At 43.9% G+C, this 57,671-nt stretch carries 52 protein-coding genes (1 of these 52 running past the window's edge); 16 read left to right on the forward strand and 36 right to left on the reverse strand.

Annotated elements, in window-relative coordinates; genetic code table 11:
• The first annotated feature begins 92 nt into the window (after nucleotides 1-92).
• Entirely contained in the window at nucleotides 93-1,541 is a 1,449-nt protein-coding gene (gene pyk / locus ACED42_RS02520; RefSeq protein WP_371701295.1) for a pyruvate kinase, read from the forward strand.
• A gap of 179 nt (nucleotides 1,542-1,720) precedes the next feature.
• On the opposite strand, the gene ACED42_RS02525 is transcribed toward pyk, so the two are convergent.
• Entirely contained in the window at nucleotides 1,721-2,917 is a 1,197-nt protein-coding gene (locus tag ACED42_RS02525) for a patatin family protein (protein WP_009848989.1), read from the reverse strand.
• Between the two features lie 41 nt (nucleotides 2,918-2,958).
• Nucleotides 2,959-3,048, reverse strand: coding sequence for a YnhF family membrane protein (locus ACED42_RS02530; RefSeq protein ID WP_102248935.1), 90 nt, complete (start codon nucleotides 3,046-3,048; stop codon nucleotides 2,959-2,961).
• Nucleotides 3,049-3,193: 145 nt separating this feature from the next.
• On the opposite strand from ACED42_RS02530, the gene ACED42_RS02535 reads away from it, so the two are divergent.
• The 3 genes from ACED42_RS02535 (at nucleotide 3,194) to ACED42_RS02545 (ending at nucleotide 5,846) form a co-directional block, all read left to right on the forward strand.
• A complete protein-coding gene (locus ACED42_RS02535; RefSeq protein ID WP_371701297.1) occupies nucleotides 3,194-3,787 on the forward strand; it encodes a porin family protein in 594 nt (197 codons plus the stop codon).
• A gap of 497 nt (nucleotides 3,788-4,284) precedes the next feature.
• The gene (locus ACED42_RS02540; protein ID WP_009848987.1) at nucleotides 4,285-5,745 is read left to right on the forward strand and encodes a sodium-dependent transporter; all 1,461 of its coding nucleotides are present in this window, start codon (nucleotides 4,285-4,287) and stop codon (nucleotides 5,743-5,745) included.
• A gap of 2 nt (nucleotides 5,746-5,747) precedes the next feature.
• Nucleotides 5,748-5,846, forward strand: coding sequence for a methionine/alanine import family NSS transporter small subunit (locus tag ACED42_RS02545; protein ID WP_371701299.1), 99 nt, complete (start codon nucleotides 5,748-5,750; stop codon nucleotides 5,844-5,846).
• Nucleotides 5,847-5,905: 59 nt separating this feature from the next.
• Here the strand turns inward: ACED42_RS02545 and ACED42_RS02550 are convergent, their stop codons facing one another.
• The 15 genes from ACED42_RS02550 to yceD all read right to left on the reverse strand — a co-directional run bounded on the left by ACED42_RS02550 (nucleotide 5,906) and on the right by yceD (nucleotide 19,180).
• Nucleotides 5,906-6,310 carry a hypothetical protein gene (locus tag ACED42_RS02550; RefSeq protein WP_065677966.1) on the reverse strand — a complete coding sequence of 135 codons (405 nt, stop codon included), beginning with the start codon at nucleotides 6,308-6,310 and terminating at the stop codon, nucleotides 5,906-5,908.
• A 391-nt stretch (nucleotides 6,311-6,701) separates the two neighbouring features.
• Nucleotides 6,702-8,132, reverse strand: a complete 1,431-nt coding sequence (ptsG, locus tag ACED42_RS02555) for a PTS glucose transporter subunit IIBC (protein WP_009848984.1) — start codon at nucleotides 8,130-8,132, stop codon at nucleotides 6,702-6,704.
• 444 nt (nucleotides 8,133-8,576) lie between these two features.
• Nucleotides 8,577-9,344: a TatD family hydrolase gene (locus tag ACED42_RS02560; protein ID WP_371701302.1), complete on the reverse strand. Its 768-nt coding sequence runs from the start codon at nucleotides 9,342-9,344 to the stop codon at nucleotides 8,577-8,579.
• The gene (locus tag ACED42_RS02565; protein WP_371701303.1) at nucleotides 9,335-10,300 is read right to left on the reverse strand and encodes a DNA polymerase III subunit delta'; all 966 of its coding nucleotides are present in this window, start codon (nucleotides 10,298-10,300) and stop codon (nucleotides 9,335-9,337) included. The genes ACED42_RS02560 and ACED42_RS02565 overlap by 10 nt, the downstream gene beginning before the upstream one ends.
• 6 nt (nucleotides 10,301-10,306) lie before the next feature.
• The gene (gene tmk, locus ACED42_RS02570; protein WP_371701304.1) at nucleotides 10,307-10,939 is read right to left on the reverse strand and encodes a dTMP kinase; all 633 of its coding nucleotides are present in this window, start codon (nucleotides 10,937-10,939) and stop codon (nucleotides 10,307-10,309) included.
• Between the two features lie 10 nt (nucleotides 10,940-10,949).
• Nucleotides 10,950-11,966, reverse strand: a complete 1,017-nt coding sequence (mltG, locus tag ACED42_RS02575; protein WP_017088588.1) for an endolytic transglycosylase MltG — start codon at nucleotides 11,964-11,966, stop codon at nucleotides 10,950-10,952.
• The gene (gene pabC, locus ACED42_RS02580) at nucleotides 11,963-12,841 is read right to left on the reverse strand and encodes an aminodeoxychorismate lyase (RefSeq protein WP_371701306.1); all 879 of its coding nucleotides are present in this window, start codon (nucleotides 12,839-12,841) and stop codon (nucleotides 11,963-11,965) included. The genes mltG and pabC overlap by 4 nt, the downstream gene beginning before the upstream one ends.
• Before the next feature lie 103 nt (nucleotides 12,842-12,944).
• Nucleotides 12,945-14,189 carry a beta-ketoacyl-ACP synthase II gene (gene fabF / locus ACED42_RS02585; protein WP_371701308.1) on the reverse strand — a complete coding sequence of 415 codons (1,245 nt, stop codon included), beginning with the start codon at nucleotides 14,187-14,189 and terminating at the stop codon, nucleotides 12,945-12,947.
• Between the two features lie 93 nt (nucleotides 14,190-14,282).
• Nucleotides 14,283-14,516, reverse strand: coding sequence for an acyl carrier protein (gene acpP, locus ACED42_RS02590; protein WP_012603569.1), 234 nt, complete (start codon nucleotides 14,514-14,516; stop codon nucleotides 14,283-14,285).
• Between the two features lie 166 nt (nucleotides 14,517-14,682).
• The gene (gene fabG / locus ACED42_RS02595; RefSeq protein ID WP_029222897.1) at nucleotides 14,683-15,417 is read right to left on the reverse strand and encodes a 3-oxoacyl-ACP reductase FabG; all 735 of its coding nucleotides are present in this window, start codon (nucleotides 15,415-15,417) and stop codon (nucleotides 14,683-14,685) included.
• A 25-nt stretch (nucleotides 15,418-15,442) separates the two neighbouring features.
• Nucleotides 15,443-16,366 (reverse strand): ACP S-malonyltransferase, encoded by a 924-nt coding sequence (gene fabD / locus ACED42_RS02600; protein WP_012603567.1) that lies wholly within the window; start codon nucleotides 16,364-16,366, stop codon nucleotides 15,443-15,445.
• Between the two features lie 80 nt (nucleotides 16,367-16,446).
• The gene (locus tag ACED42_RS02605) at nucleotides 16,447-17,397 is read right to left on the reverse strand and encodes a beta-ketoacyl-ACP synthase III (protein WP_010437276.1); all 951 of its coding nucleotides are present in this window, start codon (nucleotides 17,395-17,397) and stop codon (nucleotides 16,447-16,449) included.
• A gap of 5 nt (nucleotides 17,398-17,402) precedes the next feature.
• A complete protein-coding gene (gene plsX, locus ACED42_RS02610; RefSeq protein ID WP_012603565.1) occupies nucleotides 17,403-18,428 on the reverse strand; it encodes a phosphate acyltransferase PlsX in 1,026 nt (341 codons plus the stop codon).
• Between the two features lie 9 nt (nucleotides 18,429-18,437).
• Nucleotides 18,438-18,608 carry a 50S ribosomal protein L32 gene (gene rpmF, locus ACED42_RS02615; protein ID WP_004737376.1) on the reverse strand — a complete coding sequence of 57 codons (171 nt, stop codon included), beginning with the start codon at nucleotides 18,606-18,608 and terminating at the stop codon, nucleotides 18,438-18,440.
• A gap of 44 nt (nucleotides 18,609-18,652) precedes the next feature.
• Nucleotides 18,653-19,180, reverse strand: a complete 528-nt coding sequence (gene yceD / locus ACED42_RS02620) for a 23S rRNA accumulation protein YceD (RefSeq protein ID WP_004733994.1) — start codon at nucleotides 19,178-19,180, stop codon at nucleotides 18,653-18,655.
• A 149-nt stretch (nucleotides 19,181-19,329) separates the two neighbouring features.
• On the opposite strand from yceD, the gene ACED42_RS02625 reads away from it, so the two are divergent.
• Nucleotides 19,330-19,911 carry a nucleoside triphosphate pyrophosphatase gene (locus ACED42_RS02625; protein WP_009848611.1) on the forward strand — a complete coding sequence of 194 codons (582 nt, stop codon included), beginning with the start codon at nucleotides 19,330-19,332 and terminating at the stop codon, nucleotides 19,909-19,911.
• Nucleotides 19,912-20,162: 251 nt separating this feature from the next.
• Here ACED42_RS02625 and rluC read toward each other — a convergent pair whose 3' ends face one another.
• Entirely contained in the window at nucleotides 20,163-21,107 is a 945-nt protein-coding gene (gene rluC / locus ACED42_RS02630; RefSeq protein WP_017099038.1) for a 23S rRNA pseudouridine(955/2504/2580) synthase RluC, read from the reverse strand.
• A gap of 618 nt (nucleotides 21,108-21,725) precedes the next feature.
• Here rluC and rne point away from each other — a divergent pair.
• The gene (gene rne, locus ACED42_RS02635) at nucleotides 21,726-24,872 is read left to right on the forward strand and encodes a ribonuclease E (protein WP_371701310.1); all 3,147 of its coding nucleotides are present in this window, start codon (nucleotides 21,726-21,728) and stop codon (nucleotides 24,870-24,872) included.
• A gap of 261 nt (nucleotides 24,873-25,133) precedes the next feature.
• A complete protein-coding gene (locus ACED42_RS02640; RefSeq protein WP_017102825.1) occupies nucleotides 25,134-26,681 on the forward strand; it encodes a SulP family inorganic anion transporter in 1,548 nt (515 codons plus the stop codon).
• A 110-nt stretch (nucleotides 26,682-26,791) separates the two neighbouring features.
• Here the strand turns inward: ACED42_RS02640 and ACED42_RS02645 are convergent, their stop codons facing one another.
• Nucleotides 26,792-27,241 carry a low molecular weight protein-tyrosine-phosphatase gene (locus ACED42_RS02645; protein WP_017099041.1) on the reverse strand — a complete coding sequence of 150 codons (450 nt, stop codon included), beginning with the start codon at nucleotides 27,239-27,241 and terminating at the stop codon, nucleotides 26,792-26,794.
• Between the two features lie 84 nt (nucleotides 27,242-27,325).
• On the opposite strand from ACED42_RS02645, the gene cobO reads away from it, so the two are divergent.
• Complete coding sequence (cobO, locus tag ACED42_RS02650; protein WP_029222898.1) at nucleotides 27,326-27,931, forward strand: cob(I)yrinic acid a,c-diamide adenosyltransferase; 606 nt, start codon at nucleotides 27,326-27,328, stop codon at nucleotides 27,929-27,931.
• A gap of 223 nt (nucleotides 27,932-28,154) precedes the next feature.
• Here the strand turns inward: cobO and ACED42_RS02655 are convergent, their stop codons facing one another.
• The 3 genes from ACED42_RS02655 to apbC form a co-directional block, all read right to left on the reverse strand.
• Nucleotides 28,155-30,317 carry an AsmA family protein gene (locus ACED42_RS02655; protein ID WP_371701313.1) on the reverse strand — a complete coding sequence of 721 codons (2,163 nt, stop codon included), beginning with the start codon at nucleotides 30,315-30,317 and terminating at the stop codon, nucleotides 28,155-28,157.
• Nucleotides 30,318-30,423: 106 nt separating this feature from the next.
• Nucleotides 30,424-31,065: a uridine kinase gene (gene udk, locus ACED42_RS02660; protein WP_004734002.1), complete on the reverse strand. Its 642-nt coding sequence runs from the start codon at nucleotides 31,063-31,065 to the stop codon at nucleotides 30,424-30,426.
• Between the two features lie 256 nt (nucleotides 31,066-31,321).
• Complete coding sequence (gene apbC / locus ACED42_RS02665) at nucleotides 31,322-32,398, reverse strand: iron-sulfur cluster carrier protein ApbC (RefSeq protein ID WP_009848619.1); 1,077 nt, start codon at nucleotides 32,396-32,398, stop codon at nucleotides 31,322-31,324.
• 158 nt (nucleotides 32,399-32,556) lie between these two features.
• Between apbC and metG the strand changes: the two genes are divergently transcribed.
• A complete protein-coding gene (gene metG, locus ACED42_RS02670; protein WP_017102828.1) occupies nucleotides 32,557-34,617 on the forward strand; it encodes a methionine--tRNA ligase in 2,061 nt (686 codons plus the stop codon).
• Nucleotides 34,618-34,838: 221 nt separating this feature from the next.
• Nucleotides 34,839-35,318 carry a DUF1456 family protein gene (locus ACED42_RS02675; protein ID WP_009848621.1) on the forward strand — a complete coding sequence of 160 codons (480 nt, stop codon included), beginning with the start codon at nucleotides 34,839-34,841 and terminating at the stop codon, nucleotides 35,316-35,318.
• Nucleotides 35,319-35,460: 142 nt separating this feature from the next.
• On the opposite strand, the gene fadR is transcribed toward ACED42_RS02675, so the two are convergent.
• Nucleotides 35,461-36,300, reverse strand: a complete 840-nt coding sequence (gene fadR / locus ACED42_RS02680; protein ID WP_009848622.1) for a fatty acid metabolism transcriptional regulator FadR — start codon at nucleotides 36,298-36,300, stop codon at nucleotides 35,461-35,463.
• Between the two features lie 641 nt (nucleotides 36,301-36,941).
• Between fadR and nhaB the strand changes: the two genes are divergently transcribed.
• Together nhaB and dsbB are read left to right on the forward strand one after the other, a co-directional pair.
• Nucleotides 36,942-38,534 (forward strand): Na(+)/H(+) antiporter NhaB, encoded by a 1,593-nt coding sequence (gene nhaB, locus ACED42_RS02685; RefSeq protein ID WP_009848623.1) that lies wholly within the window; start codon nucleotides 36,942-36,944, stop codon nucleotides 38,532-38,534.
• A 131-nt stretch (nucleotides 38,535-38,665) separates the two neighbouring features.
• A complete protein-coding gene (gene dsbB, locus ACED42_RS02690; protein WP_371701315.1) occupies nucleotides 38,666-39,190 on the forward strand; it encodes a disulfide bond formation protein DsbB in 525 nt (174 codons plus the stop codon).
• 73 nt (nucleotides 39,191-39,263) lie between these two features.
• Here dsbB and ACED42_RS02695 read toward each other — a convergent pair whose 3' ends face one another.
• Complete coding sequence (locus tag ACED42_RS02695; RefSeq protein WP_017101192.1) at nucleotides 39,264-39,884, reverse strand: SEC-C metal-binding domain-containing protein; 621 nt, start codon at nucleotides 39,882-39,884, stop codon at nucleotides 39,264-39,266.
• Between the two features lie 218 nt (nucleotides 39,885-40,102).
• Here ACED42_RS02695 and ACED42_RS02700 point away from each other — a divergent pair, with 218 nt between their 5' ends.
• Entirely contained in the window at nucleotides 40,103-40,645 is a 543-nt protein-coding gene (locus tag ACED42_RS02700) for a prepilin-type N-terminal cleavage/methylation domain-containing protein (RefSeq protein WP_065677951.1), read from the forward strand.
• 70 nt (nucleotides 40,646-40,715) lie between these two features.
• Nucleotides 40,716-41,672, forward strand: a complete 957-nt coding sequence (dusC, locus tag ACED42_RS02705; protein WP_371701318.1) for a tRNA dihydrouridine(16) synthase DusC — start codon at nucleotides 40,716-40,718, stop codon at nucleotides 41,670-41,672.
• 43 nt (nucleotides 41,673-41,715) lie between these two features.
• On the opposite strand, the gene ACED42_RS02710 is transcribed toward dusC, so the two are convergent.
• From ACED42_RS02710 to yfbV, 3 genes are all read right to left on the reverse strand, one after another.
• Complete coding sequence (locus ACED42_RS02710; protein ID WP_371701320.1) at nucleotides 41,716-43,182, reverse strand: GGDEF domain-containing protein; 1,467 nt, start codon at nucleotides 43,180-43,182, stop codon at nucleotides 41,716-41,718.
• 251 nt (nucleotides 43,183-43,433) lie between these two features.
• Nucleotides 43,434-44,399 carry an ABC transporter substrate-binding protein gene (locus ACED42_RS02715; RefSeq protein ID WP_371701321.1) on the reverse strand — a complete coding sequence of 322 codons (966 nt, stop codon included), beginning with the start codon at nucleotides 44,397-44,399 and terminating at the stop codon, nucleotides 43,434-43,436.
• 308 nt (nucleotides 44,400-44,707) lie between these two features.
• Nucleotides 44,708-45,160 carry a terminus macrodomain insulation protein YfbV gene (yfbV, locus tag ACED42_RS02720; RefSeq protein ID WP_017099049.1) on the reverse strand — a complete coding sequence of 151 codons (453 nt, stop codon included), beginning with the start codon at nucleotides 45,158-45,160 and terminating at the stop codon, nucleotides 44,708-44,710.
• A 341-nt stretch (nucleotides 45,161-45,501) separates the two neighbouring features.
• On the opposite strand from yfbV, the gene ACED42_RS02725 reads away from it, so the two are divergent.
• Complete coding sequence (locus tag ACED42_RS02725; protein ID WP_017099050.1) at nucleotides 45,502-46,698, forward strand: acetate kinase; 1,197 nt, start codon at nucleotides 45,502-45,504, stop codon at nucleotides 46,696-46,698.
• 146 nt (nucleotides 46,699-46,844) lie between these two features.
• Nucleotides 46,845-49,010 (forward strand): phosphate acetyltransferase, encoded by a 2,166-nt coding sequence (pta, locus tag ACED42_RS02730; protein ID WP_371701323.1) that lies wholly within the window; start codon nucleotides 46,845-46,847, stop codon nucleotides 49,008-49,010.
• Between the two features lie 93 nt (nucleotides 49,011-49,103).
• Here pta and ACED42_RS02735 read toward each other — a convergent pair whose 3' ends face one another.
• The 9 genes from ACED42_RS02735 to moaC all read right to left on the reverse strand — a co-directional run.
• A complete protein-coding gene (locus ACED42_RS02735; RefSeq protein ID WP_371701382.1) occupies nucleotides 49,104-50,042 on the reverse strand; it encodes a glutathione S-transferase family protein in 939 nt (312 codons plus the stop codon).
• Nucleotides 50,043-50,237: 195 nt separating this feature from the next.
• Nucleotides 50,238-51,224 carry a murein tripeptide/oligopeptide ABC transporter ATP binding protein OppF gene (gene oppF, locus ACED42_RS02740; RefSeq protein ID WP_017062172.1) on the reverse strand — a complete coding sequence of 329 codons (987 nt, stop codon included), beginning with the start codon at nucleotides 51,222-51,224 and terminating at the stop codon, nucleotides 50,238-50,240.
• Complete coding sequence (locus ACED42_RS02745) at nucleotides 51,221-52,192, reverse strand: ABC transporter ATP-binding protein (protein ID WP_009848635.1); 972 nt, start codon at nucleotides 52,190-52,192, stop codon at nucleotides 51,221-51,223. The genes oppF and ACED42_RS02745 overlap by 4 nt, the downstream gene beginning before the upstream one ends.
• A 51-nt stretch (nucleotides 52,193-52,243) precedes the next feature.
• Entirely contained in the window at nucleotides 52,244-53,146 is a 903-nt protein-coding gene (gene oppC / locus ACED42_RS02750) for an oligopeptide ABC transporter permease OppC (protein ID WP_009848636.1), read from the reverse strand.
• A 15-nt stretch (nucleotides 53,147-53,161) separates the two neighbouring features.
• Entirely contained in the window at nucleotides 53,162-54,082 is a 921-nt protein-coding gene (gene oppB, locus ACED42_RS02755; protein ID WP_012603542.1) for an oligopeptide ABC transporter permease OppB, read from the reverse strand.
• A gap of 111 nt (nucleotides 54,083-54,193) precedes the next feature.
• Complete coding sequence (locus ACED42_RS02760) at nucleotides 54,194-55,825, reverse strand: ABC transporter substrate-binding protein (RefSeq protein ID WP_371701325.1); 1,632 nt, start codon at nucleotides 55,823-55,825, stop codon at nucleotides 54,194-54,196.
• A 660-nt stretch (nucleotides 55,826-56,485) separates the two neighbouring features.
• Entirely contained in the window at nucleotides 56,486-56,959 is a 474-nt protein-coding gene (moaE, locus tag ACED42_RS02765; protein WP_371701327.1) for a molybdopterin synthase catalytic subunit MoaE, read from the reverse strand.
• A 2-nt stretch (nucleotides 56,960-56,961) separates the two neighbouring features.
• A complete protein-coding gene (gene moaD, locus ACED42_RS02770) occupies nucleotides 56,962-57,207 on the reverse strand; it encodes a molybdopterin synthase sulfur carrier subunit (RefSeq protein WP_009848640.1) in 246 nt (81 codons plus the stop codon).
• Nucleotides 57,204-57,671 carry the 3' portion of a cyclic pyranopterin monophosphate synthase MoaC gene (moaC, locus tag ACED42_RS02775; RefSeq protein ID WP_004734026.1) on the reverse strand. 12 nt of this gene lie beyond the right edge of the window, so the window shows 468 of its 480 coding nt (coding positions 13-480); its start codon lies beyond the right edge, outside the window; it ends in the stop codon at nucleotides 57,204-57,206. Before moaC ends, moaD begins: the two co-directional genes overlap by 4 nt.

The raw sequence follows: 57,671 nt of genomic DNA on the forward strand, positions 1-57,671 counted from the left end.
AAATACCCAGCAACTCGCTGCAAAAATCAGCTCGAAAGATCAACACGCCCTAGTCTTTTAAAAGATTACTTGGCCTCACTCTAGGAGTATTCATGACAGCCGAATTAAGAAAAACGAAAATCGTCACAACGCTAGGCCCTTCTACTGATAAAGGTAACGTGCTTGAAGAGATCATCAAGGCCGGTGCCAATGTCGTCCGTATGAACTTCTCTCACGGCACTAGCGACGACCATATACAACGTGCAGAAAATGTCCGAGCAATAGCCAAAAAACTTGGTACTCAGATCGCTATTCTCGGTGACTTACAAGGTCCCAAGATTCGAGTGTCAACATTCAAAGATGGCAAAATCCAACTTGCCGTTGGTGACCAATTTACTCTCGACAGTAGCCTTGGTTTAGGCGAAGGCAACCAACAAGCGGTCGGTCTTGATTATAAAGAATTACCTAACGACGTTTCAGCTAACGACATCCTGTTGCTCGACGATGGTCGTGTGCAGCTAAAAGTAACCGAAGTGGAAGGTTGTCGCGTTCATACCGAAGTCATCATTGGCGGCCCTCTCTCGAATAATAAAGGCATAAACAAAAAAGGCGGCGGCCTGTCCGCAGAAGCGCTGACAGAAAAAGACAAACGCGACATCGTCACCGCCGCACAAATCAAAGTGGATTACCTCGCGGTGTCTTTCCCACGCAACGGCGAAGACATGCACTACGCTCGTCAGCTCGCACGAGAAGCAGGTTTAGAAGCTCACCTTGTAGCAAAAGTAGAGCGAGCAGAGACGGTAGCCACTGTTGAGAACATGGATGACATCATAATGGCCTCAGATGTGGTCATGGTGGCTCGTGGTGACCTTGGAGTCGAAATTGGCGACCCTGAATTGGTCGGAGTACAAAAACAGCTTATACGCCGTGCTAGAGCGCTCAACCGAACGGTGATCACCGCAACCCAAATGATGGAATCGATGATTTCAGCGCCAATGCCAACCCGTGCCGAAGTCATGGACGTTGCCAATGCGGTACTTGATGGAACAGATGCGGTCATGCTTTCAGGAGAAACAGCTGCAGGTGATTACCCGGTCGAAACCGTAAAATCGATGGCTGAAGTGTGTATTGGTGCTGAGAAAATGGCGGGGATTAACAACCAATCCAATTACCGAATTGATCGCACCTTTGTGACCGCCGAAGAAACCGTTTCGATGGCGACTATCTACTCGGCAAACCATATGGAAGGCATTAAAGGCGTAGTCACTCTCACAGAATCAGGCCGAACTGCACTGATGATGTCTCGCCTAAGTGCTGACATGCCTATCTACGCACTATCTCGTAACGAAGGAACACTTAATCGCTGCACCTTGTACCGAGGTGTAACACCTATCTACTTCGAGACAGAAGCCAAAGACAGTTTTGACATTGCCCTATCTACGCTCATCTGCCTAAAAGAGCAAGAGCATCTTAAGTTTGGCGATCTCGTTATCGTCACTCAAGGCGACATTATGGATGTGGCGGGATCAACCAACTGTATGAGAATCTTGCCTGTCACCTAATGTTTTCCCGTGAGGCGAAACGATTTGCCTAATCTCAAGACAAAAAAGGGTTATCGAACCAAGTTCAATAACCCTTTTTCATTTCAGAACACGACTCACTAACGATCGGCTTAAACAGCACGATCAGCTCACAGCATGCTAACTCATCAACTTCAAATATTACTCATCAACCTCAAGCATTACTTCTCAGCAGCAATGGTTGCCAACTGTGGCATGTGTGAACTGCGGGCATTTTTCGTAGAGGTATAAGTTTCAACAAATCGGTAACCGGCTTCTAAACCCAATTCATAATCGTGCAGTAAATCTTCTTTATTACTCATTAATGAATTGGATTTCAGCGGCTTACTCGGGGCAATTTGCACGACAAAAGCATCGTCTGGTGGGGAGTTCAAAAAATCCTGAGTCAATGAGTAAGTTTGGTAATGCACCATCAGCATATCTGCTAAGCCGGAATCAAACTTATCACCAATTAAATGACTTAATCTATAGATGTCATCCGCCCCGAATAACCATCGACCACCATTCAGTAAATCCAAATGTGATCTGTCGCGCTTCTGTTCTTTTGAGCTGAGAATTTGTTGTTGAAAGAACGAGCTCCAATCGGTTTTCCACTGTTCCACTTTTTGTTGCCAATGACCTTGAACACTGTCAAAAGATTCGCGGAACCATTCCAGTTCTTCGGCTGATATCGGTTTGGGTGTTTCTAATCGCGTACTGTTAGCTTGAACCTCTTCCTCTAACGCTGGCTCAGTTCGGATCACAACAATGGAACGGGCTTGTCTACGCCACGCTTCTTGAACCGGGATGCAAGCTGATACACCACCATCCACATAAGCATTGTCGCCAATAAAGATTTCATCATTGTATAAGCGAGGGATCGCACAGGTTGCAATCATCACTTTGTACCAATCTTCACCCAATACTGGGAAGTAGTGATCTCGTAAGTCTTTAGAATCCGTGACGGCTGCATAGAAATGGCGCTCGCCTAGCGTTTGTCGTCCTAAATCCAAATCAAGCTTGTATGGGTAAGCCATGATTTGTTCTAAGGCCCATTCTAATCCAAGGTTCTTTCTGTGTCGTATATAAGAAAAGAGATTGAAGAATTCAGGGGACGTTGTGAGGTCGAGAAGGAAAGAACGGCCAAGGCCTTTATCGCGGCACAGATAAGCACACAAATTAAGAGCACCTGCAGAGGTACCAAAAAACTCGTCGAAGGGATCAAAATTTGAAAGAAGAAAGGCATCCAGCACTCCAGAAGTAAAAATACTTCTCTGTCCACCACCTTGGGCGACCAGTGCAGTTTTTCCAGCAATAAACTTAGCGTAATAATCTAAGTCTATTGCTGTATCAATATTGGTTATAATCCCACTATTCATTATTCCCTGAGTATAAAAACCCAGCCTCGCAATAAATGGTATTAACTACCAATTGCAATAAAGCCAAATGAGAGAATGATTGCGTAGATGACAACCGTTATTTGTAGGGCATTTTTCAGATTATGGTCCATAGACACCTCTGTCTTATTATTAATTTGTCGAGTCTCTATTTAAGTACTATCAGGTGTGTGAAGTATCTTCAAGAATCGTCGAAATTAGTCGCACAATATTGATGTAACCATCACAATTAGTAAGTGTATGGATAAGGATATACTCATGAATAACAAAGCAAATATAATGGCACTGATTACGCTTCTCTCCGTTTCGAGCGTATATGCCTCGCCGGAGATCATCATTACTCCGATGGTGGGCTATACAGGCGGTGGCAGTGTCGAAGACCAGGACGGTAAAACCTATGATATGAAAGGGTCTGAAAACTACACCTTTTCGATTGAAACGCCATTTGAAAAAGGACGCATCGGCTTTTTCTATTCTAATCAAAGCTCTGAATTAGAAACACTCAACCTAAGCTCCTCCATCCAATACCTGCACTTTCAAAGTAGCATTTACTACCCAGCTTCTTCTGTGTTGTCTGGTTATTTGGGATTAGGCCTTGGTGCTTCTTACGTCGATGTAGACTGGGCAAAAGATAAGTATGGGTTCTCAACCTCTATCTTTGGTGGTTTAGAGTACAAATTTAGTGACCGATTAGCGTTAAACACACAACTACGTTGGTTAGGTACCGTTGTCGATAACGACACCTCCGGTGTTTGTAACATCCCAAGTAACGGGCAAGAGTGCATCATCCACTTTGATACCGACTGGATGAACCAATTCCAAGCCAATGTCGGACTGAGTTTTACTTTCTAAGTATCGATGACCATCTCATACCAATAGAACCTCCGAATAGTTGGTCAGTTCAACTATAGAGTGTATGAATTTCAGTCATACGCTCTACTTTTAAATAAAGTCACATAACCTAATAAAGCCGAAAAAATCAGACACATAAACCAACCAGAAAACCCCAAACCAATTAATACCTCTAAAATAACCACCATTTAACATCTTAAAGACCATAACCCTACAGTTATTAAACATAGCTAATCTATTGCTTTAACCATTCTAACTAGGTAGGCTCATTAGCACGCATCAGCTGAATATTTCAGGTTATGCAAACACACATCAAACAATTAAGAATTATCCGCTGAGTTCTCCAATCGCTAACAACATAATAATCTAAACTTTTGCTTAATCACGGAAGATAAAGTAAACAGTCAAACCGTTTGCCTGTTTTAACTATCATCTCCTTACCAAGCACAGCGTGACGAGAAGCTTCATACCTCAGGGAAGTTGTAAAGGAGTTAAATATGAAGCGAGAACAGTGGGGATCCCGAGCAGGATTTATCCTTGCCGCAGTAGGATCTGCTATTGGTTTAGGAAACATTTGGCGTTTTCCATATATGGCTTATGAAAATGGCGGCGGTGCTTTTTTCATTCCATATCTATTTGCCATGCTTACGGCTGGTATCCCATTTATGATCCTAGAGTTCAGTATGGGTCAAAAATATCGTGGCTCTGCACCTGCAACCTTAGCGCGCATCAACTCAAAATTTGAGTGGCTTGGTTGGTTCCAAGTGGGTGTAGCGGCTGTCATCGCGGTCTACTATGTTGCCGTTATCGGTTGGGCAATTTCATACTTCGGTATGTCATTCAATCAAAGCTGGGGAACAGACACTAACGCATTCTTCTTCAGTGAATATCTAGCTCTAGGTGATAACTCACCGACGAACCTAGGTAGCATCCAATGGGGCATCGCTGGCGCAATGTTACTCGCTTGGGCAATCACTTATGCAGCTATCGTGGGTGGTGTTAAAGCTGGTATCGAACGTGCTTCTAAAGTAATGATGCCAGTGTTGTTCATAATGGTGATTTTGCTTATCGGACGCATGGTTTTCCTTCCAGGAGCTCTAGATGGTGTGAACTACATGTTCGAACCTGATTTCAGCAAGATCTGGGACGTAAAAGTATGGGCTGCTGCTTATGGACAAATCTTCTTCACGTTAAGTATCGGTTTTGCGATCATGTTGGCTTACTCAAGCTATTTGCCAGAAAAATCAGATATCACGAACAACGCGTTCATGACGGTTCTTATCAACTGTGGTTTCTCAATTCTTGCGGGTATTATGATTTTCTCTGTTCTTGGCTACATGGCTCAAGAACAAGGTAAACCATTAACTGAAGTAGTATCAGCAGGCGTTGGCCTTGCGTTTGTTACGCTACCTGCTGCGATTAATTTACTTCCAGCACCGTATATTCTGGGTCCACTATTCTTCTTTGCACTTGTTGTGGCTGGTTTAAGCTCTCATATCTCAATTATGGAAGCAGTAACATCTGCAATTATGGACAAGCTGAACTGGAGCCGTAAAAAAGCAGCAAGTATTGTTATTGGCGTTGGTGTTGTGGTGTCTATGGCATTTGCAACTAACGGCGGCCTACTTCTACTAGACCTAGTCGATCACTTCGCTAACAACGTCGGCATCATGGTAGGCGGATTCATTGAAATCCTTCTAATGGCATGGCTACTAAACAAAGTTAGCGATGTACGTGCGTACGTCAATGAGATTTCAGATTTCTCTATTGGCGTATGGTTTAACGTATGTTTACGCTTCGTCACTCCAGTTATGCTTGCAATCATTCTTGCAACGAAACTAAGCGCATTGTTTACAGACGGTTACGGTGGCTATGACCTGACTCTTGGCTGGGCAATGATCGCAGGATTACTAGCGATTGGCATTATCATAAATATGACAAGTAAAAAGGAAGCATAATCATGACAACGAGTGCGATTATTATGATGGTTCTTGGTCTTGGTATCACTTGGGGTGGTGCTGCAATTTGCATAAAGCGTGCAATGGACAAACAGGAATAGCCTTATTTAAACCATTCAAAAATGCCAGCTACTAAGCTGGCATTTTTTTGTCTCATCACCTAGAACTTGTAGGTGATACCCAGTGCACCACCCACTTGTAATTCAACACCTTTATACATGTCGAGCTCAGGGTGAACTTGCGCGTACGCATTCCAACCTTCGTAGAAATTCACTTTAACACCTAAAGGCAAACGTAAGCCAAAATCATCATTCCACTCAGCCCAAGCACCTGCACCGACATACCAACTCAACGGAGCTTCAGTCTCAAACTGACCACGCTTCAAAATGTAGTCAAATGCAGCACCGTCGTTGCCAATCGTGGCACGGTATTTCTGATCAAATTCGACAACGACACTCAGGTCTTGGTCAATGGCTAATCCAACTTCCAAATCTGGTGCTTCAGAAGCATGCACAAACGCGGCTCCGCTGCAGCACATAAGGCCGATCAAATAACGATGTTTCATAATATTCTCAGACTGTTTTTAAAAATGGCAGTGTACTGGGTTCACAAAGAGAGGTGTCATCGCTAGGTAAAAGCGAACTGGCGCTCAAGGTTCGGTATTGGCCTTCAACACATAGAGTTGAGTAGAACTAGTTGAGTAAGAAGAGCTTATACCAATCACAGTAAGTAAGTGTTCAGGAATAGCGCAGGAAAAAACCTTGAGAACAAGGCATAATTTTTTGATAAGTAGTTGTTCTACAATCAAAAATTCTAACGAAGTTATCGAGGTTTTTAACAAGCTAGGATGACCAGTTATTTACTACGATTGGTATTAAACGTGAGGATATTTTGCATATTGCAGAAAACAAAAAAGGAGGCCGTAAGGCCTCCTTTCAATTTATTGAATCAGCGAATTAACCGTTGTTACGGATCCACTCATCCATGTCTGTCTTAAGGTTGTCAGACTTAGTACCGAAGATAGCTTGTACGCCACCAGCAACTACAACAACACCTGCAGCGCCTAGTTTCTTCAGTTTGTCTTGGTCAACAAGAGCGGTATCAGCTACTGCAACACGTAGACGAGTAATACAAGCGTCAAGACCAGTGATGTTCGCTTTACCACCGAATGCAGCAACTAGCTCACCAGCAAGTTCAGAACCTGTAGCAACTACTTCTTCTTCAGATTCGTCTTCACGGCCCGGAGTTTTAAGGTCAAGTGCTTTAATCACAGTGCGGAATACGATGTAGTAAATTGCAGCGTAAGCAACACCACATACAACCATTAGACCCATCTTAGACGCATTGCCAGATAGAACTAGGAAGTCGATTAGACCGTGTGAGAAAGATGTACCGTGTACAAAACCTAGAGTGTTCGCAAGAACGTATGCTGAACCAGCTAATAGAGCGTGGATTGCGTACAGTACAGGAGCAACGAATAGGAATGAGAATTCGATTGGTTCAGTGATACCCGTTAGGAATGAAGTCAACGCAGCAGAAGCCATGATGCCCATTACTTTAGCGCGGTTTTCAGGTTTAGCTGAATGTGCAATCGCGATTGCAGCAGCAGGTAGACCGAACATCTTGAACATGTAACCACCAGCTAGCTGACCGAAGCCATTGCCCGCTGCACGAGATGCGTCATCAGCAACTAGGTAACAAGTAAGAACACCGTTTTGAGTTTCGCCAGCAGCGTTTACACAAGTACCAGCTTCGAAGAAGAAAGGTACGTTCCAAACGTGGTGAAGACCAAATGGAATCAGAGAACGCTCAACGATACCGTAGATACCAAACGCCACTTGTGGGTTTTGGTGAGCAGCCCAATCAGAGAACGCAGAGATAGCGCCGCCAACTGGTGGCCATACTACAGATAGTAGGATTGCTAGACCAATCGCAGAGAAACCTGTGATGATTGGCACAGCACGCTTACCAGCGAAGAAGCCAAGGTACTCTGGTAGTTGAATACGGAAGAAACGGTTGAATGCCCAAGCAGCAACACCACCGACTAGGATACCACCTAGTACACCAGTGTCGATTTTATCAACGCCCATTACACCAGCCATTACGCCTAGTGTAGCAGTCATGATGCCGTAACCAACGATAGCAGCTAGACCAGCTACACCGTCGTTATTAGTAAAGCCAAGTGCTACGCCTACTGCGAACAGTAGTGCCATTTGACCGAATACTGAACCACCCGCTTGTTCCATTAAGTTTGAAACGATTTCTGGAATGAAAGGAAGGTCTGCTGCACCGACACCTAGCAAAATACCCGCAACTGGTAAAACTGATACTGGTAGCATCAGAGACTTACCAACTTTCTGCAGGCTAGCAAAAAGGTTCTTAAACATGTTTATGCTCCTGATAAAGATAAAATAATTATATGGGTCCTAACGGCACACCCCCGTAGCCTATATGTTAGCACCCAGTGAAAATGTAACCATGTATTGCATTATATTTTCTGCCGCTAAATATATATTGATGGGGAACTAACTTTCTAGTCACTTACGAAATTTAGTTTCAAAACACGTCTTGGATCACATGTCAAATATAGAAATGCAATGCTTTACAAGCCACTAACTAGCTGAAAAATAAATAAATTATAATCCATCCCTATTATTTTACTGAGTAAATAAAATAGAGGGTAATGTTATTTTTAGTAACAAAATTACAAATGTTGTAATTCACGCTCTCAAGTTCAACATATTCCGTAAACATTAAAAAAAAACGCATTTTAGGTGATCAAAAACACAAAAAGGGAGCTTTCGCTCCCTTTTGTTTGTTTAGTTAGATTTCTATCGCAAAAAAAGTTTTTGGTAATTTTTGGTCGTTTGTTCAGCAACCTCTTTCATTGATACCCCTTTTAACTGGGCGATATAAGCCGCAACTTCGACTACATATGCAGGCTGATTCTCTTTACCACGATATGGAATTGGCGCCAAATATGGCGAATCCGTTTCGATCAGCAACCTATCTAGAGGTAGTTTTTTCACAACGTCTTTAAGTTCTGTGGCTTGTTTAAAGGTCACAATACCTGAGATCGAGATATAGAAACCTAATTCCATTGCCGCTTCAGCGAACGCTTGATCTTCAGTAAAGCAGTGAATCACACCACCACACTTCTCTGCTCCGCCATCGCGTAAAATAGCTAACGTATCTTCACGCGCGTTACGCGTGTGGATGATCAAAGGTTTATTAAGCTCAACAGCCAACTCAACGTGCTGCTTGAACCTGAGCTGCTGTAGCTCTGCAGTCTCTGGTTGGTAATGATAATCTAGGCCAGTTTCACCAATCGCCACCACTTTAGGGTTGCTCGCGTACTCACGCATTCTTTCTAAACAGAAGTCGCTCTCTACGTCGAGAGGGTGAACGCCACACGAAGCCTTAACGTTATCAAACGGCGAGATCATCTCAAGCATATTTTCAAACGAATCCAGCGTCACACCGACAGAAAGCAGTTGGTCAACGTTTGCTGCTTTCGCCTTATTAACCACGTCTTCTATGCTGGTGTGTAAATCTTGGTAATCCAGTTTGTCTAAATGACAATGGGAATCTACGAACATGTTTCCTCGCAAGTGGCTATCAGCCAATTCATTATGAGTAGCTCCGTATTGAGCCCAGGGTGTTGCTTTAACTGCTCAATCAATATCAGCAGTTTATTCGACGCTGCATAAGCACTTTGATAAGACATCACCTCATACAGTGCTTTCGCACTCGGAATAATAGCCTGATTAGCTAAACCAAAATGCAGCTTTTGTACATCTGACAATAAATGCCAAAGCCAGCTAAGTTGAATCAAAGGGTCTTTGCTAAGCTCTGTAGAGAACTTCAGCATGTCGGGTTGAGTGCCTTTTATCACATTCACAAAGCCATCGAGCGCTTTTGTTGAAGCTTCGACACCACCTTGATCAAACATTGCTTTCGCTTTCAGGGGGGCGTTGTCGTTCAATGTCAGTATGTACTGAGGAACCGTTTTACCAACTTCTCCATTTAACCATGCCGATCCTGCATCCAATTGTGGACACACCACATTAAATTGCTGGCAACGGCTAAGAATAGTTGGCATTAAGCGATTACTGTTGCGCGTTGAAAGGATGAAAATACAATTACTCGCAGGTTCTTCCAGTGTTTTCAACAGCGCATTAGACGCCGATTCATTCATCGCTTCAGCCGGACTCAGCAAAATGACACGCAAGCCACCCAACTGTGACGATTGTTGAGCCCAGCGGTTACTCGCACGCACTTGGTCAACGGTAATCGATTTACCTTCTTTCTCAGGTTCGATCACATGGAAATCCGGGTGACTCCCCGACTTCATCAGTTCACAACTGTGGCAAAATCCGCACGCTTCACTTTCGTAATTAACACACATCAATGCATCGGTAAGTTGGCTAACCAGCGCTTCCACACCAAGCCCGTCAGGCGCATTAACGATCACAGAGTTAGGAAAACGTTCTGCATCGAGACTTTTTTTCCACTCACTCCATACAGGTGTGAGCCAAGAATAAACTTCAGCCATGACTACCTACTGTTTATTGAGCCAAGCACTGAGCGCGACTTTAATATCAGCGGCTACTTGCTCAATTTCTTGCTGCGCATTAATCACGAGTACAGAATCGTCTTGCCCTGCAATTTCTAAGTAACGCTCACGCGTGCGATCGAAAAATGAGATGTCCATCTTTTCAATTCTATCAAGCTCACCACGGCCTCTGGCACGCTCTAGTCCTACTCTAGGGTCTAGGTCCAAATATAGTGTTAAATCTGGCTTAAAACCGCCTAGCGTGGTTTCTTTCAGTGATTCCATCGTAGTGCGTGCGATCTGACGACCACCACCTTGATAAGCTTGAGATGACATATCATGGCGATCACCCAACACCCATTTACCACTGTCTAGTGCAGGCTTGATGACGTTTTCTACTAATTGAACACGCGCTGCGTACATCAGCAGCAACTCAGTCATGTCTTGAAGCTTCTCGCCCTCGTGTTCTTCTTTGACCAACGAGCGCATCTTCTCGGCAAGCACGGTACCACCGGGTTCACGAGTATTAACGATGTCAGCGACACCAGCTGTTTTCAATGTCTCAACGATGGCATTGATTGCTGTACTTTTGCCAGCACCTTCAAGGCCTTCAACCACGATAAATTTCGACTGATTCATAATTCTTTCTTTATTTGTTTTTTCTTAATTGCTTTAAGTAAGCTCGTACTGCACGGTTATGCTCAGTCAAACTCTTTGAAAATACGTGACCGCCGGTTCCACTCGCAACAAAATAAAGGTAGTTGCTCTTCTCTGGATTCAGAGCCGCGTTGATAGACGCTTTACCCGCCATCGCGATCGGTGTTGGCGGTAAACCGCTCATTGTATAGGTGTTGTACGGCGTTGGTGTGCGTAGATCTTTCTTACGAATATTGCCTTTGTAGCTATCGCCCATGCCGTAGATAACCGTTGGGTCAGTTTGCAAACGCATACGCTTGTTCAAGCGGTTAACGAATACAGAAGACACACGCTCACGCTCAGAAGCGACAGCAGTCTCTTTCTCGATGATAGACGCAAGAATTAAAGCTTCATAAGGCGATTTAAGAGGCAGTTTATCGGCTCTATTTTCCCACTCATCATTGACCACGTTCATTAGATCTCGGTGGGCACGTTTCAACAAATCTAAATCCGTTGTGCCATAGGTGTAGTGGTATGTTTCCGCTAAGAAAAGGCCTTCTAGCTTTTCATTTTCAATACCAAGCTTTTGTGCGATCTCTTTTTCAGAGACATCATTCAACGTCTGCTGAATGAATTCGTTGTCTTTTAGCTGAACAAGCCACTCGTCAAAACGACTGCCTTCTACAAAGGTAATGGTAAATTGGTGCTCCTTCCCTTCTACAAGCACTTGTAGCGCCTGCTCTAAGGTTAAACCCGGTTCAAGCAGGAATGTACCCGCTTTTACGTCTACAAGCTCAGGATGTAACTTACGGATTAATTTCTCATAAGGAGAAGCCTCGAAAAGCCCCTCGTTAATCAACTGGGCTAGAACGCGGTTAAAGCTGCTACCTGAAGCAACAGTCACGACTTGTGGTTTTTCTAATTGAATAACTTGTTTCAGGTTATCTTGCGCTTGGTTGTAAACATAAAAACCAGCAGCACTGGCTGCGATTAAGCACAATATAATAAAAATAAATAACTTTTTGATCACGAGTTTAGTTGTCCTTGAAGGCTACGAGTAACGGTTCCAATGTTGAATTGGGTATCACTAATACGGGTAACTGGGGCAACCCCTAAAATGGAGTTGGTCATGAAAACCTCATCAGCTTGCATGAGTTGAGATAAGCAGTAGTCACTAATAGTAACGGAAAGTTCAGCTTGATTCAGCGCGGTTAACACTTGCTTACGCATAACCCCAGCAACGCCACTTTGCGTCAGTTGAGGAGTGTGAATCGTCTGCCCTTTTCGCCAAAACAGATTAGCCATGGTGGTTTCAATCACGTTACCTGATATATCCAGAACCACGCCATCCACTTCACCGGCCTGATCCATTTCATCTTTCATCAAGATTTGCTCAAGGCGATTATTGTGCTTATGACTGGCCAATAATGGGCTCAAACCCAGTGCTTGTTGGCAGATACCGAGTTCTACACCAGAATCTTGCCACGCTGAATAATGACTAGGGAAATCAAATGTACTGATGGTTATCGTTGGCTTGGCGATATTCTTGGTACTGTAGCCACGACCGCCAGCCCCACGGCTAACGTGGAGCTTTATCCCAGCTTTTTGATTATGAGGCTTGTTTTTGTCTTGAAGATTCGTTGAACCATCAAGGCTCTTTGTACCAGGAAGCGCATTGTGTTGGATATGTTCAAGTGCATTATCGAGCCAAAGGTTAACCGTATTCCAATCAAGTTCGGAAATGCGTAACGCTTTAAGGCAATCATCAACACGACGCTGATGGTCGTGAAAATATTGAATCTGGCCATCTTGAACAAGCATGGTAGTAAAACAGCCGTCTCCATACTGAAACGAGCGATCTAAGATATCGACAGTTTGCTGACTTTCTCCATCAACCCAAAACATGTTTTTCCCCATAAAAAGAAACGGCTCAATGCTAAAGCATCGAGCCGTTTAAAAACAGTTCTAATTATGACTATCTACGATGTTTGACTCTTATATAAGATGATTAAATCTTTTTGAAGATCAAACAGCCGTTAGTACCACCGAAACCGAATGAGTTACATGCAGCATATTCCATACCGCTAACTTTACGCGCAGTGTGAGGTACTAAGTCAATATCTAAGCCTTCTTCAGGATCATCTAAATTGATTGTTGGTGGAACAATTTGATCAATTAGAGACATCGCAGTGATGATCGCTTCAGCAGAACCCGCAGCACCTAGAAGGTGGCCAGTCATTGATTTCGTAGAAGAAACCAAGACTTGCTTGCTGCCTGCTTCGCCAAGAGCACGCTTGATGCCCTTCACTTCCGCTACGTCACCTGCAGGAGTCGAAGTACCGTGTGCGTTAACATAACCGATTTGTTCACCAGTAATGCCAGCATCACGCATAGCCGCTTCCATTGCTAGTGCGCCACCAGAACCATCTTCACTTGGAGATGTCATGTGGTAAGCGTCACCCGACATACCGAAGCCAACTAGCTCACAGTAAATCTTAGCGCCACGAGCTTTAGCATGTTCATACTCTTCAAGAACCATCATGCCTGCACCGTCACCAAGAACGAAGCCGTCACGGCCTTTGTCCCATGGACGAGAAGCTTTTTGAGGCTCATCGTTACGAGTAGACAGTGCTTTAGCCGCACCAAAACCGCCCATACCTAGTGGTGTCGATGCTTTTTCAGCACCACCCGCTAGCATTGCGTCAGCATCGCCGTATGCAATCATACGAGCCGCGTGGCCAATGTTATGTAGGCCAGTCGTACATGCTGTAGAGATCGCGATGTTTGGACCGCGTAGGCCACGCATAATAGACATGTGACCCGCAATCATATTCACGATCGTCGACGGTACGAAGAACGGGCTGATTTTACGAGGGCCTTTTTCAGTTAGAGCCTTGTGACCGGCTTCGATCAAACCAAGACCACCAATACCAGAACCGATAGCAACGCCTACACGAGGAGCGTTTTCTTCAGTAATAGCTAGGGCTGAATCATCTAAAGCTTGAATACCTGCTGCGACGCCGTACTGGATGAACAAGTCCATCTTACGAGCATCTTTTTTAGTCATATACTCTTCGCAGTTAAAGTCTTTAACTAGACCTGCAAAACGAGTTGAGAAATTGGTTGCGTCAAAATGATCGATATTAACGATACCACTTTGACCAGCTAGCAGGGCTTTCCAAGAAGATTCTACAGTGTTGCCTACCGGCGACAACATACCCATGCCAGTGACAACTACACGACGCTTGGACACGATATTACACTCCGGGGATTGAGGTGATTTAAGATGAGGATAGATGAGTTAGATAAAACACAGGCGGTCGAGGTGACCGCCTGGGAGAGATTATTACTGAGCGCTAGTTACGTAATCGATAGCAGCTTGAACAGTAGTAATTTTCTCAGCTTCGTCATCTGGAATCTCAGTGTCGAATTCTTCTTCTAGAGCCATTACTAGCTCAACTGTGTCTAGAGAATCTGCACCTAGGTCATCAACGAAAGAAGCTTCGTTTTTAACTTCAGCTTCGTCTACACCTAGCTGTTCAACAATGATTTTCTTTACGCGTTCTTCGAGGTTGCTCATTTTTTCTTTTCCTTTACAGAGTTCGCTTTATGCGATGTTTTCCGTAGTTTATTCAATCTATTGAAAGTTGCAAGGTCAACTTTTCTGGTCAAACCACAATTTTCACGATTTTAACCGAAATTACGTATGATCTTGACTTAAATCATGCACAAATGTTGCACATAATTTACACCATGTACATACCGCCATTGACGTGAAGTGTTTCACCTGTGATATAAGCTGCCGCAGGTGACGCCAAAAATACCACAGCTTCAGCGATTTCGCGAGGGTCACCTAGTCGACCTGCTGGTACATTCGCCAAAGTTACTGCACGTTGGTCATCATTTAGCGCTTTAGTCATGTCAGTTTCGATGAAACCAGGTGCTACAGTGTTCACTGTAATACCACGAGACGCAACTTCACGAGCCATTGATTTAGTAAAACCAATTACGCCTGCTTTTGCAGCTGCGTAGTTAGCTTGACCAGCGTTACCCATAGTACCGACTACAGAACCAACGTTTACGATACGTCCTTGACGCTTCTTCATCATGCCACGCAATACAGCTTTAGACATGCGGAAGATAGGCGTTAGGTTAGTATCGATGATGTCATTCCATTCATCGTCTTTCATACGCATAAGTAGGTTATCACGAGTGATACCTGCGTTGTTAACCAGAATGTCAATCGCACCGAATTCATCGTTGATGGTTTTCAGTGTAGCTGCAATTGAGTCAACATCCGTTACATTAAGAGCAAGACCTTTACCGTTCTCACCTAGGTACTCACTGATTGCAGCAGCGCCGCCTTCAGACGTAGCAGTACCGATAACTTTAGCACCACGCTCAACTAAAAGTTCAGCGATTGCACGACCGATACCACGGCTTGCGCCTGTAACTAGTGCAACTTTGCCTTCTAAATTCATCATAACTTCTCTATTAAGTGTTTATTTACTTAGCAGCTTCTAGTGATGCAGTGTCATTAACTGCAGCAGCTGTCATAGTTTTTACGATTCGTTTTGTTAGACCGGTAAGAACTTTACCTGGGCCTAATTCTAGTAGCTTCTCTACGCCTTGCTCATTCATAGCTTGTACACCTTCAGTCCAACGAACTGGGCTGTACAGCTGGCGAACAAGTGCGCTTTTGATTTTTGCCGGGTCTGTTTCAGCAATAACATCAACGTTATTGATAACAGGCAGTGCCGGCGTGTTGAACTCTAGAGCTTCTAGAGCAACTGCTAGCTTGTCTGCTGCAGGCTTCATAAGGGCACAGTGAGACGGCACAGATACTGGTAAAGGAAGTGCACGTTTAGCGCCTGCTTCTTTACATAGTGCACCAGCGCGCTCTACTGCTGCTTTGTTACCCGCGATAACAACTTGGCCAGGTGAATTGAAGTTAACTGGAGACACAACTTCGTCTTGTGCCGCTTCTTCACACGCTTTAGCAATCGCTTCATCATCTAGACCGATGATTGCGTACATTGCACCAACGCCCGCAGGAACCGCTTCTTGCATCAGTTGACCACGTAGCTCAACCAGCTTGATCGCTTCTTTAAAGTCGATAACACCCGCACACACTAGTGCAGAGTATTCGCCTAGGCTGTGGCCGGCTAGGTTTGCAGGTTGCTCTAGACCAAGCTCTTGCCATACACGCCAGATTGCAACAGACGCTGTTAGTAGAGCCGGTTGAGTACGGAAAGTTTCATTTAGATTTTCTACTGGACCATCTTGAACCAATGCCCATAGATCGTAACCAAGTGCTTCTGAAGCTTCAGCAAATGTCTTTTTAACAACATCATACTGTTCGCCTAGGTCAGCAAGCATACCGATAGCTTGAGAGCCTTGGCCTGGGAATACGATAGCAAATTTGCTCATAGTAATTTTCCTTTAAGCAAAGCAAAAAATTGAATAAGGCACATAAGTTATGTGCCTTGTTTGTTGATTATCGCTTGGGGTTAGAATTTAACTAACGCAGAACCCCAAGTGAAGCCGCCACCAAACGCTTCAAGTAGAAGCGTTTGACCACGTTTAATTCGCCCGTCGCGAACAGCCTCATCAAGGGCCGTTGGTACGGTAGCTGCCGACGTATTGCCGTGCTTATCAAGAGTAATCACAACTTGATCAAGCGACATCGTCAGCTTTTTAGCGGTTGCCGAGATAATACGGTAGTTCGCTTGATGTGGAACTAACCAATCAAGCTCTGACTTATCCATATTGTTCGCCGCTAATGTGTCTTTCACTAGCTTAGAAAGCTGAGTTACCGCCACTTTAAATACTTCGTTGCCCGCCATGTGCAACCATTTGTCCGCATCACCGCCACGCTCTGGAACTTCTAGGCTTAGAAGCTCACCATATTTACCATCAGAGTAAATGTGAGTAGACAAAATACCTGGCTCTTCGCTTGCGCCAACAACCACCGCACCTGCAGCATCACCAAATAAGATGATAGTAGAGCGGTCAGTCGGATCACAGGTTTTTGACAGTGCATCCGCACCGATTACCAAAACGTTCTTACACATGCCAGTCTTGATGTGTTGATCAGCAACAGACAGTGCGTAGACAAAACCAGAACACGCCGCAGCCAAATCAAACGCAGGGCAGCCTTTGATACCAAGCTTGCCTTGTACCTGACATGCCGAAGACGGAAATGTGTGGCTACTGCTGGTTGTCGCAACGATGATTAAATCAATATCTTCTTTGTCGATACCTGCCATTTCAATGGCATTCTCAGCAGCGTAAAACGCCATATCCGCAACAGTTTCGTTTTCCGCTGAAATACGACGCTCTTTAATACCTGTTCTAGCAACGATCCACTCATCGCTAGTCTCTACCATTTTCTCTAAGTCTGCGTTAGTACGCACCTGAGATGGCAAGTAGCTGCCAGTACCTAAAATTTTGCTATACATGAAGACTAATAATGCCTCTCGAGTAAAACCGCTTCCAAACGATCGCTAATGCGACTGGGGACTTGTCGTTTGACCTCGTGTACTGCCTCACCAATCGCGTTGACGACTGCAGACACATCAGCACTTCCATGGCTTTTAATGACAATGCCGCGCAATCCTAACAAACTTGCGCCGTTATACTGGTCGGGGTTCAAGGTTTTTAATTCAGTAAATAGCTCAGAAAACAACATTCTGGCGATCCAACCCTTTATTGTTGAAGCCATCATGCGCGTTTTTAGCTTATCAATAAAGAGCTGAGCCGTACCTTCACACGTTTTTAAGCAGACATTGCCCACAAAACCATCACATACGACGACATCAGCAGCATCTTGAAGTAATTGATTACCTTCAATATAGCCTATGAAGTTCACAGACTGAGTATTCGACAACATTTCAGCGCATCGTTTTACAAGGTCATTGCCTTTGATTTCTTCAGCGCCGATATTCAAGATAGCGACACGAGGCACGCGACCTAAATGTTGTTCTGCTAATGCACTGCCCATTACGGCAAACTGAAACAGTGAATCCGCGTCACTAGAAACGTTCGCTCCTAAATCAAGCATCCATGTACGGTTGCCAGAAGCGGTAGGCAAAGCTGAAACCAATGCAGGCCTATCAATACCAGGAAGGAGTTTGAGTCGGAAACGAGATAACGCCATCAGTGCGCCGGTGTTGCCACCACTCACACAAGCATCAGCTTGTGACTCGGCAACCAGATCGATAGCAGCACGCATAGAGCTACCCTGACTGTTGCGTAGGGCCAGTGAAGGTTTTTCAGAATTGGAAATGACTCGATCACAATGCTGGATACTCAAACGAGAATCAGGCATTCGACCTAATGAAGATAATTGAGATGTGATCGCGTTTCGATCACCTATTAGAATGACTTTTAGCTCTGGGAAATACGACAGTGCCTGCACGGCGGCAGGCACTGTAACACGAGGACCGAAGTCCCCGCCCATTGCATCAAGCGCAACGGTTAGATTTTGCAAAGGTCAACCTTACTTGTTGATAACCTTTTTGCCGCGGTAGAAACCTTCGGCAGTCACGTTGTGACGTAGGTGAGTTTCACCTGAAGTTGCGTCTACAGAAAGTGCAGCTGTAGTTAGCGCATCGTGTGAACGACGCATGCCACGCATTGAACGTGATTTCTTGCTCTTTTGTACGGCCATTGACCCTACTCCTATGTAAATTCTTAAAGATACTTACTAATAAGTTACTTCTTTAAGTTTTTTAAAACATCAAATGGATTCGGCTTTTTATCTTCCTCAATTTCTTCAGGAAGTTCACCAAACACCAAGTTATTTGAGTTAACGCTACATTTCGCATCGTCGTGCATTGCTATTTGTGGCAATCCAAGGATGAACTCGTCTTCAACTAATTGAATCAGGTCTAACTCACCGTACTCGTTCAGATCTACCAAATCGTACTCTTCCGGTGCTTCCTCTTCACTTTTCTCGCTGTAAACAGGAGTATAAGTAAATTGGACATCGCACTCATGTGCGAAAACCTCATTACAACGTTGACACTCTAAATCGACTTCGACGTTAGCTTTACCAGAGATAACGACTAATCGTTGTTCATCAAGCCCAAATGACATTGAGACTTGCGCGTCACGTTTTACGCCTTCAGTTGTTTCGGTTAAACGCTTTAAAAGACTGACTTGAATGATACCATCCATATCGAGTCGTTTTTGAGCCGTTCTTGCCGGATCAACTGTACGCGGTATTTTTTCCTTTTGCATAGGGCGCGAATCTTATCTTCCAAATCGTGTTTAGTCAAAGGAAATGGCAAAAAAAATGTACTTTCCTACCTTTCCTGTTCAGAGCATTATGAATAGCAGGCTAAGTTACGTTATCCTGAACTAAATGCTTACACGAATTGTAAATTAAAATGAGAAATTACCAACTAGTTTTAGCTTCTACATCTCCATTTAGGCAAGAGATCCTCAAAAAACTACAGTTAGACTTTGTCACAGCGAAGCCTGACTGCGATGAAACGCCACTTCCAGAAGAGACTCCTCAACAATTGGTAATGCGTCTTGCTGAAACCAAAGCCAAGTCTTGTGCTGTCGAACAACCAAGCCTAGTGATTGGTTCCGATCAAGTATGTGTGATTGACGAAGAAATTATTGGCAAACCTCATACTCGTGAGAAAGCGATTGAGCAGTTGTCTCGTCAAAGTGGTAAGAGCATCACTTTCTATACTGGGATAACGGTATGGAACAGCGAGACCAGTAAAGCTGACACGCGTCTCGACACCTTTGTTGTGCATTTCCGCGATTTAACTGAGCAACAGATCATTTCTTATGTTGAGAAAGAGCAGCCTTATTACTGCGCGGGCAGTTTTATGTGCGAAGGGTTAGGTATTGCATTGTTTAAACAGATGGAAGGTAAAGACCCAAACACGCTGATCGGCTTACCTCTGATCGATTTAGTCGATATGCTTGAGGCACAAGGAATGAACGTGTTGTAAGCGATACTTACCACTCTGTTGGAGATTCCCTACTCCTTCCTTCGTCAGTCCAGGGAATGACGGAACGCGAATTTTATCTAATCCGCTAATGATATAGAACGTGACCTTAAAAAGTCGTCATCCTCAAGAGCGAGGAACGAGCGAGTTGGGGAGCTTCTGCAACATATGAAAATAAAAAAGGTTGACGATATTCGTCAACCCTTTCCATTTGATGCATATTATACTCAATTCACGAAAAATCTCGTATCTTCTTAAAGCTTACGTAAACCAGTTAAGGCTTTCTCTAGCCTTCTTTCCATTGGCGCCGAGATATCCATCTTCTCTTCGCTACCCGGGTGGGTAAACTTGATGTTGGCTGCATGTAAGAACAGACGATTCAGTCCTACTTTGCCCGTATAAGCATCGAAACGACGATCACCGTAACGATCATCCCAAGCTATTGGATGACCAGTATACTGAGCGTGCACACGGATTTGGTGTGTACGGCCTGTAATTGGGCTAGCTTGAATCAACGTCGCCTCTTGGAATTTCTCTAAAACCTTAAAGCGGGTTTCAGAAGCTTTACCATTCGGGTTCACTCGAACAATGCTATTCACTTCATTTTTTAACAAAGGTGCGTTGACGACTTTACAGCTGTTTTTCCATTCGCCCATCACTAAAGCGAAATAGTATTTTTGAACCGTTTTTTCACGGAACTGTGCTTGAAGGTGTCTTAGCGCCGAGCGCTTCTTAGCAACAAGCAAAATGCCAGACGTATCTCTATCAATACGGTGCACTAACTCAAGAAAACGAGCATCAGGGCGAAGAGCACGTAATGCTTCAATCGCGCCAAACTTCAAGCCGCTGCCACCATGAACCGCAGTACCTGATGGTTTATTGAGAATCAGCATGTGATCATCTTCATAGATGATGCACTGTTCCAATTCCGAAACCTTATTGAGTTTCGTACTCGGTACGTTCTCTTCCGTTTTCTCTTCAATAGTAACGGGAGGGATACGTACTAAGTCGCCAGCTTTTAGTTTGTACTCAGCCTTGATACGTTTCTTGTTAACGCGGACTTCGCCTTTACGCACGATTCGGTAAATCATGCTTTTCGGGATGTTTTTTAATTGGTTGCGTAAGAAGTTATCAATACGCTGACCAGCCATATCTTCGTCAATGTCGACAAATTGGACTTGGGTTCTAATTTCGCTCATTGGGTTATTGTATCACTGTCACTTTTGATAATTGAGATTTTCTTAACCCTATTCTGAACTTATTTATCTAAAATCCCGGCGACTCTATCCCTAAAAGGTCATTGAAGTTCTATATTTCTTTGATTCTTCGAACAAAAAAGCACCAAGCTTCCTGCAAATTAAAATATCAATTGATAAATTATTTATAGACAGTGAGTTAGAGCTATCAAAACCCAAACAAAAACTGTTTTTTTTACCGCATTACGACAAAGCAGATTGCTGTGTTTACCGACCACTGCTATAGTTCACAGCTGCTATCAATGGATTGACTAATATTTAAACAGCTAACCATTCATAAGCAAGTAAATGAGTAGATGACTCAGATTAGACAGTGCTGCAATCGGCGTAAGACACGGTCAACTGAGTTCCTTATCGCTCTACTCACGTACACTCATGTTGAGTATTCACCGCCACATCGCGGATCATAGGCTAACTCCCTATGATGACTGACGTGCCCCAGAGCATCCCTCTCCAGCCGGGAGGCTGCACCGATAAAGCCATGGGATCTGGCACCATGAGAAACGAACTAAAGCGATAAGACCAATGATGAAAATAAGAAAAGACAATGAGAATTTCTAAATGAAAAGAATGTTAATTAACGCAACTCAAAAAGAAGAGTTGCGTGTCGCTTTGGTTGATGGCCAGCGACTGTTCGATCTAGATATCGAAAGTCCAGGTCACGAATCAAAGAAAGCGAATATCTACAAAGGACGTATTACCCGTATTGAACCAAGCCTAGAAGCGGCATTTGTTGATTACGGCGCAGAACGTCACGGTTTCCTCCCTCTTAAAGAAATTGCCCGCGAATACTTCCCTGAAGGTTATACATACCAAGGCCGTCCTAGCATTAAAGAAGTGCTAAGAGAAGGACAAGAAGTAATCGTACAAGTTGAGAAAGAAGAACGTGGTAGCAAAGGCGCTGCACTGACAACTTTCATCTCTTTGGCGGGTAGTTACTTAGTTCTTATGCCAAATAACCCTCGCGCTGGCGGTATTTCTCGTCGTATCGAAGGTGATGAACGCACTCAACTGAAAGCAGCATTAAGCACTCTTGAGCTTCCTCAAGGTATGGGCTTAATCGTGCGTACAGCGGGTGTAGGCAAAAGTGCAGAAGAGCTTGAGTGGGACTTGAACGTTCTATTGAATCACTGGGGCGCTATCAAGCAAGCTTCTGATTCAAATGCAGCTCCTTTCCTTATTCACCAAGAAAGTAACGTTATCGTTCGTGCGATTCGTGACTATCTACGTCGTGATATTGGCGAGATTCTAATCGACAGCAATACTATTTTTGAACGTGCACAAGCGCACATTCAATTAATACGCCCAGATTTCATGAATCGCGTTAAGAAATACGATGGTGAAGTACCACTATTCAGCCATTACCAGATTGAAAGCCAGATCGAATCTGCTTTCCAACGTGAAGTTCGTCTTCCATCTGGTGGTTCTATCGTAATCGACCCAACAGAAGCTCTGACTTCTATCGATATCAACTCTGCTCGTGCAACAAAGGGCGGCGATATCGAAGAAACAGCACTTAACACTAACCTAGAAGCAGCCGATGAAATTGCACGTCAATTACGTCTACGTGACCTAGGTGGTCTTGTTGTTATCGACTTTATCGATATGACTCCGGTTCGCCACCAACGCGAAGTAGAAAGCCGTCTACGTGATGCCGTTCGTTTAGATCGCGCACGTGTTCAGATTGGTCGTATTTCTCGCTTTGGTCTTCTAGAGATGTCTCGTCAACGTTTGAGTCCATCACTAGCAGAAGCAAGCCACCACATTTGTCCTCGTTGTACAGGTACTGGTGTTGTTCGTGATAACGAATCTCTAGCACTATCTGTTCTACGTCTGATCGAAGAAGAAGCTCTAAAAGACAACACTGCGCAAGTTCTTGCTGTAGTCCCTGTTCCTATCGCTTCTTACCTATTGAACGAAAAACGTCGCTCAGTAAACCACATCGAGAAGAACCAAGAAGTTAAGATCACTGTAGTTCCTAACTCTGACATGGAAACACCGCACTTTGAGGTTATCCGTGTTCGTGAAGGTGAAGAGTTCGACCTACTGTCTTACTTGCTGCCTACCAAGCTAGAAGCTCTAAAAGAAGCAGAAAGCAAAGAGCCTGCAGAACAGACTATTCGTCCTAAGAAGATCGAAGAGCCAGCTCTTAAAGGCTTCGCAGCTCCTGCTCAATCAGCACCGACTCCTGCTCCAGCTCCTAAAGCTGTAGAAGAGAAAAAAGCTGAATCAGCAGCGACTCAAGAACCAGGTTTAGTTGGTCGTTTCTTCAAAGCTATCGGTAGCTTCTTATTTGGCTCTTCAACTCAAGAAGAGAAAAAAGAAGAAGAGAAGCAAGAAGAGAAACCTAAGAACAATCGCAACAACGGCAACCGTCAACGCCGTGATCGTAACGATAACCGTCGTCGTAACCAACGTGGTGACCGTGGTGAACAACGTGGTGACCGTGGTGAACAACGTGGTGAGCGTGGTGACAATCGTAACGAAAACCGTGACAACAAACGCCGTCGTAAACCAGTTCGTGATGAGAAACCTGAAGAGCAGAAAGAAACTGCTCCACAGCAAAATCGCCAGCCTCGTAAGCCTAAGCAAGACCGTCGCAATAAGTCACGTGATGAGCAGAAGCAACGCGAAGAGCTAGCACCATCTAAATTAGCAGAAGAAGGTCTACAGCTAGCGGCAGAAGCTCAAGCTGATAAACTAGAAGCGCCTAAGGCTAAGCCAGAAGCGAAAGCAGCTAAGATTAAAGAGCGTCGTCAGCGTCGTAAACTGAACAAACAAGTTCGTATTAAAGACCAACAAGCTGAAGCTTCAGAAAACTCGTCAAATGAGTCTGCTGTTGCTAAAGAACAGTCTATTGCGAAAGAACAATCAGTAGCTCAAGAGCAAAAAGTTGCGGAACAAGTAGAAGCAACTCAAGCAAACGCTGATGAACAAACAGAACAGGAAGAGCCGAAGCAACGTCGCAACCGTCGTTCTCCACGTCACCTACGTGCAAGTGGTCAACGTCGTCGTCGCGGTCGTGATCGTCGTCCTAACCCATTCCGCCTACGTAAAGGTGGTGTAGCTTCTCCAGAGATGGCTATGGGTAAAGTGATGCCTCGCTTCATTCCAAAACCTCACCATAATCAGGCAAAACCTGAAGTGGCTGAAGTTCAAGTAGCAGTTGAAACTCAAGTTGCTGTACAAGAGCAAAACGTAGCTCAAGAGACGGCACCACAAAGTAACACAGCTATGGCTGGCGGCTTTGCATGTCCTGAACTTGCGATGGGTAAAGTCATTATCCGCCGTGAAGAAGCTGAAACTGTCGTTGAAACTCAGGTAACTGAAGTTCCTGCGGTAGTTGAAACTGAGAAAGTTGAAACTCCAGTGATTGCTGAAACTGCGAAAGTTGAATCGCCTGTTGTAGCAGAAGCTGTGCAAGTAGAAGCAACACCAGTTGTTGAAGCTGAAGCACCTAAAGCTGAAAGTGTAAAAGTAGAAGAAGCTCCTGTGGTAAAAGCAGAAGCTCCTAAAGCGGCACCAAAGGCAGCTGTTGCTAAAAAACAAGCAGGTTCACCAATGACTAAAGCTCCTGGTCCTCAAGAGATCAAAGAGATTCAAGTTGTTGCGGCTCCATTCCGTACTGAGCGTTTTGTATCGAAAGGTGCAGGTAGCCAAGCAGCGTCAAATAAAGCCGGCGCAGGCATGACTAAACCTCAATACTAATGAGCTTCGCAGAGTAATCTGCAGAGAACTATCTAAGGGCGACTTATTCATAAGTCGCCCTTTTTTTATATCCACAGTTCCGATTAGTTATAATAGATATATTGCTCAAAATAGGGTTCAACCTTGAACTTAATCACATTTTTGGGTAGCATTCGCGCACTTATATTTTCGACACTTAGCTATTGCCGCTCTTTTTCATCACTGTTTGGCTACGCAATACACTCGTGTCGGTAAACCCATTTTAAGCATAGCTGAGCAAACATGTTCGAATTCCCACAATTTTCAAAGCACTCTGTAAAAAATGATGTGCTTTCAGGTCTTACCGTAGCCTTAGCTCTAGTACCTGAAGCCGTAGCATTCGCCTTTGTTGCAGGCGTTGACCCAATGGTTGGTCTTTACGCAGCATTCATCGTAGGTTTAATCACTTCTGTCTTCGGCGGTCGTCCAGGTATGATTTCTGGTGCAACTGGCGCAATGGCTGTTGTAATGGTTAGCCTAGTAGCAACCCATGGCGTTCAATACCTATTTGCGGCAGTTATGCTAGCCGGCCTTCTGCAAATTGCAGCGGGTGTATTTAAGCTAGGTAAATTCATCCGTATCGTTCCGCACCCAGTAATGATTGGTTTCGTGAACGGTTTAGCGATCGTTATCTTCTTAGCGCAGCTTGGACAATTTAAAGCACCAGACGTAACAGGTGCGCTAACTTGGTTACCAAGCGGTCAAATGACACTAATGCTAGGTCTAGTCGCACTCACTATGGGTATCATCCACTTCCTACCTAAGCTCACTACAGCAGTACCTTCTTCATTGGTAGCTATTGTTACAGTAACAGCTTTGGTTGTAGGCCTTGATCTTGAAACTCGCACTGTTGTTGATTTCCTACGTACTATGTCTGGTGACGAAGCAGCAACACTAGCGGGCTCTCTACCAACATTCTCTATTCCAGCAGTACCGTTTAGCCTAGAAACGCTATACATCATCCTGCCTTACGCAGTGATTCTTGCAGCGATTGGTCTAATCGAATCACTACTAACGCTAACCGTACTAGACGAAATGACAAACACTCGTGGCCAATCTAACCGCGAATGTGTTGGTCAAGGTATGGCGAACGTGACGTGTTCAGTATTTGGCGCGATGGGTGGTTGTGCGATGATCGGTCAATCGATGATCAACGTAAACTCAGGTGGTCGTGGTCGTCTTTCAGGTATCGTAGCGGCAGTTGCACTACTGATGTTCATCCTGTTCGGCTCTGCACTGATTGAAATGATTCCTCTAGCAGCACTTGTGGGCGTTATGTTCATGGTTGTTATCGGTACGTTTGAATGGGCAACCTTCAAGTTGGCACGTCGCGTTCCTAAGCAAGACTTCTTCGTTATCGTCCTTGTAACTGTAGTTACAGTACTAACAGACCTTGCGGTAGCAGTTGGTGTGGGTGTTGTTGCTTCTGCACTAATGTTTGCATGGCAACATGCTAAGCACATCTACGCAGACACATCGGTTAACGCTGAAGGCTCTAAAGAGTACAAAGTTAACGGTCCAATCTTCTTTGGTTCAACCGCTAACTTCCTTGAGTTGTTTGACTCATACAACGATCCACAAGATGTTATCGTTGATTTCGCAAACTCACGCGTTACTGACCACTCTGCTATTGAAGCGATCGACACGATTGCTGACCGTTACGCGGCACTAGGTAAAACACTTCACCTTCGCCACCTAAGCCAAGACTGTGTTGCTATGCTGCACAAAGCCGGTAGCTTAGTTGAAGCGAACGTTGCAGAAGACCCAATCTACAAAGTAATGTCTAAGTAAGCTTAGTCATAGCTTAAAGCTAGATTTAGAAAGGCCGACATTCAATGTCGGCCTTTTTTATATCGATGAACCTTGATACTTTATCGCCCACCAAGAACACAGCCTCTACACTATATTGAACGCAGTATCGCTTCGCTCGACTCTTCGATTAAATCCAACACTAATTCAAAGCCATTCCCCTCACCATAATAAGGATCGGGAATTTCTTGATATTGTGACTCTCCAAAACTCAAAAATAACGCGAGCTTGTATTGGAGGTGAACTGGACACTGGCTCACTAAGTCATCTAAATTCGCCTTGTCTGCCGCAAGTATCAGGTCAAACTCTTCGAAGTCATTATCTACCACTTTACGAGAAGTAATCCCTTTAAAGCTGTAGCCTCGCTTCTCTCCTGCTGATTTTGAACGTGAGTCTGGCGCGTTGCCTTGATGAAAGCCAATTGTCCCAGCGGAGTCGACCGTTACATTAATATCCATCTGCTGAGCTTTCTTTCTCAGCACCGCTTCACCTGTTGGCGAACGACAAATATTCCCCATACAAACCACGAGTATCTTTTTCATCCGTAATCACCTGTTCTTCCGATGGTTTTTGCTATCGTTAAGTTAGGCTATGATAGGCGTAATCACAACTTAAAAGGATTTGTTATGTCGACCGAAGACAACAAAGAACAACGCCATAAAGCAAGACAACAGAAAGTAAAAGAGCAAGTCGATGCACGTGTTGCAGCAGCGCAAGAAGTGAAAGGACTGTTATTGGTTATTACTGGCAACGGTAAAGGGAAATCGACATCAGGTTTCGGTACGATTACACGTGCAGTCGGTCACGGTAAGAAATGTGCCGTTGCTCAGTTTGTAAAGGGAACTTGGGATAACGGTGAAAAGAACGTTCTTCAAAAACTCGATGTAGAGTTCCAAGTGATGGGTACAGGCTTTACTTGGGAAACTCAAAGTAAGGCAAAAGATATTGAAGCCGCACAGCGCGTATGGAAAGAGTGCCAACGCATGCTAGCTGATGAGTCGATTGATGTAATTCTGTTTGATGAGCTGACGTACATGGTGAGCTATGGCTACATTGAATTGGATGAAGTGGTAGAAGCTCTGAATAACCGCCCTAAAATGCAATCAGTGATCATCACAGGCCGTGGAGCGCATCGAACTTTAACGGACATGGCCGATACCGTGTCTGAAGTTCGTAACGTTAAACACGCTTTTGAATCTGGTGTTAAAGCTCTGCAAGGCGTTGACTGGTAATTGCATTCAACCAGAGATCCCCGACTCGGTCATTCTTCCCTCTCGAGGATGACGACCACTAGACTGTCACGCCCTTGAACAAGGCACTAATACCTATCGTCATTCCCTAATGCGAGGGGCGAGCTTCATAGGGAATCTCTCTTGGGTATTATCGGCAGCCAAACAAAAGCGCCATTCCTCGTAATAAGGAATGGCGCTATTTATATGCTATTTAAAATGGCGATTAGTTAAACAAGCCTTTGAGTAAACCATTGACTGCATCTCTAGTTTTCTCATCTTTGATCTTGTCACCGTATTTTTCTTCAAGTTTCTTAATACCGCGATCAATCTCTTTTTCAGCTTTCTGTTTCAACACATCATCAAAAACAAGCCCAAATTTCGGGTCAGCCCACTGGCCGGTTACCTTAATTGGAATCGTCACATCTTTGAGATCATCAATGCTCTTACCACCCTGGCCTTCAAGCGAACCAACAATTGACGTGCGAACCAGGAAGTCGACCGTTTCATTGATGAAGTTTGCTTTACCTTGACCTGTCACGCGTAAAAGAGGCGACTGTGCCGATAAGTCGTTCGTTGAAACCCAACCTTTATCAACCTTGAGTGTTGCTTTCATTGCACTAAAATCTGTCTTTTGAGACTCATCTTTGCTTTCGACTTTTTCGCCTTTGATCTTAGCGTAGTTTTCTCTAATCAGTTGCGCGATGTTGATGCCATTAACCGCACCATCTTCAAAGTTAATCGCAATAGTACCTACCAAGTTCTTCTTGATTCCTGTTGGCGTCAAGCTCTTACCTTTAACGTTAACATCGATATTACCGGTACCTTCCAGCGTATCGTTGTTCGCTACGTCAACCAGTAACGGTTGTACTTTTACGCCTTTAATCTTTTTCTTAGCCGTGTAAGTCGCAGGCGTCTTGCGTGCATCTAATCGTGCTGTTGCCGAGATAGAGCCTTGGTAAAGATTCGAGGTAAACGATGTCAGATCTGCGATACCACGGTTAACTGAGAACGCCGTTTTCACGTTCTGCATTTTTGCGTTGTTCGCCTTGAACTTATCGATTGTGATATTACCTTTCACATCGAGCGTTTTCAGAGCTGACAGATCAGGTTCTACTTCTTTCGCAGGAGCCGAGTTATCTGAACTTGACGTCGAAGAAGCTGTAGTATTTGAAGTTGAGCCACCAGCAGAATCAGAAGGCGCAGCGCTCGCTGTTTCTTCTGTATTACCTAGGCCTAAGAACTCATCTAAATCGATGTTCGGGCTATGAAGAGAAAAACGAACCTTTGGTATTTCAGATAAAGTGATGTCCGCTTTACCGTCTAGTGCGATAGCGTTAGCTTGCAGCTTCTCTAGCACAAAGCTCAAGTGACTCTTCGTTAGATCAAAGCTTAAGTCAGACAGCATATCCACTTTCATTGGTGATTGAGGAAGCGTTTCACCTTTGAATGTTGAGTCTAATGTTAACTTGTTCAGTGTAACTTTTGAGATCGCGCTATCGACAGTTAAGTCACCGCCACCTTTAAGATCAAGGTCAAGACCAGCAGCATTACCAATCACCGCATAAGTCAGTTGGTTAACCTTATCGAACTCAAACGTATTTAAGCCAATCTTCGCTGACTCGATCGACGTTGCTGGATCATTGAACTTCGCATTAAGGTCAATATTTCGTAATGCGTAGCTTGCAAAGCCTTCCGCTAATTTGAATTCAGCACTGCCATTTGCAGAGAACTTCTGTTGGTTGTTTTCACCAGAAGCCGCAAATGTCGCGGTCGTCCATGTATCAACGGCAAACTCAGAAAGACTCAAAGACACATCGTATAGCTTAGTGAATGAACCTGCTTGCTTGTCGTCCATCTCAAACAATGCGTTTGAGACTGTTACACCTGCAAGATTGATCGTCCAGCCAGATGTGTCTGTAGAAGTTTGCTCTTGAGGCGCCGGTGTTGCTTCAGAACTTGTATCCGCTGCAGGTTCAGACTCCTTAGGAGCAGACACTTGTGTGAGCGCATCGATGTTCTTGCGACCATCTTTAAGCGTTTCTAAATAAAATTCTGCACCATCTAGAGTGATATTGCCGATCTCTAGTTGATTGCTAAATAGCGGAGTAACCGAAACATCAACGCCAACCGTATCAACCTTAAACAGGTTTGGTTGAGTGAACCCTTCAGGGTTACGTAATTCAGTTTGACCAAGTTCGAAGCCAATAGATGGGAAGAATTGCCAACTGATATCACCCTCGATCACGAGCTCTAGGCCTGTGTGTTTTTGGGCTTGTTCGACAATTAATGGCTTAAATTGGTTGGGATTCACTAACAGCACTAGTGCCAGAATTGCTGCAACGACAACAAACACTGGTACAGCTATGAAAATGAGTAGTTTCTTCATCCGCATATTCCTTGCTTAGATTCCAAAAGAAAGTGGCACTATAAAAGTGCCACTGATTCGGTAAAAAATAAAGCTAAGTGAGTCACTTAGGCAAAATTTTGTTCGATTAAGACTTCAACAACTTCGCAATATGCGCTTTTAGCACATCAATCGCAATACGGTTTTTACCACCACGAGGAACGATGATGTCTGCATGTTGTTTTGAAGGCTCGATAAACTGCATGAACATTGGGCGTACTGTTTCTTGGTATTGTTTAAGTACCGTATCCATTGTTCGACCACGCTCTTCTACATCACGCTTAACACGACGTAGTAGACAGATGTCCAACGGTGTATCCATAAATACGCTTGCGTGCATTAGTTTACGAAGACGCGGGTCTGTCAGAAGCAGAATACCTTCTAAAATGATCACTTTCTTAGGAGTAAGTGTAGTCGTTTCAGAAGTGCGTGTGTGCTCTGTGTAGCTGTATTCAGGAACTTCTACGGCATTGCCACTCATTAGCTGCTGTAGATGTTCGCATAAAAGGTCATGATCTAGTGCATTTGGGTGGTCGTAGTTAGTTTTAACTCGCTCTTCCATACTCAAGTGACTTTGGTCGCTGTAATAGCAATCTTCCGTGATAACACCAATTTGATGGTCGCCTACTTTTTCGCGCAGCTCATTATAAATCGTACTCGCGATCAGGCTTTTTCCTGAAGCTGAAGCGCCAGCGATACCTACGATGACACATTGATTATTATCAGACATTAATTTGCACCCGATATGGTTTGGTGGTGGGAATAGATAAACCGCCTGATTATAGGGGCTAAAGCATATAGATTCTAGTCGCGATGTTAGCTAATTGCAGTCAAATTGATGATCTCAATACATTTACTTAAAACAATCGTTTGCTTTCAAATAACTTAAATACAACTATATGCACAACCCCTATGGCTATCCACCTAATCCAACCGTTGTTTATCTCACCCAAACGTGATTTACACACCTTTGTGATCAGCCATTGCTATTCAACCATCGAGAAGTTAATCGCCTCTGGTCTCGCCTTACCAGTCCAGAACATCTTCGCAGCCACGTTCTCAGCAAGCTCTAAGTAATGACGCGTGTGTTCACTGTCTGGACGACGTATAACGGTTGGGCAACCTGCATCAATATCTTCCCGTACATCAATGTGCAGCGGAATTTGCGCTAAGATATCGAGGTAAAACTCTTCTGACATGGCTTCCGCGCCACCAGCGCCAAAGATATGCTCTTTCTCGCCACAGTGGCTACAGATATGGTAGCTCATGTTTTCCACTAAGCCTGCCACTGGCACGCTCACTTTATCAAACATCGCCACACCTTTACGCGCATCGGCTAATGCCAAATCTTGAGGGGTGGTCACCACAACCGCGCCCGTCACTGGGATCTGCTGCGAAAGCGTTAGCTGAATATCACCCGTACCCGGTGGCATGTCGATAACAAGGTAATCCAATTCTGGCCATACGGTTTCATTCACGAGCTGACCTAACGCCTTAGCCGCCATTGGACCACGCCAGATAGCTGCATCATCTTTTGATACAAGGTAACCGATAGAATGCGTAAAAATGCCGTGCGCCTCGATTGGCATCATCCATTTGTTGTTCTGCACTTCTGGTTTTGCGTCTAGCTGACCGAGCATCATCGGCACAGATGGACCATAGATATCCGCATCCAACAAGCCCACTTTTGAACCTGACTTAGATAACGCAAGCGCAAGGTTTACCGAAGTTGTCGATTTACCCACCCCACCCTTTGCCGACGTCACGGCGATAATGTTCTTAACGCCCTTCAAAGGTGTCGCGACTGTTGTTTCTAGCGCAGACGGCTTCACTTTTACTTCAAACTGAAAAGCGCTAACAAGTTGCTGTTCAATCTGGGAGTGGATCCACTGTTCCAGTTCAACCGCGAGCTGATTGGCAGCAAAAGGCAAGGTAATAACAAATGACCCACGCGGATCAACCGATACAATATTTTGGTGTAGCGCCCACTCTGGGATGAGGATTGGTGACTCGAACTCATTCAACCATGAACAGAAATCTTGCTTAGAAGTAAAGTTACGCATTGGGGCTCCTTTTTTTATTTATGCTATCACCCACGAGATGAAGACTGAACCCCTAAAAAACTAGGGGAATCCTTTGTCTGATACCTTGGCGTATCACACGTTATAAAGTAGTATTACCTCTCAAAATTTATACCTATCAAAAAAGCGAATTATTAAGTATGGCAACTGATCCAAGACAACTTTTGGTAACTTGTGCGCTTCCGTACGCTAACGGCTCTATTCACCTTGGTCATATGCTTGAGCATATCCAAGCTGATATCTGGGTTCGATACCAGCGTCTACGTGGCAACACTGTAAACTTCATCTGTGCTGACGATGCTCACGGCACGCCAATTATGCTTAAAGCTCAACAGATGGGTATCACGCCAGAAGAGATGATCGCTGCTGTTAGTGAAGAGCACCAAAAAGACTTCGCTGGCTTTGATATCAGCTTTGATAACTACCACAGCACACATAGCGAAGAGAACCGTGAACTGGCTTCTCACATCTATCTCGAACTTAAAAAGAACGGCTTCATTTCTAGCCGTACTATTTCTCAGCTTTTCGATCCTGAGAAAGAGATGTTCCTACCAGACCGCTTCGTAAAAGGTACTTGCCCTAAGTGTAAGTCAGAAGACCAGTATGGTGATAACTGTGATAACTGTGGTGAGACATACAGCCCAACTGAGCTAATTAGCCCTAAATCAGCGGTTTCTGGCGCAACTCCAGTAATGAAAGATTCTGAGCACTTCTTCTTCGATCTGCCTCAGTTCGAAAGCATGCTAAAAGAGTGGACTCGTTCTGGCTCTCTACAGAATGAAACTGCAAACAAAATGCAGGAATGGTTCGAGTCTGGCCTGCAACAGTGGGATATCTCACGTGATGCACCTTACTTCGGTTTCGAAATCCCAGGCGAGAAAAACAAATTTTTCTACGTTTGGCTAGACGCTCCTGTTGGCTACATGGCTTCTTTCAAGAACCTATGTGACAAGCGCGACGATCTCAACTTTGACGAGTACTGGAAGAAAGACAGCACAACTGAGCTTTACCACTTCATCGGTAAAGACATCGTTTACTTCCACAGCCTATTCTGGCCTGCAATGCTAGAAGGCGCTGGTTTCCGTAAGCCAAACAACGTATTCGTACACGGCTACGTAACGGTGAACGGTGCGAAAATGTCTAAGTCGAAAGGCACATTCATTAAAGCAAGTACGTACTTAAATCACCTAGACCCTGAGTGTCTACGCTACTACTACGCTGCGAAACTAAACAGCCGTATCGATGACCTTGACCTTAACCTTGAAGACTTCACTCAACGTGTAAACGCGGATGTAGTAAACAAGATTGTTAACCTAGCGTCTCGTAACGCAGGCTTCATCACTAAGCGTTTCGAAGGCAAGCTTTCTGCTGAATTTGCAGAACCAGAACTTTACAACGAATTCGTTGCTGCTGCAGAGCGTATCGGTCAGCTATACGAAACTCGTGAGTTCAGCCGCGCTATCCGTGAAATTACTGCACTAGCTGATAAAGCTAACCAGTACATCGACGAAAAAGCACCTTGGGTTCTTGCAAAAGAAGAAGGTAAAGAGAAAGAGCTTCAAGAAGTTTCTTCTGTCGGTATTAACCTATTCCGCGTGCTAATGGCTTACCTGAAACCCGTTATGCCAGAGCTTGCGGCTCGCACTGAGGCTTTCCTAAACGAAGAACTAACGTGGGAAGCGATTGCTACACCGCTAACTGATCACGAAATCACTAAGTTCAAAGCGCTGTTTAGCCGTATTGATCCGAAGAAAGTGGAAGCAATGATCGAGTCTTCCAAAGAAGATGCAGCCGCAGAAGCAGCTGCGAAAGAAAAAGCAGAAGCTGAAAAAGAGCAAGCAAGCCAAACTGAGCTAGACAAAGAGCCAATCGCAGACGAGATTGAATTCGATGCCTTTGCAGCAGTCGATATGCGTATTGCTCGTATTATCTCATGTGAAGAAGTACCAAAAGCGAACAAGCTACTGAAGTTCCAACTGGACATCGGTGGTGAAACTCGCCAAGTATTCTCTGGTATCAAGTCAGCGTACAAACCTGAAGAGCTAGAAGGCAAGCTAACTGTAATGGTAGCCAACCTAAAACCTCGTAAGATGAAGTTTGGTATGTCTGAAGGCATGATCTTAGCTGCTGGTCCTGGTGGCAGTGACTTGTGGATCCTTGAACCACACGAAGGTGCTCAACCTGGCATGCGTGTAATGTAGCTCTGGCTTCAGTCAGATAACAAGCACTCATAGCGAAATCCCTAATGCACTTTTAACTTGAATGAGTTGATAAGCATTGGGGATTTTTTATATCTACCGAAAATAAGCGTTCTCTGTTAGAGTCGCCGTCAACTATGCTATGTAGAGTAGAAATTTGTTTGCCGACAATAACGGGCTAACCAACACCTCTTTACTCTTCAAACCCTTTTTAGGAATCCCCAGTGACTAACAACGAAATCTTGCGTCGTATTCAACACGCGCTAAACCTTAAAAATGCACAGATCATTAAAGCTATCGAGCAAGCTGATGTGACCGTTGCTCATGACCAAGTGATTAATTGGCTAAAAGACGACAACGACAAGTCATGCTCTAAGATGAAAGATAAAGAGTTAGCGGTATTCCTAAATGGTTTTATCAATCTTAAGCGTGGCAAAAAAGAAGGTGTTCAACCTAAACCTGAAGTAGCTCTGACTAACAACATGATTTTCATGAAGCTGCGTATTGCGTTGAACATGAAAGCAGAAGATGTATTAGATATATTAGAAGTGGTAGGCATCAGCCTAAGTAAGTACGAGATTGGTGCCTACTTCCGTAAGCCAGAGAACAAGAACTACAAAGTATGTGAAGACCAACTACTTTGCGATTTTCTAAATGGCGTGCAATTTACTAACCGTCCAGACTCAGAAGAGTTTGCAGGGTAAGTTACTGCCTATTGATACGTTCTCACCAACTATCAATAAATAAAAAGCGGCGAGATAATTTGATTATCTCGCCGCTTTTTCGTTTTCTTTACGTCGTTTACTCCATAAGTAAAACAACCGAACAGTACTTTAATGAAAAGACTTAGCTGTCGTCTTCAGTAAAGTTTGTCGGTAACGTTGTCTTCATCTCGTTCCAAATCTGTGCGCTTGCGATACCGTAGTTACGAATCACAAGTGGCAAATTCTCACGCTCACCGCTTTCACAAATAACAAACAAGTTTTTGTAGAACTCCATGGCTAAACGACGAGCTTCTGGGTTAGAGAAGTAGTAGCTACCAACACGGTCGTACAATTTTCGAACACCATTAAAGATCAGGCCATAAATTTGGTTACCTGAATGGAATGCTAAACGTTGGAAAAGCATGTAATCGTAGAAGTTAAAAGTTTTAGCAATTAAGATCGTTTGACGCTTCGCTTCATCTTTTTCTACGTCTTCTTTCACCGATTGTTTGATCTTGTCAGCATATGGCGACGATTCTAAGAATTCATCCCAAGTAGGTGCCGCAAGTAAAGATTCACAAGATTCAATTACGTTAGTAATCGTACGCTCTGAAGCCTCTTTATTTGCTTTGAATGCATAACGCATAAAGATAGGGCTGATATTAGTACGAGCAGCAAGCAGGTCTTCTACCATTTTACTTGCGTTATCAACGTCCAACGTCATTAATGTATCAAGGATATGAAGACCTGACGTTTCCATAAACTGATTAACTTTAGTTGGCTTACCGTGTTGGATTGTCAACCAACCATCACGAGCAAGACGCTGAAGTACTTCACGAAGCGTAGTACGTGTAACACCAATCAGCTCAGAAAGCTCACGCTCTGCGGGCAAGATAGAACCTGGAGCGAAACGGCCATTCCAAATACTTTCAATGATATACTTTTCTGCAAATCCTGCCGGGCTCTTTGCCTTAATGACCATCTACACTTCAATCCAATTTAATTATTTTGTTCTAATTTACTCATCATACCACTAGTTAACACCCTGCGGAAATACCCCCAAAAAATTTTACTCACTCAAAACCCAAGTAGAGTTAAAACTCTAAAGTTCAGCACACGTTTGCACTCAAGGTTTGGATAGCAAGCGACTACAAACCATCATTTAAACAAACCATTAACACAACAAATTCTTTTTAAAATCAATGAGATTGGTCATATTTTCAAACCTATTAATTTGCAATATTAAGTTGTAATAATCATATATAAGCCGTCGTTATTCTGTAAATTTTAATCATTTCGCTGAAATATTGATTCTAGTCGGTTTTTATCACATTTTAAGTGGTATGCTTGCGCTACTTTGATCGCGTTTCTCAACAAAAAAGAGGTATTTTTAGTGCTACAGGGGTTTTCCTGTTGACTAAATGTTATCTAAGAGTAGAGTTGCGCTCAAAAATAAGCAGTGCTTGAGTTTCTAAGGGAGTGACTTGGCAAGACCACAGAACATTACATGGAATGTAGTTTTTCTAAGTCACTGTTAGTTATAGGTTTTAACTAAACCTACAACTCGATTCTCAAAATGTTGTATTGCTTGTCTATTCATAATCAACATAAAAGAGTATTAACATGCCGATGTCTCTCGGAAACGCTTTTATCAAAAACTTCCTTGGTAAAGCTCCTGATTGGTATAAACTTGCCATCATTTCCTTTTTAATCATCAACCCGTTTGTTTTTTTCCTAGTAGACCCATTTGTTGCGGGCTGGCTACTAGTGGTTGAGTTTATTTTCACTCTAGCTATGGCTCTAAAGTGCTACCCTCTCCAACCCGGTGGCTTATTGGCAATTCAAGCCGTCGCCATTGGCATGACTAAACCAGAAATGGTTTATCATGAGCTACAAGCAAACCTACCAGTATTACTCTTACTAGTATTCATGGTTGCTGGCATCTACTTCATGAAAGAACTACTTCTGTTCATTTTTACGAAGATCCTGCTCGGTATCCAATCCAAAATTCTACTCTCTGTCGCTTTCTGTGTCGCCGCAGCATTCTTGTCTGCCTTCCTAGATGCGCTGACAGTAATCGCCGTAGTCATTAGCGTTGCAGTGGGCTTCTACTCTATCTACCACAAGGTTGCATCAGGTAAGGGCACAACGTCTGCGCACGATCATACTCATGATGAAGAGATCTCTGAGCTAACTCGTGATGACCTTGAAAACTACCGCGCATTCCTACGTTCACTACTTATGCACGCCGGTGTTGGTACTGCTCTGGGTGGTGTAATGACCATGGTAGGTGAACCACAAAACTTAGTAATTGCTAAGCAAGCGGGTTGGGAGTTCGGTGAATTTATTATCCGCATGCTGCCAGTTACACTGCCTGTTTTCTTCTGTGGTATTTTAACTTGTGCACTTGTCGAGAAATTCAAAGTGTTTGGCTACGGTGCAGAGCTGCCAAATAACGTTCGCCAAATCTTAGTTGAATTTGACAACAAAGAACGCGCAAATCGTACAAAACAAGATGTAGCTAAACTATGGGTTCAGAGTGCAATCGCAGTTTGGCTTATTGTTGGCCTTGCGCTTCACGTCGCTGAAGTCGGTTTGATTGGCCTTTCAGTGATCATCTTAGCTACAGCGTTTACAGGTGTAATTGAAGAGCACTCGATGGGTAAAGCTTTTGAAGAAGCACTGCCATTTACCGCACTTCTTGCCGTCTTTTTTGCGGTTGTTGCTGTAATCATCGACCAGGCTCTATTTAAGCCAGTAATCGATGCTGTACTTCACGTTGAAGATAAAGGCGCACAGCTCGCACTCTTCTACGTAGCCAATGGTATCTTGTCGATGGTTTCAGACAACGTATTCGTCGGTACGGTTTACATCAACGAAGTTAAAACAGCTCTGGTTGAAGGCGTCATCACTCGCGACCAATTTGATCTGCTTGCTGTTGCTATCAACACAGGTACCAACCTACCTTCTGTTGCTACGCCAAACGGCCAAGCTGCATTCCTATTCCTATTAACGTCAGCACTTGCTCCGTTAATTCGACTGTCTTACGGCCGCATGGTCATCATGGCTTTGCCATATACTCTCGTATTAGCACTTGTTGGCCTTGCCGGTATTGTGTTCTTCGTAGAACCGATGACAGCATGGTTCTATGATGCAGGTTGGATCATTCACCGTACGGGTGAAGTGGTAGCTCCAGTTATCTCCGGTGGCCACTAACCCGGATTTCTATCGCTAAACACAATAGGTGCATCTAACTAATCAAAAATATTAGTTGATTAGGAAACTTATCCAAGATAAAAAGCTCTGAGTAATCAGGGCTTTTTTATTTTATTGACAGGATTAAATTCGTGAACTTTTTTGCAATGCTCAAAGACTTCTCTAAGGGACGTTTATCTTGGCTTTTACTGCTGGCTTTTATTGTCTTTTTTGAAGCATGTGCTCTTTTCTTTCAACACGTGATGATGCTTGGCCCTTGCGTAATGTGTATCTACGAGCGCGTTGCTATGCTCGCTATCGGCATCGCAGCAATGATTGGTGCTATTGCCCCGCATAATCCGATATCACGTTGGCTAGGTCTAGTTGGTTGGGGGTTAGGTGCGTATAAAGGGTTGATGCTTGCTTTAGAGCACGTTGACTACCAGTTTAACCCGTCTCCTTTCGCTACCTGTGACCTGTTCGTGACCTTCCCTACCTGGGCACCTCTAAACCAATGGGCTCCGTGGATGTTTGAGGCCTACGGCGACTGCAGCAAGGTAGTATGGCAGTTCTTAGAACTTTCAATGCCTCAATGGCTAGTGATTATCTTCGCGGGTAACTTGGTTGCTTTCAGTTTTGTAGTGATCTCTCAATTCGTTAAATCAAAGAATGACTAACAATTAGCTCATCATGTTAAGAAACGAAAAAGTCGACATTACGTCGACTTTTTATTATCTATAAACAATGCAATTAAGCTTTTTTACCACAGCACTGTTTAAACTTTTTACCACTTTCACACGGGCAAACATCATTTCGGCCGATGCCCTTAAACGGATTCACACTTTGAGATTTATTTCCGAGCATCGCTTCATCCGCTGCTAGCGCAACTTCTGTCACCATCAAATCGACTTGCCCGACTAGATCATTCAAAGTTGGCGGGGTTTCTAATCCAGCCGCTTTCATTTGCTCGATTGTCTGTTCTTCATCAATCGCCAGCATGAATGTTGTTAACATTGCTTGTAGCATGCGTAATGTGCCATCTGCGATTGACGTTTCCTGCCACTGTTCTTCAATCGTCGGCCAGACCATCATAAAACCTTCAGAAAAATCGGCTAGCTGTTCAGCAAAGTTATCTGCATCAAGCACTTCTGTAAGCAAATATTCACTTCGCTGAATGAGGTTATGTTGGCGATTAATTTGCTCGGTGACTTGAGGAACAAAGTCCTGACCAGTTTCAGGAATAGCTATAGGTAACCAAGCCTCTGGGTCAAGAGGTTTAGTTGCAAGGTTAGATGCAAATATAGCACCTTCTACAAACTGGGCTGTTACGTCGTTAATTGAGTCAGGAAGACTCAATAATTGATACTTCATATTACTTCACTAGTCAGTCAATTCTGTTGTCTCCATTATACCCACAAGGCTAACAATTAGTAATTATTCGTATAGCTCTATGATTAATTACACCTACCAGTAGCCACACAAACATTATCTTTAGTTCCATTCAGCAAACTAAACTTATTTCATTTTGAAAATTTAAGTTTGAAGTGTAAAAGAGTCGTTGAAATATTTAGTTACATATAGAATGCATTATGAAACAACACCAAAATGGTTTTACTTTGATAGAGCTAGTCTCTGTCGTCGTTATTTTAGGCATACTTACCGTTACCGCAGCTCCTCGCTTTCTAAATTACCAACGCGATAGCCATGAAGCCATAGCTCAAGGTGCTTTTTCTTCTTTTCGAACTGCGGTTAACCTTTACCACTCACAGTGGCTTGTTGATGGAGAGCCTGATTTTAATCAAGATGTCGATTATGGTGAAGGCAGCGTTTATCCTTCATCGACTGGTTTTCCAATCGCTGTTGATCAACTACCGATTAATTCGGGGACTGCAATTAGAGGGAGTGACTGCGCAAGGCTTTGGCGGGCGCTCATGAATACTGACCTCACCGTTAGAGATCACGGTAGCTCAGTATTCCCTTCAGAAGAACCGATCGTTGCTTGGTATACATCAGATCCGAGCTGCTATTACTACTACACTGATGGTTACTCGCTAGGCGAAGATTTACCAAGGCTCAACTACTTCCCTCTAACCGGTGAAATAACTGTTACGTCAGATTCACCTAGCTCATAGTGACAAGCTTTTAACTTGCCCGTACAATCACGCGTCTTAATTTTCGATCCACTCAGTTTCGGTAAAGCAAATGCGAGTAATACTTGGCCCTATGGAGGGCGTTTTAGACCATCTAATGCGTGAAATTCTCACAGAGATCAATGATTACGATCTCTGTGTGACGGAATTTGTGCGCGTAGTTGATCAACTTCTTCCTCCGCATGTTTTTCACCGTATTTGCCCTGAATTGCATCAAGGCTCTCAAACCATGGCTGGTGTTCCAATCCATCTCCAGCTTCTAGGACAACACCCAAATTGGATGGCCGAGAATGCTTTTCAAGCTGCTAGTTTAGGCGCTAAAGGCATTGATCTTAATTTTGGTTGCCCTGCAAAAGCGGTAAATAAAAGTAATGGTGGTGCGTCACTGCTAAAAGAACCTGAACTCATCTATCAAGTGGTGAAGTCTTGTCGAGATGCGGTGCCAGCACACATTCCCGTATCTGCGAAAATTCGATTGGGTTGGGAACGCCCGGAAGAGTGCTTTGAAATTGTCGACGCTATCGAACAAGCAAAGGCAGACGAACTTACTGTGCATGCAAGAACCAAAGTTGGCGGCTATAAAGCCAGCGAAATTAAATGGGATTACATCAATCAAATAAGAGAAAAAACGTCTCTACCTTTGATTGCTAATGGGGAAATCTGGAACTATCAAGATGGTCAAGATTGCATAGAAGCCACTGGCGTCGATTCATTGATGGTCTGTCGTGGCGCTTTCAACATTCCAAATCTTGGCAACGTCGTTAAGCACAACTACCCAAAAATGCCGTGGAATAAAGTCATCGAACTTTTGCTACGCTATTCAGAGTTTCAAATAAAAGGGGACAAAGGCATGTACTACCCCAATAGAGTGAAGCAGTGGTTTGTTTATCTAAGTAAAGGCTACCCTGAAGCGAACGAACTATTTAAAGAAATTCGTACTTTCAAGAAAGCGCCACCTATTGTAGAGCGCCTTCAGCGTTATCAAGAGGAACATCGCCAAACTGTGTGAGTTAGTTGCCCTTCTTCTCTAGCATAGAAGTTCAATAGCGTGGTTAAAATACGATACGGTCTTTACCTGTCGTCTTAGCCACGTACAACTTTTCATCCGCGTGTTTGAATATCTCTTCAAAGCTTAGGTTGTTATGCTCAGCTTCAGTAATGCAAACACCACCAGAGACAGTAAAACCATTAGGTACAATGTTAGCTGAGTTCGCACAGACAGCATTTTTAACACGCTCTAATGTCCTCATTAACGTTTCACGATCATCACCTTTTAGATAAACGACAAACTCTTCACCACCAAACCTTGCTGCGACATCACTACTTCGAATGCTATTACTTATCTGGCGGGACATGTAGCGAATAACATCATCCCCTTTGTCATGCCCAAAGGTATCATTAATCAACTTGAAATTATCAATGTCAAATACAGTCAAGGCGAATAACTGGTCATGCTCCACACTGCGCCAAAAAGCTTCCAGTCCCCTACGGTTTAGCAGCCCGGTCATCGGATCTTTAGCTGCCAGCTCTTTGAAGTAACCACGTTCAATATTGGAGTTAACGAAGAAAAAGAGCGTTACAGAGAATAGATATACGATGATAGCGACAATCAGGCTGTCTTTCTCGTAGACAAAAAAGTGTTCCACCTCTTTGGCAAAATCTAATTCGTAGTACATCGCGTGATGAGAGGTGACTCCTTCCAGTTGTATCGCGTGATAGAAAGTAGCGCTGTCAACCGGATTAACCAAGGTGGTATCAATAATATCGATTCTACCGGCTAAGTGCTCATTCGAACTCGCAAGCAGTTTACTTGCGTCAATCTCAACAGAAAGCATTCCTTGATGTGTCCCTTTATGAAACACCGGAATCGTCATGCTTATCATACGGTCAAGAGAGTCAAATCGATACGCAGGACCCGTTAAAGTCAATTGTTCTGGATTGTTGGCGGTTCTTTGCCAATACGGGCGGCTTTTTATGGTCGAAAGTAGTTCTTTCCCTAGCTCTTTAGCAAAGTCTTCAGGCGAAGAGATCACATAACCACGAGTATCTATAAAGTGTACGCCGTTGTGATATTCATCAAGCTGGGACAAAAATGAAAGAATTGGCGCGAGAGCAATTTTTTCTGACGCACTTTTATAGCTATCACTGGTTTCATTACAAAGGGGTTCTTGACCAACCAACATATAGTCGATATCGACAGAGGGGATATCTGCGGTTTTTCCGTCAGCAAGAAGTAATACGTCAATGGGCCAAATTCGGCAAAGACCGTCAACCACTTGCTTATTGTGATCAAGGAAAAGAGGGTTTCCTGATTTGTAGTAATTAGAGAAGCTGTAATCTAGAGCGGTAACAATTTTGGTCGTTCGTTTAAACACTTCTTCAATACGCTGAAACTCACTGCTGATGTCTTTTTCAACCGCATCAAAATAATTTTTTCCTATCAGCCCAAGTAACATGGTCGCGATCACAGCGGGAAAGCCGAAGACAAAGGTAAGGCTAAAGTGCCTATTTACTTTCATAGAATGTGCTCTTAGCGCTCAGTTATTTTCATTAGTTCCATTAATATTATGACATTAATCGACAGCCCTCTCGATGTAAAATAATGTAAGTTGGTATTAACGATGCACCTATCGGGTAAATAACTACTTAAAAATGAATAAAATAGATCGCAGCTAATGGTGAGAGTCGACTAATGTTGTTCATTATGATGGTTTAAGTCCCTGTTAACAAAGTGACTTATCAAACATGATTTTTTTGATGTAAATACCTATTAACGACTGACTATCGCACGATCAACCACAGACTTAGGTAGCGTCAAACCAAGCATACGAGCGGCATCTAGGTTAACTACCAACTGAGAGCTTTGAGCTGTTTTGACATTCAACTTCCCTGGTTTTTGTCCGTTCAAAATAGCGGCCACATAATCAGCGGTCTGCACCCCGACGTCATAGTAATCTAGACCTAATCCAGCGATTGCTCCCTTGCCAACATAAGACGTTGCTCCTGCAACCACGGGTGTGCCAGTTTGGTTTGCAGCATTTATAAGTCCTTCGATACCGCTTGCCACCGTGTTATCAGTTAGTGCGTAGATAACATCAGATCTCTTAGCCACGGATGCTGTTTTTTCTTCTACATCATCGATGGTCAACGCTTTTTCAGTATGCAAAGTAAAGCCAAAGTCTCGTGTTGCCTGCTTTAACAGCCCTACTAAAGCAACAGCATTTGCCTCTGCTGGGTTATAAACCACACCGACTGAAACTGCATTGGGGAGTAGCTCTTTAATAAGAGATACATGTTGGGAAATAGGTGATAAGTCAGAAAGGCCTGTGACATTTCGTCCCGGCTGTTCCAATTGTTTAACAAGTCTTGCTCCGATAGGGTCTGTCACCGCGGTGAACACAATCGGGATCGTTCGAGTCGCTGAAACCAACGCTTGAGAGGTCGGTGTCGCGATGCCAACTAATACATGAGGGTTCTCACTAACTAACTCTCTGGCTATTTTTGCTGCCTGAGCGGGATTGCCACCAGCCATTTCATAAGAAAACTCTAAGTTCTTACCGGGTTCATAACCTTTAGCTCTTAATCCTTCAAGAAGCCCTAGACGTGTTGCATTCAGATCTGGATGGTCAATAACTTGTGAAACCGAAACTTTGGCAACATTCGCCATTACATTGCTTGTCCATAGCAACAACAGACAACTTACGACCGCTGCCAATACCTTTTTTACAGAACTCATTATCGCTCCCTGAATCAAGCTCTACTCGTTATTGCTCGCTCAAAGAGAACAACATCACTATTGATATTATTACCAGTAACCATTGATAACTTGAAGTTATATTTAACAAAAACACAACAAGGCTCGAAAAATGCGTGAAATAGCGAGAGGCAGAATTTGAAAGGTAAGAAACTACATGAGTAGTAAGAGAAAAAAGGAATGAGGGGAGCGAGATGAATAAAAACGAAGTGAAAATATTAAAGTCAAACCTGAGAACAAACCATCAATGAAGAATAGTTGCTCTCAGACAAGAGGAGAGTTGAAACTCATTAGAACCAACGTTCCATTGAGGATTTATCTAGCTGACGAAATGCGCGATTTAAAATGATCGCCAATTCTTTATAACGAGGGCGCGACTTCATTGGCTCTAACGCAAAACCCGTTTCAGTGATCTTCTCATGAAGTTCGCGATACCACGAGACTAGCGCAGGTGGAAGTTGTGTGTTTGAGCGATTACCTAACCACCACATGCCTTGAAGCGGTAAGCTGATTGCAAACAAAGCCATGACCACAGCTTGTGGCATCGCTTGGTAATTATTAAAGACCATTTGTGTAAGAACACTAATAGCAGCAATCGCAGGCATCACTTTCACGCCAAAACGGGTCGCTTTAATAATGCGCTGTTCTGGGAAGATCGCGTTTAACTCTTTTCGGACGGGCCAGAGATCCATGTACTTTTGGCCATCTTTTAAACTACTAGCTAAACCAACTCTATTGCTCATATGAGTCTCCCATTAAAAAAAAGTTGAAATCATCAACTAAAAACACAAAAATTTGACGAAAAATAATATTCTTTCAAATTTTTTTGTTATATTTGCACAATATCGCTATTATTTGCAGGCCTCAATCTCATTGTTGCCCTTATTTACAATTTAAGCAACTTTGAGAAGACTTCTGCAAGGAATGCACAAGCCTCTTTTTGATAAAGAGCGCTTTCACTTTATACGGAAATTAACGTTTTTTTGACCAAGGTTAGTACGCAAGCCTATGTGCTTCGACTATTCTTGAGATTAATTTTCATCCTTAACTGATTTCGATCAGAAAAATAAACAGGTAGTCATTAATGTCTAAGCTAGTTTTAGTTTTAAACTGTGGTAGTTCTTCTCTTAAATTTGCTGTAGTTGACGCAGTATCTGGTGACGAGCATCTAACAGGTCTTGCAGAATGTCTGCATCTTCCTGAAGCTCGTATCAAGTGGAAACTTGATGGTAAACACGAAGCTCAACTAGGTAATGGCGCAGCACACGAAGAAGCACTAGCCTTCATGGTAGAAACTATTCTTGCTTCTAAGCCAGAACTTTCTGAAAACCTTGCAGCAATCGGTCACCGTGTTGTGCATGGTGGTGAAAACTTTACTTCATCAGCACTAATCACTGATGAAGTAATTAAAGGTATCGAAGATGCAGCGACTTTCGCTCCTCTTCACAACCCTGCGCACCTTATCGGTATTAAAGCAGCTCAAAAATCATTCCCAGCACTAAAAAACGTTGCTGTATTTGATACTGCTTTCCACACGACAATGCCAGAAGAAGCTTACCTATACGCGCTTCCATACAACCTATACACAGATCACGGTATTCGTCGTTACGGTGCACATGGTACATCTCACCTATTTATTACTCGTGAGTGTGCCACGCTTCTAGACAAACCTATTGAAGAAGTTAACATCATTAACTGTCACCTAGGTAACGGCGCATCTGTTTGTGCAGTCAAGAATGGCCAATCTGTAGATACTTCTATGGGCCTTACTCCTCTTGAAGGTCTTGTAATGGGTACTCGCTGTGGCGACCTTGACCCTGCTGTTATGTTCCACCTACATGACAAACTTGGCATGAGCGTTGATGAAATCAACACAATGTTCACTAAAGAGTCTGGCCTACAAGGTCTAACTCAAGTAACTTCTGACTGTCGTTTCGTTGAAGACAACTACGGCGAGAAAGAAGAAGCTACTCGTGCAATGGACGTATTCTGTCACCGTCTAGCTAAATACGTTGCAAGCTACACTGCAACCCTAGAAGGTCGCCTTGACGCTATCGTATTCACTGGTGGCATCGGTGAAAACTCAGCGCCAATCCGTGAAATGGTTCTTAACCGTCTTGCATTCTTCGGTATCGAAGTAGATAGCGCAGCTAACCTTAAAGCTCGTTTCGGCGGCGAAGGTACTATCACGACTGAAAACAGCCGTGTACCAGCAATGGTTATCTCTACTAATGAAGAGCTAGTGATTGCAGAAGATACAGCTGAACTAGCAGGTCTTTAATCGAATTTTCTGACTAGCTTCACTCGACGCTAGTCAGATTTTTATCTAAGAAAAATGGGGCTCAACTTTTATTCCTACCCCTATATAAATGTTGGTAGGAACAGGAGTTGAGCTTTTTTCATTCCAATAGTTAAAGGTACTCCTCAATGTCCCGTACTATTATGCTTATCCCTACAAGCGCTGGTGTTGGTCTTACTAGTGTAAGCATGGGTGTTCTTCGCGCGATGGAGCGCAAAGGCGTAAGTGTTTCGTTCTACAAACCAATCGCTCAACCTCGTAGCGGTGGCGATCAACCAGATCTAACATCAACTATCATTAGCACAAACAGCGACATCAAGATTGGTGAACCAATTGCGATGACTAAAGCTGAAGCGTTGATCGGTAGTGAAAAAATGGATGTACTTCTTGAATCTGTTGTTGAGCAATACAACAAAATCAACAAAGACGCTGAAGTAACGCTAATCGAAGGCCTAGTCCCTACTCGTAAGCACCCGTTTGCAAACCAAGTGAACGCAGAAATCGCAAAAACGCTTGGCGCAGAGATCGTATTCGTTGCGACTCCTGGTACTGACAACCCTACGCAACTTAAAGAGCGTATCGAAGTAGCATGTTCTAACTTCGGCGGTACAAAAAACAAGAATATCAAAGGCGTAATCATCAACAAGCTTAATGCTCCTGTTGATGAAGCTGGTCGTACTCGCCCTGACCTATCTGAAATCTTTGATGATGCAGACAGCGCTCAGCAAGCGAACCTTGAAGTAATGCAAATCTTCAATTCTAGCCCTATCCGTGTTCTTGGCTGTGTGCCATGGAGCATCGACCTAATCGCAACTCGTGCGGTTGATATGGCTAAGCACCTTAACGCTGAAATCGTTAACGAAGGTGAAATCTCAACTCGTCGTATTAAGAGCATCACTTTCTGTGCACGTTCTCTACCGCACATGATTGAGCACTTCAAGCCAGGTTCACTACTAGTAACTTCTGCAGACCGTCCTGACGTTATCGTTGCTGCGGCTCTTGCTGCGAAAAACGGTGTTGAGATTGGCGCAATCCTACTGACTGGCGGTTACGACATTCCAGAAAGTATTGCTAACCTTTGTGCACCAGCATTCGCTTCAGGTCTACCGATCTTCAAAGCTCAAGGTAACACTTGGCAGACGTCTCTAAACCTACAGAGCTTCAACCTAGAAGTTCCTGCAGACGATAAAGAGCGTATCGAGTTCGTTAACGATCACGTTGCAAGCCACATTGATGGCCCTTGGATTGATTCTCTATCTGAAGGTACTCAAGGCATCCGTCGTCTAAGCCCACCAGCATTCCGTTACCAGCTAACTGAATTTGCTCGTAAAGCGGCTAAGCGCATCGTTCTTCCTGAAGGTGACGAGCCACGTACAGTTAAAGCTGCGGCTATCTGTGCTGAGCGCGGTATCGCAACGTGTGTACTTCTAGGTAACCCTGAAGAAATCCGTCGTGTTGCTGCACAACAAGGTGTTGAGCTAGGCGCTGGCGTTGAGATCATCGACTCTGCATCAGTTCGCGAAAACTACGTAGCTCGTCTAGTAGAACTTCGTGGCGCTAAAGGTATGACTGAAGTTGTCGCTCGTGAGAAGCTAGACGATTCAGTATTCCTAGGTACTATGATGCTTGAAGCTGGTGAAGTTGACGGCCTAGTTTCTGGTGCTGTTCACACTACGGCGAACACAATCGTTCCTCCGTTCCAGATCATCAAGACAGCACCCGATGCTTCTATCGTATCTTCAATCTTCTTCATGCTTCTACCTGATCAAGTTCTGGTATACGGTGACTGTGCGATCAACCCAGATCCAACAGCTGAACAGCTTGCTGAAATCGCTATCCAATCTGCAGATTCTGCTGCGGCATTCGGTATCGACCCACGCGTTGCTATGATCTCTTACTCTACTGGTGAATCTGGTAAAGGTGCAGACGTAGATAAAGTACGTGAAGCAACCAAACTTGCTCAAGCGAAACGTCCTGATCTTGTGATCGACGGTCCTCTTCAGTACGACGCAGCAATCATGGAAAACGTAGCCGCTTCTAAAGCGCCAAACTCTCCAGTTGCAGGTAAAGCGACAGTATTCGTATTCCCAGACCTAAACACGGGTAACACGACTTACAAAGCGGTACAGCGTTCAGCAGATCTAGTGTCTATCGGTCCAATGCTTCAAGGTATGCGCAAGCCAGTAAATGACTTGTCACGTGGCGCTCTAGTAGACGATATCGTTTACACAGTAGCTCTAACGGCTATCCAAGCAGACCAAGCAGCTCAAGCTGAAGAAAAAGTAATTAACTAATTTTTCTTTTGTAGAAAGCAAAAAACCCTAGATTCTTATCTAGGGTTTTTTTATATCTAACGCTTAAGGTTACTTGATGCTCTTAAGATTAATCTAACCTCGCCCATGGACTGATTCTAAGTCTAGCGCAGGTCCTTTCGGCACAACTTGGGTTGGGTTTATACCTGTATGGCTGTAATAATAGTGGCGCTTGATGTGATAAAAATCGGTCGTCTCTTTAATGCCTTCGACCTGGTAGAGCTCTTTTAAGTAGCCCTGAATATGGACGTAGTCTGAAATTCGCTGCTTATTACACTTAAAGTGCCCAACATAAACGGCATCAAATCGAACCAGAGTGGTAAACAAGCGCCAATCCGCTTCTGTAATCTCGTTACCCGCTAAATAGCGATGTTCGCTAAGGTGAGCGTCTACTTTGTCTAAGGCTTCAAATAACGCATCATACGCTTCTTCGTAGGCTTCTTGTGTCGTTGCAAAGCCCGTTCGGTACACACCGTTGTTAATGTTTGGGTAGATATAGTCATTCCACTCATCAATCTTCTTTGCCAGTTCCCACGGATAGTAATCATCGGTGTTGCCTGTCAGTTCATTAAACTCTGAGTTAAACATACGGATAATCTCAGACGACTCGTTACTCACAATGGTGTTAGTCTTTTTATCCCACAACACAGGCACCGTCACTCTACCCGAGTAGTCAGGTTTGGCTTGAGTGTAGATTTGATGCATGCGCGTATGGCCGAACAGAGGTTCAGGTAACCCCATTTGCCAACCATCACTCATCATGTCTGGGCAAACCACCGTCACGTCAATGTGATCGGTTAGGTCTTTAAGATCTCGGAAGATAAGGGTGCGGTGCGCCCAAGGGCAAGCCAATGATACGTACAAGTGATAACGGCCGCTTTCAGGCTGAAACTGCGCGGACGCTTTATTCTCTACCCAGTGACGAAAGCCTGCATCTTCACGAACAAACTTGCCACCACTTTCTTTGGTGTCGTACCAAACATCATGCCAAACACCTTCAACTAACTTGCCCATATCCAAACCTCTGTCATCCATACTTTTCTCTAGTATAAAAAAAGCCAACTTTTTCTAAACTAGAAGAAGTTGGCTTAGTTGTTCAAATTATTTGATGAAGCTTATTTAATATGGAACTTTAGACACAAAAAAAGCGCGACTCTAATAACTAGTCGCGCTTAAGCCTGTCACAGGCTGAACCGTTTTAAATAGGCTCTAGACTTGTACGTGCAAACAAGATACTGCGTGAACGTCATCGCCTTGAATAGTTGGCTTAGTTTGCGCACACGCCTCTGTTGCTTGCGGGCAACGAGTACGAAACACACAACCTGATGGTGGATTGATTGGTGACGGTAGATCACCCTCCAGCATCTGAATGGTTTTACTCCGCTCTAAGCGAGGATCTGGAATTGGAACTGCAGACATCAACGCTTTGGTATATGGGTGCTTAGGGTCTGAGAACAAGGCATCTGATTCACCTAGCTCAACAGCATTACCTAAGTACATCACCAATACACGGTCAGAGATGTGTTTAACCACTGACAAATCGTGCGCGATGAATACCAAAGACAAACCAAGCTCTTTCTGTAGTTCTTTCAGAAGGTTAACTACTTGAGCTTGGATAGAGACATCCAGTGCAGAAACAGGTTCATCACAGATGATCATCTTAGGCTTCAAGATAAGTGCACGTGCAATACCGATACGCTGACACTGACCACCAGAGAATTCATGTGGGTAACGGTTGATTACGTTGGGTAGTAGACCAACTTTTGCCATCATCTCTTTAACTCTGTCCTTCACTTCTTGTTTAGAAAGTTCAGGGAAGAAAGTCTCTAGAGGCTCAGCAATGATGTCGCCTACTGACATACGCGGGTTGAGTGATGCTAACGGATCTTGGAAGATCATCTGAATCTCTTTACGAGTCTCACGACGTTTCACTTCTTGCATCTTAGTCAGGTCCTGACCTAACCACATCACTTGACCTTCAGTCGCTTCAACCAAACCGATAATTGCGCGTGCAAAAGTCGACTTACCACAACCAGACTCACCTACCACACCTAGCGTTTCGCCTTCGTAAAGATGAACATCAACACCATCGACTGCTTTAAGGTTTGATGGTTTCGCCCAAGGCCAAGCAGACTTAGCCGCAATGCTAAAGTGAACTTTTAGGTCTTTAATATCTAATAGTAATTCTTTACTCATTTTGTCCAAGTCTCCCAGTCTGAAAAACAAGCACGCTGACGGTCTTTAGCAAATGGCTGTAGAATCGGTGCTTCTTGCTTACAACGGTCCATTACACGGTGACAACGGTCTTGGTAAGGACAACCTGTTGGTAGGCGAAGTAAGTTAGGTGGGTTACCTGGAATCGTCGGTAGAATTTCACCTTCGGTATCCAAACGAGGAATTGCTTTAAGCAGGCCTTCCGCATAAGGGTGGCTTGGCTCGTAGAAGATTTCATCAACCGTGCCATATTCCATTGTACGACCTGCGTACATCACCAGTACTTTGTCACATGAGCCAGCAACAACACCCAAATCATGGGTGATCATGATGATTGCCGTATTGAACTCATCTTTAAGTTCGTTCAGCAATTCCATAATTTGCGCTTGAATGGTTACATCCAGTGCCGTTGTTGGTTCATCAGCGATAAGCAATTTAGGGCGACACAGCAGTGCCATTGCGATCATCACACGCTGACGCATACCGCCCGAAAACTCGTGCGGGTACATAGTGATGCGCTTGCGTGCTTCAGGGATTTTCACCGCTTCCAGCATACGCACTGATTCTTCGAACGCTTCTGCTTTACCCATGCCTTTATGCAGCATCAGTACTTCCATCAGCTGGTCACATACTTTCATGTAAGGATTCAGTGACGTCATTGGATCTTGGAAGATCATCGCGATCTGTTCAGCACGTACTTTGTTCAGCTCTTTTTCAGGCAGGTTAAGAATTTCATTGCCTTCAAACTTTGCGCTACCTGAGATGATGCCGTTCTTCGCCAGCAGTCCCATCAGTGCAAATACCGTTTGTGATTTACCTGAACCCGACTCACCAACAATACCCAGCGTTTCGCCTTGGTTAAGTGAGAAGTTCAAGTCGTTTACTGCGGTTACGATACCATCTTGCGTGGTAAATTCGACGCGCAGATCTTTGACATCTAATAAGCTCATCATTGCTTCCTTCAATCTTTTATAGCTTTTGTATTTTTATTTGCTATTTCTTTATCTGTCTTTTGGATCAAGCGCGTCGCGCAGACCATCACCTACGTAGTTAAAGCAGAACAGCGTAACTACCATGAATGCCGCTGGGAATGCCAGTTGCCAAATAGCAACTTCCATTGTTTGCGAGCCTTCTTGTAATAGCGCGCCCCAACTTGTCATAGGCTCTTGAACACCAAGACCAAGGAAAGATAAGAATGATTCAGTAAGGATCATGCTCGGAATAAGTAGCGTCGAGTAAACCGCAACAATACCCAATACATTCGGTACGATATGACGTGTAATGATCTTCCATTTACTTACACCACATACGTGAGCAGCCTCGATGAATTCTTTGCTACGTAGACTCAACGTTTGACCACGTACGATTCGTGCCATATCGAGCCAAGCAATAGCACCGATAGCAACAAAGATAAGTACAATATTACGACCAAAGAATGTTACCAGTACGATCACAAGGAACATGAATGGTACGGCGTACAAGATCTCTAGGATACGCATCATCACTCGGTCAGTACGACCGCCAATGAAACCTGAAGCTGCACCGTAAAGCGTACCAATCAGTACCGCTACAAATGCGCCCATCACACCAACCATAAGAGAAATACGGCCGCCGATCATCGTACGAACGTATAAGTCACGACCTAAACTGTCAGTACCAAACCAATGATCCGCATTTGGACCAACGTGCATTGCGTACCAATCAGTATCATCGTAAGCATGCTGCGCCAACATAGGTAAGAAGATTACCGAAAGCACCATGATAATTAGAATGAACAGACTGATCATTGCCGCTTTGTTGCGCATAAAACGAATACGCGCATCTTGCCACAAACTACGACCTTCAATTTCCAAATTCTCAGAGAATTTTTCGATCGCTTCTAAGTTTTCTTTTTTCTTCAACATAACCATGCGTCCCTGTTAGTAGCGAATTTTCGGGTCAATAAGCGCTAGTAAAATATCAACAATTGCGTTGAATAAGATGAATAGGAAACCAATCAAGATGGTTACACCCATTACTAACGAGTAGTCACGGTTAAACGCGGCGTTAACAAACAGCTTACCGATACCCGGTAGGCCGAAGATGGTTTCAACAACAACTGAACCTGTGATGATACCTACGAAAGCAGGCCCCATATATGAAACAACAGGTAGCATTGCTGGCTTAAGCGCATGTTTAAGAACGATATAACGGTAACTTAGACCTTTAGCACGAGCAGTACGGATAAAGTTACTGTTTAGTGTTTCAATCATGCTACCGCGAGTGATACGAGCAAAGGTAGCTACATATAGAAGAGACATCGCAATAACAGGTAGCACGATGTACGCGAAGGTGCCGCCATGCCAACCACCTGCTGGGAATATATTCCAGTGCAGGGAGAAAAGGTAAATAAGCGCAGGTGCCAACACGAAGGATGGCATCACCACCCCGAGCATGGCAGTCGACATTATGGTGTAGTCGACCCAGGTATTGTGCTTCAACGCGGCTATAGTACCGACGGTGACCCCCATAATTAGCGTAAAGATAAAGGCAACGAAGCCTACCTTCGCAGATACTGGAAGTGCTACAGCGATCAGCTCATTTACTGTGTAATCTTGATATTTGAAAGATGGACCAAAATCACCCTGAAGGATGTTGGTTAAGTACGTGGTGTACTGTTCAAATACTGGTTTATCTAAGCCGTATTTAGCTTCGATGTTAGCCATAACTTCTGGCGGTAATGGACGCTCGCTTGAAAACGGGTTACCCGGTGCGAAACGCATGAGAAAGAAAGATATAGTGATCAACACCAACATCGTTGGAATCGCTTCAAATATCCTTTTCATAATGAATTTAAGCATAAACTCACTCTTTCAGTCTGTGACAATTAAAATTAGAAAGACACTACATGCGCGTGTTACGCATGTAGTATCTGTATCGTTATAGTTATATTAACTTTTTAGAATCGAAGCTTATTGAGCCTTGATGTATAAGTCTTTCGAGAAGATCTTATCTTCCGCGTTGTTCGTAGGGAAGCCACCAACGTGCGGATTTAGTAGACGTGATTTCACGTATTGATAGATAGGTGCGATAGGCATATCGTTAGCCATTAGCGCCTCAGCTTCAAGATAAAGTGCTTTACGCTCTTCTTCTGAAGTCGAGTTCAGTGCTTTATCAATGATTTGATCGTAAGCCGCGCTGTCGTAGTGAACACCACCGGTAGTGTTGTTACTCTTCATTAGCGTTAGGAATGACGACGCTTCATTGTAGTCACCACACCAACCAGCACGAGCTACTTCGAAGTCACCAGAATCTTTAGAAGATAGGTAAGTTTTCCACTCTTGGTTTTCAAGTGTAACTTTAAGACCCAGTGTTTTCTTCCACATAGAACCTAGTGCTACAGCAATCTTCTTGTGGTTTTCAGAAGTGTTGTAAAGTAGGTTGAAGTTTAGTGGATTGTCTTTGCCGTAACCCGCTTCTTCAAGAAGACGAGCCGCTTCTACGTTACGTTCTTTTTGAGACATTGCACCGTACTGAGGAAGCTCAGGATCGAAGCCCGCTGTGATTTCAGGCGTCAGGAAATATGCTGGTTTTTGACCTTGCGCTAAGATAGCGTCAGTCACGATGTCACGGTCAATTGCGTAAGAGATAGCCTTACGTACGCGAACGTCATCAAATGGAGCTTTCTTCGTGTTGAAGATGTAGTAGTAAGTACACAAGTTACCGGCTACAGATACGTCTTCTGCGTGCTCTTTCTTAAGACGCTTGAAGTGCTCAGTTGGAAGTTCATTTGTGAAGTCGATTTCACCAGATAGGAAACGGTTCATTTCCGCAACTTGGTTTTCGATTGGTAGGAAGGTTACTTTGTTTAGAACAGTTTTGTCGTTGTTCCAGTATTGGTCGTTACGCTTTAGAACTAGACGTTCGTTAACAACCCACTTATCAACAGAGAATGCGCCGTTACCTACGAAGTTACCCGGCTTGGTCCATTGGTCACCGAATTTTTCAACAGTTGCTTTGTGTACTGGCTTCACTGTTGTGTGGCCCATCATCATTACGAAGTATGGTACCGCTGTTTCTAATTCAACAACAAGTGTGTTTGCATCTACAGCTTTAACGCCTAGCTCACTCTTGTCTTTCTTACCCGCTACGATGTCTTTCGCATTCACCATCTTGGTATATTCCATGTACCAAGCGTATGGAGAAGCAGTGGCAGGATCAACTGCACGTTTCCAGCTGTAAACAAAATCTTCAGCTGTTACAGGATCGCCGTTAGACCATTTTGCATCTTTACGTAGATGAAAAGTGAATGTTTTGTTGTCTGTCGTTTCCCAGCTCTCAGCAACGCCAGGGATAGTATTACCTTCACCGTCCTGGTTCACTAGACCTTCTAGAAGATCACGAATTACGTGAGATTCTGGTACACCTTGAGATTTGTGTGGGTCGATAGTCGCAACTTCAGTACCGTTACCGCGAACAAGTTCCTGAACTTTTGCTAGTTCTGTACCTGCTGGAACTTCAGCAGCGATAGAAAGAGTAGAAGTGGCAGCCACTGCCAAACCAGCACCTAGAAGAAGGGCCTGAGTGATTTTATTCTTGTACATTTAATAAACTCCAAGTTTTTCGTATTGCATCCATGACTTCTTTGCTAAGTTCACTGAACGGCAGTGATTTAGATTTATTTAGCTTAAAATATAAGCATAAAAATCTAAAACCTTACAAAGATTGAGGCACACACTATCAACCATTGAAGTAATTTGCCATAAACAAGTCGCAAAAAATCGGATAATTCTCCGAAATACTCAAGGTATCAGTGTAAATATCTAATAAAATCCTAATGAATAGTGAGTTACACATAGGGATTTATTAAATAACAGCCTTTAGTGTTGATGTATCTGTGTTGATACTTTTTTTTAGCATCTTATGCTAGAACATCTTTGATAAGTTAACATTAATGCCACATTAAATCTAAGTGCACATCACATATCCCCTAAATAGACTGTACTATTTGTGAGGATTATCACTTTATACAAAACAGCATAATGCACTGCACCAAAACAGATGCAGAGCTGCACCAGTACAGAAAAAATAAGCCAAAGAATTTATATGCAACTCGAATGATTAATCATTTAATAAACACCCTATTTTTTATAAATGACTTTGTTGCACGCACAAAAAAACCGACGTTCAACGTCGGCTTTATTACCTAAGTCCTAACCTGAAATGCGTTATCACGTTAAGGACGAAACATTATGTGGGATAATTTACTTTTTCCAGCGCTCTGCAGCTTTGGTATCAGAATCGCGAGAATCAACCCAGCGAGTTGTTTCAGTGGTACGTTCTTTTTTCCAAAACGGCGCTTTGGTTTTGAGGAAGTCCATAACAAACTCGCACGCTTCGAAGGCAGCCCCTCGGTGCGCACTGGATACACCAACGTAAACAATCTGGTCACCGATATCTAGGTCACCAACACGGTGAATCACTCGCATCTTCTGAATAGGCCAGCGCGCTTCAGCTTGATCACAGATCTCGCTCAGCGACTTCTCTGTCATACCCGGATAGTGCTCTAGAGACAAACCAATCACGTTGTCGCCAAGGTTCATGTCGCGAACTTTACCAACAAACGTCACTACCGCTCCTGCAGCTGTGCCTTGAGCTAGATAATCGTATTCGTCACCCACAGAAAAATCTTCTGCAGTAACTACTACTCTTGGATCAATAACTCGAGAGTCGTTCATGGCTAACCTCCAGTAACAGGTGGGAAGAAAGCCACTTCATCGCCGTCTTTCACTTCAGTTGTCAAAGGTACGATTGATTGGTTAAGCGCAGCCAGAAGTTTGCCCTCCTCCAATGCGATATCCCATTTGCCTTCTTGTGTTACAAGGTGGCTGCGAATCGCTTCAATAGTATTGAATTGTGCATCGACTTCTAGGCTATCGACACCGACAAGTTCACGAGTTTGAGCAAAGAACAGTACAGTAATCATGATTCCACCTTGAAGTGACCAGATTTACCACCCGTCTTCTCTAACAGGCGTACATTTTCGATAACAATGTCTTTTTGAACAGCTTTACACATATCGTAAATCGTTAGCGCAGCAACGGAAGCAGCCGTAAGCGCTTCCATCTCAACGCCCGTCTTACCCGCAAGTTTACAAACAGATTCAATGCGAACCTTGTTTTCAGACTCGATAGCTTCTAGCTGCACTTCTACTTTAGTTAGTAGTAGAGGGTGACACAGTGGAATCAAGTCCCACGTCTTCTTCGCTGCTTGGATGCCAGCAATACGTGCCGTCGCAAAAACATCACCCTTATGGTGGCTACCAGAAACAATCAGTTCTAGCGTTTCTGCTGACATTTGAACGAAAGCTTCCGCTCTCGCTTCGCGTACAGTTTCCGCTTTAGCCGACACATCGACCATGTTCGCTTCACCAGACGCGTTAATGTGAGT

The sequence above is a fragment of the Vibrio sp. FF145 genome, from assembly GCF_041439075.1.
GTDB classification, from domain to species: Bacteria; Pseudomonadota; Gammaproteobacteria; order Enterobacterales; family Vibrionaceae; genus Vibrio; species Vibrio tasmaniensis_A.

What these genes read in the sequence shown, in the direction of transcription:
- pyk (WP_371701295.1), top strand. Translation starts at nt 93, where the DNA reads ATGACAGCCGAATTAAGAAAAACGAAAATCGTCACAACGCTAGGCCCT.
- ACED42_RS02525 (WP_009848989.1), bottom strand. Translation starts at nt 2,917, where the DNA reads ATGAATAGTGGGATTATAACCAATATTGATACAGCAATAGACTTAGAT.
- ACED42_RS02530 (WP_102248935.1), bottom strand. Translation starts at nt 3,048, where the DNA reads ATGGACCATAATCTGAAAAATGCCCTACAAATAACGGTTGTCATCTAC.
- ACED42_RS02535 (WP_371701297.1), top strand. Translation starts at nt 3,194, where the DNA reads ATGAATAACAAAGCAAATATAATGGCACTGATTACGCTTCTCTCCGTT.
- ACED42_RS02540 (WP_009848987.1), top strand. Translation starts at nt 4,285, where the DNA reads ATGAAGCGAGAACAGTGGGGATCCCGAGCAGGATTTATCCTTGCCGCA.
- ACED42_RS02545 (WP_371701299.1), top strand. Translation starts at nt 5,748, where the DNA reads ATGACAACGAGTGCGATTATTATGATGGTTCTTGGTCTTGGTATCACT.
- ACED42_RS02550 (WP_065677966.1), bottom strand. Translation starts at nt 6,310, where the DNA reads ATGAAACATCGTTATTTGATCGGCCTTATGTGCTGCAGCGGAGCCGCG.
- ptsG (WP_009848984.1), bottom strand. Translation starts at nt 8,132, where the DNA reads ATGTTTAAGAACCTTTTTGCTAGCCTGCAGAAAGTTGGTAAGTCTCTG.
- ACED42_RS02560 (WP_371701302.1), bottom strand. Translation starts at nt 9,344, where the DNA reads ATGTTCGTAGATTCCCATTGTCATTTAGACAAACTGGATTACCAAGAT.
- ACED42_RS02565 (WP_371701303.1), bottom strand. Translation starts at nt 10,300, where the DNA reads ATGGCTGAAGTTTATTCTTGGCTCACACCTGTATGGAGTGAGTGGAAA.
- tmk (WP_371701304.1), bottom strand. Translation starts at nt 10,939, where the DNA reads ATGAATCAGTCGAAATTTATCGTGGTTGAAGGCCTTGAAGGTGCTGGC.
- pabC (WP_371701306.1), bottom strand. Translation starts at nt 12,841, where the DNA reads ATGTTTTGGGTTGATGGAGAAAGTCAGCAAACTGTCGATATCTTAGAT.
- acpP (WP_012603569.1), bottom strand. Translation starts at nt 14,516, where the DNA reads ATGAGCAACCTCGAAGAACGCGTAAAGAAAATCATTGTTGAACAGCTA.
- fabG (WP_029222897.1), bottom strand. Translation starts at nt 15,417, where the DNA reads ATGAATTTAGAAGGCAAAGTTGCACTAGTTACAGGCGCAAGCCGTGGT.
- fabD (WP_012603567.1), bottom strand. Translation starts at nt 16,366, where the DNA reads ATGAGCAAATTTGCTATCGTATTCCCAGGCCAAGGCTCTCAAGCTATC.
- ACED42_RS02605 (WP_010437276.1), bottom strand. Translation starts at nt 17,397, where the DNA reads ATGTATAGCAAAATTTTAGGTACTGGCAGCTACTTGCCATCTCAGGTG.
- rpmF (WP_004737376.1), bottom strand. Translation starts at nt 18,608, where the DNA reads ATGGCCGTACAAAAGAGCAAGAAATCACGTTCAATGCGTGGCATGCGT.
- yceD (WP_004733994.1), bottom strand. Translation starts at nt 19,180, where the DNA reads ATGCAAAAGGAAAAAATACCGCGTACAGTTGATCCGGCAAGAACGGCT.
- ACED42_RS02625 (WP_009848611.1), top strand. Translation starts at nt 19,330, where the DNA reads ATGAGAAATTACCAACTAGTTTTAGCTTCTACATCTCCATTTAGGCAA.
- rluC (WP_017099038.1), bottom strand. Translation starts at nt 21,107, where the DNA reads ATGAGCGAAATTAGAACCCAAGTCCAATTTGTCGACATTGACGAAGAT.
- rne (WP_371701310.1), top strand. Translation starts at nt 21,726, where the DNA reads ATGAAAAGAATGTTAATTAACGCAACTCAAAAAGAAGAGTTGCGTGTC.
- ACED42_RS02640 (WP_017102825.1), top strand. Translation starts at nt 25,134, where the DNA reads ATGTTCGAATTCCCACAATTTTCAAAGCACTCTGTAAAAAATGATGTG.
- ACED42_RS02645 (WP_017099041.1), bottom strand. Translation starts at nt 27,241, where the DNA reads ATGAAAAAGATACTCGTGGTTTGTATGGGGAATATTTGTCGTTCGCCA.
- cobO (WP_029222898.1), top strand. Translation starts at nt 27,326, where the DNA reads ATGTCGACCGAAGACAACAAAGAACAACGCCATAAAGCAAGACAACAG.
- ACED42_RS02655 (WP_371701313.1), bottom strand. Translation starts at nt 30,317, where the DNA reads ATGAAGAAACTACTCATTTTCATAGCTGTACCAGTGTTTGTTGTCGTT.
- udk (WP_004734002.1), bottom strand. Translation starts at nt 31,065, where the DNA reads ATGTCTGATAATAATCAATGTGTCATCGTAGGTATCGCTGGCGCTTCA.
- apbC (WP_009848619.1), bottom strand. Translation starts at nt 32,398, where the DNA reads ATGCGTAACTTTACTTCTAAGCAAGATTTCTGTTCATGGTTGAATGAG.
- metG (WP_017102828.1), top strand. Translation starts at nt 32,557, where the DNA reads ATGGCAACTGATCCAAGACAACTTTTGGTAACTTGTGCGCTTCCGTAC.
- fadR (WP_009848622.1), bottom strand. Translation starts at nt 36,300, where the DNA reads ATGGTCATTAAGGCAAAGAGCCCGGCAGGATTTGCAGAAAAGTATATC.
- nhaB (WP_009848623.1), top strand. Translation starts at nt 36,942, where the DNA reads ATGCCGATGTCTCTCGGAAACGCTTTTATCAAAAACTTCCTTGGTAAA.
- ACED42_RS02695 (WP_017101192.1), bottom strand. Translation starts at nt 39,884, where the DNA reads ATGAAGTATCAATTATTGAGTCTTCCTGACTCAATTAACGACGTAACA.
- ACED42_RS02700 (WP_065677951.1), top strand. Translation starts at nt 40,103, where the DNA reads ATGAAACAACACCAAAATGGTTTTACTTTGATAGAGCTAGTCTCTGTC.
- dusC (WP_371701318.1), top strand. Translation starts at nt 40,716, where the DNA reads ATGCGAGTAATACTTGGCCCTATGGAGGGCGTTTTAGACCATCTAATG.
- ACED42_RS02710 (WP_371701320.1), bottom strand. Translation starts at nt 43,182, where the DNA reads ATGAAAGTAAATAGGCACTTTAGCCTTACCTTTGTCTTCGGCTTTCCC.
- ACED42_RS02715 (WP_371701321.1), bottom strand. Translation starts at nt 44,399, where the DNA reads ATGAGTTCTGTAAAAAAGGTATTGGCAGCGGTCGTAAGTTGTCTGTTG.
- yfbV (WP_017099049.1), bottom strand. Translation starts at nt 45,160, where the DNA reads ATGAGCAATAGAGTTGGTTTAGCTAGTAGTTTAAAAGATGGCCAAAAG.
- ACED42_RS02725 (WP_017099050.1), top strand. Translation starts at nt 45,502, where the DNA reads ATGTCTAAGCTAGTTTTAGTTTTAAACTGTGGTAGTTCTTCTCTTAAA.
- pta (WP_371701323.1), top strand. Translation starts at nt 46,845, where the DNA reads ATGTCCCGTACTATTATGCTTATCCCTACAAGCGCTGGTGTTGGTCTT.
- ACED42_RS02735 (WP_371701382.1), bottom strand. Translation starts at nt 50,042, where the DNA reads ATGGGCAAGTTAGTTGAAGGTGTTTGGCATGATGTTTGGTACGACACC.
- oppF (WP_017062172.1), bottom strand. Translation starts at nt 51,224, where the DNA reads ATGAGTAAAGAATTACTATTAGATATTAAAGACCTAAAAGTTCACTTT.
- ACED42_RS02745 (WP_009848635.1), bottom strand. Translation starts at nt 52,192, where the DNA reads ATGAGCTTATTAGATGTCAAAGATCTGCGCGTCGAATTTACCACGCAA.
- oppC (WP_009848636.1), bottom strand. Translation starts at nt 53,146, where the DNA reads ATGTTGAAGAAAAAAGAAAACTTAGAAGCGATCGAAAAATTCTCTGAG.
- oppB (WP_012603542.1), bottom strand. Translation starts at nt 54,082, where the DNA reads ATGCTTAAATTCATTATGAAAAGGATATTTGAAGCGATTCCAACGATG.
- ACED42_RS02760 (WP_371701325.1), bottom strand. Translation starts at nt 55,825, where the DNA reads ATGTACAAGAATAAAATCACTCAGGCCCTTCTTCTAGGTGCTGGTTTG.
- moaE (WP_371701327.1), bottom strand. Translation starts at nt 56,959, where the DNA reads ATGAACGACTCTCGAGTTATTGATCCAAGAGTAGTAGTTACTGCAGAA.
- moaD (WP_009848640.1), bottom strand. Translation starts at nt 57,207, where the DNA reads ATGATTACTGTACTGTTCTTTGCTCAAACTCGTGAACTTGTCGGTGTC.